We start from the raw sequence: 55174 nt of genomic DNA, 5'->3' as shown, positions 1-55174 counted from the left end.
GTATGCGGGTGGTACGGGAGATGGCCGACCTGGACGGTGAGCTGGCGGCGGCCAGGGCCGAGGCCCGGGCGGCCTTCGGGGACGGCGAGGTGTTCGCCGAGCCGTATCTGGAGCGCGGCCGCCATGTGGAGGTGCAGGTCCTCGCCGACGCGCACGGCACGGTGTGGACCCTTGGCACCCGGGACTGCTCGCTCCAGCGCCGCCACCAGAAGGTGATCGAGGAGGCGCCCGCGCCCGGGCTGGACGAGGGGCTGCGGGCCGCCCTGGACGAGGCGGCGGTGGCGGCCGCCCGGGCCGTCGGCTACACCGGGGCGGGGACGGTGGAGTTCCTGGTCGCGGGCGGCAAGGCGTACTTCCTGGAGATGAACACCCGCCTCCAGGTCGAACACCCGGTCACCGAGGCGGTGTTCGGCATCGACCTGGTCGCCCTCCAACTGGCCTGCGCCGAGGGCGCCGCCCTCCCGGCCGCGCCGCCCGCCCCCGGTGGGCACGCGGTGGAGGCCCGGCTCTACGCCGAGGACCCGGCCCGGGACTTCGCCCCCGGCACCGGCGTACTGCACCGCCTCCAGATCCCGGCCCCGGACGGCATCCGGGTCGACGCCGGATACGCGGACGGGGACACCGTCACCGTCCACTACGACGCCCTGCTCGCCAAGGTCGTCGCCTCTGCGCCCACCCGCGCCGAGGCGGTACGGCGACTGGCCGCCGCCCTGGAACGGGCCCGCGTCCACGGCCCGGTCACCAACCGCGAACTGCTGGTCCGCTCCCTGCGCCACCCGGAGTTCGCGGCCGGGGCCATGGACACCGGCTTCTACGGCCGCCATCTGGACGGGCTGACCGCACCGGCCCCCGGGGAGGAGTACGCGGCGGTCGCCGCCGCGCTGGCCGCCGCCTCGTCCCGTACCGGCCGCTTCGGCGCCTTCCGCAACCTGCCCTCCCAGCCGCAGACCGCCCGCTACGGCGACCACGAGGTCCGCTACCGGCACACCAGGGGCGACTTCACGGTGGACTCCCACCCGGAGGTCCGGGCCGTCGCGGTCGCCCCCGGGCTGGTCCGGCTGGAGGTGGGCGGCGTCACCCGCCCGTACCGGGTCGCGGCGGCCGCCGACGGCCCTGTCCACGTGGACACCGCCACCACCGCGTACCGCCTCACCCCCCGCCCCCGCTTCACCGACCCCGCCGAGCGCACCGCGCCCGGTTCGCTGCTCGCGCCCATGCCCGGCACCGTCACCCGGGTGGCGGAGCTCGCCCTCGGTGACCGGGTGGCGGCCGGGCAGCCGCTCGTCTGGCTGGAGGCCATGAAGATGGAGCACCGCGTCACCGCTCCCGCCTCCGGCACGCTCACCGCGCTCCACACCGCCCCCGGCCGCCAGGTCGAGGTCGGCGCCCTGCTCGCCGTCGTCCAGGAGGAGGCTTAACCGTGACCAGCAGCAATGCCGTGGTGGAGACCGAGGAGCAGTCCGCGCTACGGGCCGCCGTCGCCGCGTTCGGCGCCCGGCACGGCCGCACCCATGCGGCGGAGGAGCGGGACGCCGTTTGGGCGGAGGCCGGGAAGCTCGGCTATCTGGGCGTCAACCTGCCCGAGGAGTACGGCGGCGGGGGCGGCGGCATGACCGAACTCTCCCTCGTACTGGAGGAACTGGGCGCCGCCGGATGCCCCCTGCTGATGATGATCGTCTCGCCCGCGATCTGCGGCACGGTGATCGCCCGCTTCGGCACCGAGGAGCAGAAGGCCCGCTGGCTGCCGGGGCTGGCGGACGGCAGCCGGACCATGGCCTTCGGCATCACCGAGCCGGACGCCGGGTCCAACTCGCACCGGATCACCACCACCGCTCGGCGCGATCCGGACGGCGGCGGCTGGCTGCTCACCGGGCGCAAGGTGTTCGTCTCGGGCGTGGACATCGCCGAGTCCACCCTGATCGTCGGCCGCACCGAGGACGCCCGCACAGGGAAGCTGAAGCCCTGTCTGTTCGTCGTCCCCCGGGACGCGCAGGGCTTCCAGCGCCGCGCCATCGACATGGAACTGCGCGCCCACGAGCGTCAGTTCGAGCTGGTGCTGGACGACGTACGGCTGCCCGCCGACGCCCTGGTCGGGGACGAGGACGCGGGGCTGCTCCAGCTGTTCGCCGGCCTCAACCCGGAACGCATCATGACCGCCGCGTTCGCCGTCGGCATGGGCCGCCACGCGCTCGCCAAGGCCCTCGGCTACGCCAAGGAGCGCCAGGTCTGGAAGACCCCGATCGGCGCCCACCAGGCCATCGCCCATCCGCTCGCGCAGGCCCATATCGAGCTGGAGCTGGCCCGGTTGATGATGCAGAAGGCGGCCCACCTCTATGACGCGGGCGACGACCTCGGCGCGGGCGAGGCGGCCAACATGGCCAAGTACGCGGCCGGGGAGGCCTGTGTACGGGCGGTGGACCAGGCCGTGCACACCCTCGGCGGCAACGGGCTGACCCGCGAGTTCGGGCTGGCCGAGCTGATCACCGCCTCCCGGGTGGCGCGGATCGCCCCGGTCAGCCGGGAGATGATCCTCAACTACGTCTCCCACCAGACCCTGGGCCTGCCCAAGTCGTACTGATCACAGGTCGTCCCGATCACCTGCGCGGGCTGCGAGTATCCGGCCTTCCGCGAGTGGACCGTCGGGCACTGGCCGGAGGTCCGGGCGCCACACCGCGGGAACGGCGGACGCGGACCAGCGAGCCGTGCCGGCGCGCCGTACTGCTCCCGGTGCCGGCCCGGCTGCGGACAGCCGCCCCGGCGGGCCCCCGGCCCGTATCCACCTGACACCCCGGGCGGCCGACCAGACATCATCGCCTCCCTCGCGGGGCAGGTCGCTCCGTACAAGAGGATCCGCCGCGCCGCCGCGTCCACCGGCGGCGCGCGGAGGGCGGCGTCCGGGACGATCCCGAGACGCGAACCGAGGGAGCGTGAGTACACATGAGCGGTCATGTCACCACCGCGCACGAGCGCGGTGTCACCACCCTGGCCCTGGACGCACCGGCCAGTCGCAACGCGCTCTCCGCGGCGCTGGTCGCCGAGCTGTCGACCGCGCTGGCCGAGTGCGGCAAGGACCGGGCGGTACGGGCGGTGGTGCTGACCCACACCGGCAACACCTTCAGCGCGGGCGCCGACCTCAAGGCCCCGCCCAACCCGTACACCTTCGTCTCGCTGCTGCGGCAGATCGTTGAGCTGCCCAAGCCGGTGGTGGCCCGGGTGACCGGGCACGTCCGCGCGGGCGGGCTCGGGCTGCTGGCCGCCTGCGATGTGGCGGTGGCCGGGCCCGAGGCGGACTTCGCGCTGTCCGAGGTACGGATCGGGGTGGCGCCCTCGGTCATCTCGCTCACCCTGCTGCCCCGGCTGGAGCCGCGCGCCGCCGCCCGCTACTACCTCACCGGGGAGCGGTTCGACGCGGCCGAGGCGGCCCGTATCGGGCTGGTCACCCTCGCCCCCGACGACGCCGACAAGGCCCTCGCCGCCATCCTGGACGGGATGCGCCGGGCCTCGCCGCGAGGGCTGGCGGAGGCCAAGCGGCTGGTCACGGCTAGGGTGCTGGAGATGTTCGAGCGCGACGCGGAGGACCTCGTGCAGCGCTCGGCCTCGCTCTTCGCCTCGGCGGAGGCCCGCGAGGGCATGACAGCGTTCCTCGAACGACGGGACCCCGTGTGGGTGTTGTGACACGGGAGCCCGTACGGGTGGTGACATGGGGGTCGGCATGGGTGTGGTGACATGGGCGTGGTGACCGACCCGGCCAGGGGGCCGAAGCAGGACCGCAGCCGGGCCACCCGGCAGCGGCTCCTGGAAGCGGCCGTGTCCTGCCTGGCCGACCGCGGCTGGGCGGGCTCCACGGTCGCGGTGGTCGCCGAGCGGGCCGGGGTCTCCCGGGGCGCCGCCCAGCACCACTTCCCCACCCGGGAGGACCTGTTCACCGCGGCGGTGGAGTACGTCGCCGAGGAGCGCTCGCACGCCCTGCGCACCCTCCCGGTGCGCACCCGCCCCGAGACCGTCGCCGCCCTGGTCGACCTCTACACCGGCCCCCTCTTCCGCGCCGCCCTCCACCTCTGGGTCGCCGCCTCCGACGAACCGCAGCTCCGCGACCGGGTCACCGAGCTGGAGGCCCGTGTCGGCCGCGAGACCCACCGCATCGCCGTGGACCTCCTCGCCGCCGACGAGTCCCGCCCCGGCGTCCGCGAGACCGTCCAGGGCCTGCTGGACATGGCCCGCGGCCTGGGCCTCGCCAACCTCCTCACCGACGACACGGCCCGCCGGGAGCGGGTGGTCGTGGAGTGGGGGCGGATCGTGGAGGAGGCGCTGAAACGTTAATGCATACCTTGGGTATGCAGGTGGACGGTATGCTGATCGCATGGCTGAGACGACGCGCGTCACGGTGACCATCCCCACCGAGTACCTGGAGGAGGTCAAGAAGCTCACGGACAACGTGTCCGCCTACGTGGCGGAGGCGGTGGCCCGGCGGGTGCGGCATGAACTCCTGGGTCAGGAACTGGACCGCTACGAAGCGGAGCATGGTGCTTTCACCGAGGAAGAGCTGGCGGAAGCCCAGGAGGAGCTGGAAGCGGCCCTGAAGAGGCAGCGTGAGCGTGAGGCCCTGGCTGGAACCACCACTGCGAGGGCCGCGTGACCACCCCCCTTGGCATCATCTTCTTGGACTCGCAGGGCCTTTCGGCGGCGATCGCGGAAGACCGCAAGGTCATGGCGCGACTTCGGGTCTATTGGCGGGCCGGAGCCACTGTCGCCATCTCCGCCAACACGATCATCGAGGTTATGCACGCCAAGGTGAACATGCCTCGCCTCAACTGGCTGCTGTCCCGCATCAAGGTCGAGCCGGTCACCGAGCAGTCCGCCAGGACTGCCGCCCGGCTGCTCATCGGGGCCGGTCTGCACGGCCACAAGTACGCCATCGACGCGACCGTGGCCGAGGCGGCTCTCCGGCAAGAGCCTCCCGTGGTGATGTTGACCTCCGACCTGGACGACATGGACCGACTCTGCGGCGAACGCGTCTCTCTCGTGGCCGTCTGACGCCGGTCCGCAGCCGGGGTCGCGTCGTCGGCCCGGCGGGTGCCCGAAGGGGGCGCCGCCCTCCCCGGGCGGCGCCCCCACACGTACTCACGTCCTCAGGCCGACGTCAGTCGCCGATCTCCGCGTACCCCGGGATGTCCTGGGGGCTGCGGGTGCTCGGGCCGGTGTAGCGGGCGGAGGGGCGGACCAGGCGGCCGGTGCGCTTCTGCTCCAGGATGTGCGCGCTCCAGCCCGCGGTGCGGGCGCAGGTGAACATCGAGGTGAACATGTGCGCCGGGACCTCCGCGAAGTCCAGCGTGATCGCCGCCCAGAACTCCACGTTCGTCGCCAGCACCCGGTCCGGGCGGCGGTTGTGCAGCTCCTCCAGCGCGGCCTTCTCCAGCGCCTCCGCCACCTCGAAGCGCGGCGCGCCCAGCTCGCGGGCGGTGCGGCGCAGCACCCGGGCGCGCGGGTCCTCGGCGCGGTAGACGCGGTGGCCGAAACCCATCAGCCGCTCACCGCGGTCCAGCGCCCGGCGCACCCACGCCGCCGCGTCGCCCTCGCGCTCGATCTCCTCGATCATGCCCAGCACCCGGGACGGCGCCCCGCCGTGCAGCGGACCGGACATCGCGCCCACCGCGCCGGACAGCGCCGCGGCCACGTCCGCGCCGGTGGAGGCGATCACCCGGGCGGTGAACGTGGAGGCGTTCATCCCGTGCTCCGCCGCCGAGGTCCAGTACGCGTCCACGGCCTTGACGTGCTTGGGGTCGGGCTCACCGCGCCAGCGGATCATGAACCGCTCGACCACCGACCGCGCCTTGTCGATCTCGTTCTGCGGGACCATCGGCAGCCCCTGCCCGCGCGCGGACTGCGCCACGTAGGACAGCGCCATCACCGCCGCGCGGGCCAGGTCGTCGCGGGCCTGCTCCTCGCTGATGTCCAGCAGCGGCCTCAGGCCCCACACCGGGGCGAGCATGGCCAGCGCGGACTGCACGTCGACCCGGATGTCCCCGGAGTGCACCGGGATCGGGAACGGCTCGGCGGGCGGCAGACCGGGGTTGAACGCCCCGTCCACCAGCAGCCCCCACACGTTGCCGAAGGAGACATGGCCGACCAGGTCCTCGATGTCGACGCCGCGGTACCGCAGCGCGCCGCCCTCCTTGTCCGGTTCGGCGATCTCCGTCTCGAACGCGACGACTCCTTCGAGTCCGGGTACGAAGTCGGACATCAGGCGGCTCCTCGTGTGGTGGACGCAGGGTGCTACGGCGGGGTGGGCGCGGGTCGCACGGCCCCGACGCACCCCGGCCGGGCGGTGGCCGTCCCGTGCGGCCCGCGGCGGGGAATGGGGGGATGCGACAACGTCCCAGCCCATGAGTCTGTCCGCTTCCGCCGATGCGGGGAAGCGTGACATCCGGCACACTGTGCGGATTTCGCGGCGGGGGTTGACCGCCGCCGCCGGTGGGCAGAATGGGCCTGCCCGTCCGCTCGGCCGCCCCGCTGCGGCAGGATGGGCCCCGTGACCGAAGCCCGCGACGCCGCCCTGGACCCCGCCGAGATGCGCGAGCAGTACCGCACCGCCGAACTCGCCGAGCAGGACCTCGCAGCCGATCCGATGAGCCAGTTCGCCCGCTGGTTCGAGGACGCGGCCAAGACCCCGGCGATCCACGAGCCGAACGCCATGGTGGTCTCCACCGCGACCCCCGACGGCCACCCCTCCTCCCGCACGGTGCTGCTCAAGCACTACGACGAGCGGGGCTTCGTCTTCTACACCAACTACGGTTCCCGCAAGGGCAGGGAGCTGGCCGCCAACCCGTCGATCGCCCTGCTCTTCCCCTGGCACCCGGTGGCCCGCCAGGTCATCGTCACCGGCACCGCCGCCCGGGTCGGCCGGGACGAGACCGCCGCCTACTTCCGCACCCGCCCGCACGGCTCCCAGCTCGGCGCCTGGGCCAGCGCCCAGTCCTCGGTGATCGGCTCCCGGGGCGAACTGATGGCGCGTTACGAGGAGTTGGCCGCGCGCCATCCGGAGGGCGAGCAGGTCCCGGTGCCGCCGGACTGGGGCGGCTTCCGGGTCACCCCGCGGGCGGTGGAGTTCTGGCAGGGCCACGAGAACCGGCTGCACGACCGGCTGCGGTACGTCCACGAGGACGGGGGCCCGGGCGGAGAGGGCGCCTGGCGGGTGGAGCGGCTCTCCCCCTGACGTACTGCCCGTACGGCCGTCAGAACAGCACGACCCAGGACGGCACCGAGCCCACCGCCAGCAGCGCCCACTGGGCGATCACCATCCGGCGGCGGACCCGGGGCGCCATCGCCTGCTCCCTGAAGCAGAGCGCCGCCAGGCCGGTGAGACCCGAGAAGGACAGCGCGCCGCCACCGGCCAGCAGCGGGTCCAGCGCCCCGGTGAAGGCCTGGAGCAGCGCGGTCAGCATCTGGAGGCAGAAGGCGGGGAGCAGCAGCACCAGCCCCACCCCGCCGAAGACCCGCGTGGCGGTGGTCCTGGCGGGCGCGGTGGGGGCGGGGGCCGGACGGGGGGCGGTCTGTGCGGTGTTCATGGCGATGATCTTCGCCATCCGGCCTGTACGAGGGGATCGGCTCCCGTACTCACCCACGTACTCAACCGCGATCGGCCGTGCGCACTCCGGCGCCCGTGGTCGTACGGGCTCAGCCGCGGCCGGCCGCCGGGGCGCACCGGGCGGCGGGGCCCCGGGAAATCCACGGGCCCGGGCCCGCACACGCAGAAACCCGCGGGTCCTGCTCTCTCCCGGAGGAGAGGCCGGCCGGATGTGCCGGCGGACCCGCGGGTCGGTGACTGCTTGGTATTGCGGCAGGAGGCCTGCCGACATGTGCACAGAGTGCGACGGCAGGCCTCAGCCCGCAGTCACCTCACGCATCCGAAAAGAAACCACTTCCGGATCACCTCCTTTCTCGTGTGCACCACAGCCTAGGAACCGCTCCGCCGCGCCACAACCGTTTTTTTGGCATGGTCCGTTTTCCGGGAAAGGGGTGTGCTCTGGGTCACGTTCGAGTTGAATGACGGGCATCGACGGGGCAACGGGGAAGCCACGGGACGGCGGCGCGGGTCACGTCCCCGCAGGGGGTGCCGGGCATGAGTTCGTCCAGGAGTGAGACCGCCAGCGCGCCTGCGCCGGACGAGCCGGAGCGCACTCCGGCCGCCGGAGCGGAGGCCGCCGCGGCGGCGAGCGGCGGCGCGGGGCCGAGCGGTGACCGCCCACCGCCCGGCGCCGGACCGGCCGCCGAGGTGTCGGGCGCCCGGCTGCTGGCGGCGCTGCTCGACGGGATGGACGCGGCGCTGTGCGCGTTCGACGCCGAGGGGCGGGTCACCCACTGGAACCGCGAGGCCGAGCGGATCCTCGGCTGGAGCGCCGCGGAGGCGGTGGGCCGGCTCGGCTTCACCGGCTGGGCGGTGCGCGCCGCCGACGCCGCCGACCTGCACGGCCGCCTCACCGCCGCGATGGCCGCCCCGGGCCGCCAGGTGCACGAGTTCGCCCTGCTGCGCAAGGACGGCGGCCGGGTCCTGGTGCGCACCCAGACCGCCGGGGTGCGCGGCCCGGACGGGGTGCCGACCGGGCTGTACTGCGCCTTCAGCGAGGTGCACGCCCAGATCGACCTGGAGCGCTCCATCGCGCTGAGCGAGGCGATGTTCGACGACGCGCCCTGGGGGGTGGTCCTGGTCGACGTCGATCTGCGGCCCACCGTGGTCAACGCGCACGCCGCCCGCGCCCTCGGGATCGGCCGCACAACCCTGCTCGGCCGCCCGCTCGGCGATGTGGTCACCGGCGGGGTGGAGGAGCTGGAGGCCGCGCTCACCCATGTGCTGGCCGAGGGCGCGCCGGGCGGGCGGACCGAGCTGTGGGTGACCCTGCGCGGCGCGGAGGGGGAGCGCCGCCGCTGCTGGAGCTGCGGCTTCCTGCGGCTGGCCTCCCCGCTCGCCGAGCAGCCGGTACCGCTGGGGGTGGCCTGGCTGTTCCAGGACGTCACCGAGGACCGGCAGGCCCGCCAGGAGGCCGACCGCTCGCGCTTCCGGGCCAGTCAGCTGCGGCGGGCCGAGGCCGCGGCGGCCGAGTGCGAGGAGCCGATGGAGGCCGCGGTCACCCATCTGGACTTCGCCCTCGCCGGGTACGCGGACCATGTGCTGCTCGACCTGTGCGACGGCGACCACTTCCGGCGGGCCGCGGCCTCCCCGGCGGGTGGACCCGGGCCGGTGGGCCGGGCGCCGGACGGCGGGCGGCTGCCGGTGCGGTACGCGGCCGGGCACCCGGCCCGCCAGGCGGTGGAGCGGCGCGGGGCGGTCCGTACCAGCGCGGGCGCGGCGGCCGAGGGCTGGGCGGCCGAGCGGCGCTGGCCCGCGGACGCGGTGCACGGCCTCGCCACGGTGCTGCGCAGCCGGGGCCGCACGCTGGGGGTGCTCACCTTTCTGCGCGGGGCGGGCCGTCCGGCGTTCGAACGGCCCGACGCGGAGTACGCGCAGAGCGTGGCGGCCCGGGTCGCGGCCGCCGTCGACCTGGCCCGCGCCCTGGAGTAGCCCTCAGCCCAGGTCCGTCAGCCTCTGTCAGTCTCCGTCAGCTTCCGTCGGCTTCCGTCAGTGCCGGAAGAAGATCCGGTCCGCGTACTCGCTCATCACCCGGCCGTTCCACTCATGGCCGCCGTCCACGTTGCCCGAGCGCAGCAGCGGCGGCTCGATGCCCCGGGCCACCAGGCCCTCGGTGGCCGCCGCCATCACGGCCTGCATCAGGGCGCTGGTCACCACCGTGGAGGCCGGGGCGAAGGGCGCGGCCACCCGCTCGTGGGTCAGCTCCGCGTCCCCGACCGCGATCTTGGAGTCCAGCACGATGTCGCAGTGGTCGCGCAGGAAGGAGCCGGAGACATGGCGGGACTTCGTCTCCTCGGCGTACGCCACCGAGGTCACCCCGATCACGGTGAGCCCGAGCGCCCGCGCGTTCATCGCCATCTCCACCGGCAGCGCGTTCCGCCCGGACAGGGAGACCACGAACAGCACGTCCCCGGCGGTGGCGGGGGAGGAGTCGAGCACCGCGCCCGCCAGCCCGTCCACCCGCTCCAGCGCCGAGCCCAGGGTCGCCGGCATCACGTCCACGCCGACCGCGCCGGGCACCGCGAGCAGATTGACCACGGCCAGCCCGCCGGCCCGGTAGACCACGTCCTGGGCGGCCAGCGAGGAGTGCCCGGCACCGAAGGCGAAGATCCGCCCACCGCCCGCCACGGCCGAGGCGACCGCCTCGCCGGCGGCGGCCACGTTCGCCGCCTCCTCGTCCCGTACCCGCCGCAGCAGCTCGATCGCCGCGTCGAAGAACCGCCCGGCCAGCCCGCCGCCGTCGCCCCCGCTCTCCCTGCCCTCACCCATGGCGCCGGGCCCCCTTCCCTCCGTGCTGTCCGCGTCGCACATCGTGTCGCGGATCACGTTGCGGTCTGGACCTTTCCCCTGTCAACCGCCCGGTCCGGGCCCGTGCGACCGGCTTCGTGCGGCTCCCGGGCACGGTTGTCCGAGCGATGCGCAAGAATTGGAGCCAGGGCCGCCAGCGCACGACTTCCTCAGAGGGGCACGTATGTCCGGACTGATCGACACCACGGAGATGTACCTCCGCACCATCCTCGAACTGGAAGAGGAGGGCGTGGTGCCCATGCGGGCGCGCATCGCCGAGCGGCTCGACCAGAGCGGACCCACCGTCAGCCAGACGGTCGCCCGCATGGAGCGCGACGGTCTGGTCACCGTCGCCGGCGACCGCCACCTGGAGCTCACCGAGGAGGGCCGCCGCCTCGCCACCCGGGTCATGCGCAAGCACCGGCTCGCCGAGTGCCTGCTGGTCGACGTGATCGGCCTGGAGTGGGAGCAGGTGCACGCCGAGGCGTGCCGCTGGGAGCATGTGATGAGCGAGGCGGTCGAGCGGCGGGTGCTGGAGCTGCTGCGCCACCCGACCGAGTCGCCCTACGGCAACCCCATCCCGGGCCTGGAGGAGCTGGGCGAGGAGTCCGAGGCGGAGGCGTTCCTCGACGAGGGCATGGTCTCGCTGGCCGACCTCGACGCCGGCACCGAGGGCAAGACGGTGGTGGTCCGCCGGATCGGCGAGCCCATCCAGACCGACGCCCAGCTGATGTACACCCTCCGCCGCGCGGGCGTGCAGCCCGGCTCGGTGGTGAGCGTGACGGAGTCCGCCGGCGGCGTGCTGGTCGGCAGCAGCGGCGAGGCCGCGGAGCTCGCCGCCGAGGTCGCCTCCCACGTCTTCGTCGCCAAGCGCTGAGGGGGCGCTGCTCGCGCCTCCACCGGGGACTCCGGCCGGGTGGGCCCCGCCCCGACCGGGCCCCCGGCCGCCCCCTGACCGGGGCCCCACCCGGCCGCGCCCCGACCAGGGCCCGGCCGGCCCCGGCGCCGACAGCGGGGCCCGTCCGCTGCCCGGCTCCCAGCCGCAGCCGCCCCCCGCCGGGCGCACCCGCTGTGCTCGGACCACAGCTGCCCCCGCCGCGCAGCCGGCGCCGCCCCAGCCGCGCGCACCCGCCGCCATGGGCCCTCGCCCGCGGGCCGCCTGACCCCCAGCCGCCCCCCGCCGTGCAGCTGACGGCCGCCTCTGCCGCGCGCCCCTCGCCGCCCCGCCGGCCCAGCCGCGCGCACTCGCCCGCCGCCGCCCGGGCCCCCGCCGCGCAGCCGGCGCCGCCCCGGCCGCGCGCACCCGCCGCCATGGGCCCTCGCCCGCGTCGCCCGACCCTCAGCCGCCCCCGCCGTACAGTCGACGGCCGCCTCTGCCGCGCGCGCCCGCCGCCCTCGCCGCGCGCACCCGCCGCCCTGGGCCCTCGCCCGCGGGCCGCCCGACCCCCAGCCGCCCCCCGCCGCGCAGTCGACGGCCGCCTCTGCCGCGCGCCCCTCGCCGCCCCGCCGCCCCAGCCGCGCGCACTCGCCCGCCGCCGCCCGGGCCCCTGCTGTCCCCCGCCACGCAGCCGGTGCCGCCCTCGCCGAGCGCACCAGCCGTCCCGTGCCACAGGCGGGCGCATGGGCGCATGGCTTGTCGCCGGGATGCGCTCTTGTGCGCCCCCGGAGCCGAAAAGCGCCCCCCATGCCCGCTGCCCGTGCCAGTCTTGGCTACAGCTACCGGCATATGACCGCGCGGGAGGGGCCACCAGATGACGCGCCAGCTGCCGTATGCGCGCCCCGGGCCGTGCGCGGCCCCGATCCGGCGCCGCCGCCGGTCGCCGGGCGTACCCGCGGCCGAACCCGGGAGCAGACCCCGAACCGGCCCCGCGGCCGAACCCAGGAGCAGACCCCGACGCGGCCCCGCGGTCGGACCCGGGAGCAGACCCCGACCCGGCCCCGGGGGCCGACCTCGACGCGACCCCGAGGGCGGACCGGGAAGCGGGCCCGGACCCGGGCCCGAGGGCGGGTCGGAAAGCGGGCCCAGGCCCCGGGGCGCGGGCGAAGGCGGACCGGAAGGCGGGTCCGGGCCTGGGGCTTGTGTCGGTCCCGGGCCCGGACAGCGGGAGACCCCGGCGTCGAATGACGCCGGGGTCCCGCCTCCCCTGTGCTGACCCGGAGCCCCGAGCTCTCAGGGTCAATCCCGTCGGACCGTTTTTCCCCGAGCGGTCCGCCTCCCGTTGGAGATCTCCCCTCGGCGGCGGCCGTCAATCCTTGAGCGGGGTCACTCGAACGAGCGGTGTTCCCGGCGCGTAACCCGTTTTCGAATACAAGTTCGATACGCTTCGGGGGCACGTCACAGAAGGGGGTGTCAGAGCCCATGGTGCGCCGCATCGACCTGACCGCAGCCGACGGTTTACGGCTGGCGGCCTGGGAGTACGCCGACCGTCCCAAGGACACGGCGCCCGCCGGCACGTCCTCGCCCGCCCCGGCCCCGGCCGAGGCCCCGGGCGTTCTGCTGCTGCACGGGCTGATGGGCCGGGCCTCGCACTGGGCCGGCACCGCGCGCTGGCTGGCCGAGCGGCACCGGGCGGTCGCCCTGGACCAGCGCGGTCACGGGCAGAGCGACAAGTCGGCCGACGGCCCGTACACCCGGGAGGCGTACATCGCGGACGCCGCGGCCGCCATCGAACAGCTGGGGCTCGGCCCCGCGGTGGTGATCGGGCACGCCATGGGCGGGCTGACCGCCTGGCAGCTCGCCGCCGAGCGGCCCGACCTGGTCCGCGCGGTGGTCGTCTGCGACATGCGGGCCTCGGCCCGGGGCGCCGCGTCCCAGCGGGAGTGGGAGGACTGGTTCCGCACCTGGCCGCTGCCCTTCGCCACTCTCGCCGACGTACGGAAGTGGTTCGGCGAGGACGACCCCTGGCTGGAGCGCCCCAGCCCGGCCCGCGGCACCTGGTTCGCCGAGGTGATGGCGGAGGGGCCGGACGGCTGGCGGCCGATGTTCTCCCGCACCCGGATGCTCGCCACCCGGCACGGCTGGGCGCATGACGCGCACTGGGACTCCCTGGCCCTGGTCCGCTGCCCGGCCCTGGTGGTCCGCGGCATCGACGGCGAGCTGGGCCGCGCGGAGGCGCAGGAGATGGTCCGGGTGCTGCCGCGCGGGGCGTACGCCGAGGTGGCGGACGCGGGCCATCTGGTGGCCCATGAGCAGCCCGAGGGCTGGCGCGCGGCCGTGGAGCCCTTCCTCGACTCCGTACTCCGGGCCGCCACTCCGGCGACCTGAGCAGGGAGGAAGGGGAGGGAGGGGCGGCCGTGGGGGTACGGCCGCCCCTCCCTCACGGGGCCTACCCCTTGCTGACCGCCGCCAGGATCTCCGGCAGCCGGGCCGCCGTGCGGGGGGCGGCCAAGCGCAGGCCCGCCCAGCCGAGCAGCAGGCCGTAGCCGGTGCCCAGCAGCAGGACCGCGAGGCGGGCGGGCGAACCGGCGGCCGCGTCGGAGACGTTGACCCAGACGGTCAACGCGATCACGGGGGCGCACAGCAGCGCGCCGCCCAGCATCCCGCCGAAGACCGACCCCCAGATGATCCCGGCCTGCCCGGGTGCCGCCGCCTTGAAGCCGCTGCCCTGGGGGATGGTGTACGGCAGCCGGTAGGAGGCGATCGCCCCGGTGCCGAGCATCGCGCCGAGCAGGGCGAACGACAGCCCCACCGCGTCCGGCAGCGACCGCCAGTCGCCCAGGATCGCCGCGGTGCCCACATTGACCACCGCGGTGAACGGGATGGCGATCAGCAGCAGCGCGTACGCCCGGGCGCGCAGCTCCACATAGGCGTCCCGGGCCGAGGAGATGGTCCCGGCGACCATCCAGAACGCGTCACCGTCCTGCCCGAACTGGTTGTACATCTGCGTGCCGAGCATGCCGGCCGCGAAGCAGGCGAAGTAGATCGAGCCCGTCCCCTGGAGGGCGTTGAACAGGGGCACGATCAGCCCCACGGCCAGCCAGCTGACCAGCTGCGCCTTGGTCTTCGGGTCGCGCACCATGTACTGGAGCGACCGCCGCATCACCGTGCCGGTGCGCCCGGCCGGCCACCAGCGGGACTCCGGGGCGGTCCCGTCGCCGCCCGTGGAACGGCCGCGGCGGGCGCCACCGGTCGGGGCGGAGACCGCCGCCAGGGTCGAGCCGTCCGGCGCGCTCATCAGCTTCTCCAGGCTGCGCCGCCAGGCGACCAGCAGCACGCCGAGCACCACCGCCGTCAGCAGCAACTGCGCCGCCGCCGTGCCGTACGCCCCGCCGCTCGCCGAGTCCACCGCGCCGAGCGCGGACGCCGGCGGCAGCCAGCGCACCACCTCGGCCAGCGGCTCCAGGTCGTCCAGCCCACCGGGCCGGGTCAGCCGCTGCGCGCCGAAGTTGACGAACTGGGCGCCCACCGCGATCAGCAGCCCGCTGAGCACCGCCAGGTCGCGGCCCCGGCGGGAGGTGAGCAGCCGTACGTTGCCCGCGGCCACCGCCCGGGCCGCCGCCACGCACACCAGCAGCGCCAGCGGTACGGCGAGCACCGCGACCACGACCCCGGCCGCCCCGTGCGCCAGGGCGATCGCCGCCCCCACCACCAGGCAGAGCGTGAACAGCGGGCCGATGCCGACCAGCGAGGCCACCAGCAGCGCCCGCACCAGCGGCCCGGACCGCAGCGGCAGCATCACCAGCCGGGTCGGGTCCAGCGTCTCGTCTCCGCCCGGGAAGAAGAGCGGCAGCACCGCCCAGCCCAGGGCGATGAGCGCGGTCAGCAGGACCACCACGGCGGCCGCGTGCTCGTTGCCGCGCAGCAGCACAAGGCCGAGCAGCTGGCCCGCGGCGAAGAGCAGCACCAGCACGGCGGAGGTGACATAGGCCGCGGTACGCCCCGAGGACTGCCGCAGGCCGTTGCGGAGCAGCGACAGCTTCAGCCCGACGAAGGTCCCGGTCAGCGCGCCCGACGACGGCGAACCGGGGGACGCCTGGGTGGCTGACCCGGTGGATGGCCGGGTGGACGCCCCGGTGGGCGGCGGGGCGGAGGACCCGGTGCCTGTCATCGGCCCGCTCCACCGGCCGTACCGCCACCAGCCGTACCGCCATCGGCCGTACCGCCACCGGCACCCGGCGTCTCGTCGCCGACCCCCGGCCCCGCGCCCGGCGCGTCCCCCGCGCCCGCGCCCGTCCCCGAACCACCAACCCCCGGAGCCGCACCACCGGCCACCGGACCGTCCCCGGGACTCGTGCCCGTACCACCGGCCGTCCCCGGACCGTCTTCGGCGCCCGTCCCCGGACCGTCCCCGGCGCCCGTCCGCGTACCGCCGCCGCCCAGCCAGTCCAGGGAGTCGGCGGTGTCGCCGGCGCGGGCGCCGACCAGTTCCAGGAAGGCGCTCTGCAGCGAGGGGGCGTCGCCGCGGACCTCGGCGAGCGGGCCCTGGGCCCGTACCCGGCCGGCGGCCATCACCGCGACCCAGTCGCACAGCGACTCCACCAGCTCCATCACATGGCTGGAGAAGACCACGGTGGCGCCGGAGGAGGTGTACCGCTCCAGCACTCCGCGGATGGTCTGGGCGGAGACCGGGTCCACGCCCTCGAACGGCTCGTCCAGGAACAGCACCTCGGGGTTGTGCAGCAGCGCCGCCGCCAGCCCGATCTTCTTGCGCATACCGGTCGAGTAGTCCACCACCAGCTTGTGCTGGGAGCCGGCCAGGTCCAGTACGTCCAGCAGCTGGGTGGCGCGCTTGTCCGTCTCCGCGCCGGGCAGCCCCCGCAACCGGCCGGTGTAGCCGAGCAGTTCGCGCCCGGACAGCCGCTCGAAGAGCCGCAGCCCCTCGGGCAGCACCCCGATCCGCGACTTCACGGCGGCCGGATCGCGCCATACGTCGTGGCCCGCCACCTCCACCACTCCCTGGTCGGGCCGGAGCAGTCCGGTCACCATGGAGAGGGTGGTGGTCTTGCCGGCGCCGTTGGGCCCGACCAGGCCGATGAACCGCCCGGCGGGCAGCGTCAGATCGACCCCGCCGACGGCTATCTGCTCGCCGAAGCGCTTGAACAGCCCCTCGACCCGGACCGCGGGCGGCGCCCCACCCGCCGTCGTCTTCTCGTTCGTCGTCCGGCCCGGCATGGTCACTGCCCTTCCGTAGTCCCCGTGTCACCTGGGCTCACGGAGTCCACCGAGGCCCGCGGTGTCGTACGGGGACACCCTACGCAGCGGCCCCGGGCCACTTCCCGAAGTCAGCCGGCGGCGTCCCGGGCGCAGGCGTACGCGAGGGGGCTGATCAGCTCCTCGGCGTCGGGCAGCCAGCGGTTGGCCTGGGTGGGGCGGCGTACCCACTGCACGGCGCCGGGGCCGCCGATGCGGGTCGGTGGGGCCGCGACGTAGGAGCTCTCGCCGCGGGCGATCAGGTCCAGCCCGGCCGGGGACCAGCCGAGCTTGCGCACCAGGTCGGGGACCTTGGGCGCGCCGCCGGGCAGCACGAGGAAGACCATCCGGCGGTCCGGGGTGCGGGTGACCGGGCCGAGGGTGAGGTCCATCCGCTCCATCCGCGCCAGGGCCAGGAAGCCCGCCGACTCCGGCACGTCCAGCGCGTCGAAGGTGCGTCCGGTGGGCAGCAGGATCGACGCGCGGGGCTGCTTGCCCCACAGCCGCCGCGCCGCCGTCGCGCTGCCGGTCGCCTGGTTCGCCCAGTCCGGCCGGGCCGGGTGCGCGCCGGGCCGCGGGCAGGCGGCGTCCGCGCACGAGCACAGCTCCCGGCCGCCGGCCGCCTCCAGCCAGGTGCCCGGCAGCACGTCCCAGTGGCGCTCCTCCGCGTACCGCACGGCGCAGTCCAGCAGTTGCTCACCGCGCTGCTGGGGGATGCGCGCGGCCTCCGTGACTCCGATGGTCTCTTCCACGATCTCTTCCACCTCTTCCACGGATGTCTCAACTTCCCTGCTGGGGAGGGGTTACGGGGCGGGGTGGCGGGACCCGCGCGGTGTGCGGCCCGCGGGGGGCGGGGCGCGGGAAGGGAGGTAGGGGAGCGCGTCCGCGCACCGAAGCCCCGCCCACGGCGCATCGGTGCACGGGCGGGGGCGCGTGCGGGCGCCGGGCCGCTCGACGGGGTAGCAAGTGCCGTGGCGCCGACGGGGTCCGCGTACCGCCGGTCGTCAACCACGGGCCCATCGCCGTACGCACCTCGCGCATCCCATCACCAACAACCGCATTCTTCGCAGACCGCCCGGGCAGTCATCCACGGACATCCACCGCCGGCGTACACGGCATTCACGGCATGGACGACGTACAACCGAGATCCGGGGACTGGTCGCCGGGGCACCAAGGGGTAGTCAATGGCAGCGAGACCGCTAGTCGCCCGTCAGCCCAACGAACGGCTGCAGGCGCTCATCCAGGAGGCGGGGTGCTCCAACGCCGGGCTCGCCCGCCGGGTCAACATGGTCGGCGCCGAGCGCGGGATCGACCTGCGCTACGACAAGACCTCGGTGGCGCGCTGGCTGCGCGGACAGCAGCCGCGCGGCCGGGCACCGGGGCTGATCGCGGAGGCGCTGGGGCGAAAACTCGGCCGGACCGTCACCATCGACGAGATCGGCATGGCGGGCGGCAAGAACCTCGCCTCCGGAGTGGGGCTCCAGTTCTCGCCGACCGTGCTCGGCGCGATCGAGCAGGTCACGGAGTTGTGGCGGAGCGATGTGGGGCGGCGGGACTTCCTGTCCGGGTCGACGGTCGCCGCATCCGCCCTGGTGGAGCCCAGCCGGGACTGGCTGATCACGGCGGCGGACGCCCAGGTGGCGCGGCAGGCCGGGTCCCGGGTCGGTGAGGCGGACGTGGCGGCGGTGCGGGCGATGACGAACGCGCTGGTCGAGCTGGACCACCGGTTCGGCAGCGGGCATGTCCGCCCGGTGGTGGCGCACTACCTCAACAGCGTGGTGTCCGGGCTGCTGTCCGGCTCCTACCGGGACACGGTCGGCAGACGGCTGTTCGCGGCGGTCGCCCGGCTGACCGAGCTGGCCGGGTACATGGCGGTGGACACCGGGCAGCCCGGGCTCGCCCAGCGCTACTACATCCAGGCGCTGCGGCTGGCGCAGGCGGCCGACGACCGCGCCTACGGCGGCTATGTGCTGGCCGCCTCGATGAGCCATCTCGCCGCCGAGCTCGGGAACCCGCGGGAGATCGCCCAGTTGGCCCGGGCGGCGCAGGAGGGGGCGCGCGGGCGCGTCACCCCGCGCGCGGAGGCGATGTTCCTGGCGGCCGAGGCCCGTGGGCACGCGCTGCTCGGGGACGCCCGCACCTGCCGGGACACGGCGTCCCGGGCGGTGGCCGCGCTGGACCGGGCCGACCCGGAGTCCGGCGACGACCCGGAGTGGATCGCCCACTTCGACCACGCCTACCTCTCCGACGAACTGGCCCACTGCTGGCGGGACCTGGGCCGCTCGGAGGAGGCCGAGCGGGCGGCGAACGAGGCCCTGGCCGCGCTGCCCGAGACCAAGGCGCGGCGCCGGGCGATCGGCCTGGTGCTGCTGGCCTCCGCGCAGGTGCAGCAGCGCGAGATCGAGGCCGCCTGCGCCACCGGCACCCGGGCCGCCGAACTCCTCGGCACCCTGCGCTCCTCGCGCGGCGCCGAGTACCTGGACGACCTGCGGCAGCGGCTGGAGCCGTACGGGAACGAGCCCGCGGTACGGGAGTTCGGCGCCCGGCTGGAGCCGCGGGCCGCCTGACGGGCCGTCCGGCATCCGGCGGGCCCGGTGCCGGACGGGGCCGTGAGCACCGTGACCAGACAGGTGTGCGCCCTGTCGTCACCACCCGGTAGCGTGAGGCGACGCTTCCGTAGGTTGACGACAGGCCGAAACACAGGAGTCCCGGTGACGACGCACAGTGGACAGGGCCCCGAGCCGCACCATCCGGCGGCCCGCCCCGCGCACGAGGGTGTCGTGCTGCCCGGCGACGGCAGCGAGCCCTGGGTGCCCGGCGACCGGCAGGACGGCCCGGAGCACGGCCGGCCGGGCGGCCCGGCGGGCGGGCAGCCCTGGGCGGCCGGCGGCGACCCCCAGTCCTCGTACGGGCCCTCCCCGTCCTCCTACGGTCAGCAGCCGCCGCAGGGCCCCTCGTCCTCGTACGGTCAGCAGCCGTCGCACGGCTCCTCGTCCTCGTACGGTCAGCAGCCCGCGCAGGGGTACGGCTATCCGCCCGCGCAGCCGGCTCAGGGCTACGGCTACCCCCCGGCGCAGCCCGCCCAGGGCTACGGCTACCCGCCCCAGCAGCCGCAGGGGTACGGCTATCCGCCCCCGGCGGCCGCCCAGCAGGGCTACGGCTACCCCCAGCCTCCGGCCGCCTCCCCGTCCCCGTACGGTCAGCAGCCGCCGCAGGGCTACGGCTACCCGCCCGCGCAGTCGGAGCCGCCGTCCAACGGCGCGCAGCCGCTGCCGCCGGAGGCCGCGCCGTCCGGGGCCCCGCAGCGGCCGTCCGGCGGTGACGCGGACGCCACCCAGTACCTGCCGCCGGTCGCCTCCGGCGGCCCCCAGGGCTCCGGTCCGGGCGCGCTGCCGGCCGAGCACGCGGGCGAGTCCACCCGCTTCCTCGGCGCCGTCCCGGCAGAGGGCCCCGGGGCCCCGCCGCCGCCCCGGGCCGCCGGGGACTCCGACGCCACCCAGTACCTGCCGCCGGTGCCCGGGCAGCAGTCCGGCGCCCCCGGCGGGCAGCCGGCCGGAGCTTCGTACGGGGCGACGGGCCAGGGTGAGGAGCGCCGTACCCCGGCGGAGTTCGACAACCTGTTCCGCAGCGAGGCCCAGGCGGCCGGCGCGGCCGGGGCGACCCAGCACATCCCCCGCTACCAGGAGGAGCGCTACCAGCAGGAGCCGCCCACCGGTGCGGGCGGCCGGGGCCCCGGCGCCCCCGTGCCGCCGGCCTACCGGGGCGGCGGCGGGGACAAGGGCGGCTACGGGGAGTCCGGACCGCAGCGTTCGTCCAAGGTGCCGCTGATCGCCGCCGTGGTGGTCGGCTGCGCCGTGCTCGGGCTGGGCGCGGGGGCGCTGCTCAGCGGTGGCGAGGAGCCCGGGGACGACGCCTCGACCGGCACCGGGACGGTCGCCGCCGGCTCGCCCACCCCGGACGGCGGCAAGGGCTCGTCCCCGGCGCCCGAGGACCCGGCGAAGAAGCAGGCCGAGGCGCTGGACAAGCTGCTCGCGGAGAGCAACGACAGCCGCGCGGCGGTGATCCGCTCGGTGGAGAGCATCAAGCGCTGCGACGACCTGGACCAGGCCGCCGGCGATCTGCGGGGCGCCGCCGGGCAGCGCCGGGGGCTGGTGACCAAGCTCCAGCAGCTCTCCGTCGACAAGCTCCCCGGCCACGCCGAGCTGACCTCGGCGCTCACCGACGCCTGGCAGGCGTCCGCGCGCGCCGACGACCACTACGCGACCTGGGCCGACCAGGCCAAGAGCCGCAAGGTCTGCAAGGGCGGCCAGGCCCGCTCCACCGGGGCGACCGCCCAGGCCAACAAGGCCAGTGGCGAGGCCACCGCCGCCAAGCGGAAGGCCGCCCCGCTGTGGAACGGCATCGCCGGGAAGTACGGCCTCACCCCCCACCAGCCCGAGCAGCTGTAGATCACTCCACCGCTCTGCCGCGGGAGCGGACCAGCGGCAGATAGACCTCGTCGACGATCTCGACGAGGACCTCGTCGGGTGCGGTGGGCGCCCCGCGCGCCATGAACTCGTCCCGCAGCAGCACCATGGCCACGGTGGCGACCCGGGGGTGCAGCGCCTCGGGGGCGGCCTCGCCGCGGGCGACGGCCCGCCCGAGGATGGTCAGCCAGGGCGCGGCGGCCGCGGCGTCGTCGGACCGCTGCCGCAGCCGCGCCAGAAGCTCCGGCGCACCCCCGGCCGCCGCCAGCAGCTCGCGCAGCACCGCGCCGAGCGGTGAGCCCCAGTGGCGGTTTGCCTGGCGCAGCCACGACAGGGCGTCCCCGCGCAGGGTGCCGGTGTCGGGCGGCTGGACGGCCGTGGCGGCCCAAGGAGGCCTTCGCCGCGCTAGCCGCCCACCACCGCGCCGCCCGCGGCTGGCCGGCCACCGCCACCGGACGCTACAGACTGGCCTTGCGCATGGTGCGGGCCACGTCCACGAAGCCCTTGCGCTGGGCCACCAGCCGGCCGCCGCGCACCACCTGGAAGGTCACCTGGTGGTTGACCATCCGGGGGAAGTCGGGCTCGCCCAGCATGTCCTGGTAGCGCCAGCGCAGTTCGGGGGTGAGCCCGCCGGTGTCCACCCGTACCCCGCGGGTGAACGCGGCGAGCAGCGCCTCGGAGGTGACCGGGGCGTCCTCGCCCAGCGAGGCGACGGCCTGGGAGAGCACGGTGTACGCGATCCAGGTGGTCTGCACCCCGGTGTCGGCCGGGTCGATCCGGTCGTCGTCGAAGGCGTGCGCCCGGATCACGTCCCGCATCCCGCCCCAGCGCGGGTCGCCCGCCTCCGGGTACCAGCCGGTGACATAGGCGCCCTCGAAGGGCCCCCGGGCGCCACCGGTGCGGTCGATCAGCGGCTGGTCGACGCTGCCGAGCACCGAGGCCACCCGCACCTGGCGGCCGTCGGGCGGCAGCCGGCGGAAGGAGTCGAAGAAGTGCGCGGTGCGCTCGCCGAGCGCCGCGGTCACACAGCCGCCCGAGTCCCCGGCCCGGGAGCGCGAGGCGAGGGCGGCCTCGGTGTACTCCCCGGCGTCCACCGCGGCCGGGATGTCCGCGGCGGTGCGCCGGTCGCCCTCCGCCAGGCCGGAGTTGAGCAGGGCGGAGAGCACGCTGTCGGAGACCGAGTCCGGGCGGACCAGCGAGACCCGTTCGCAGACGCCCGCGAGCTGGATGCCGTTGCCGGCCAGCAGCGCCGACTGGCCGCCGTTGACCGGGTACGACACCGGGCTGGAGAACTCGTCGTCGGTGACGCCGTAGCCGCCGATGTACGGGATGCCGGCGGCCTCCAGCGGGGGCAGCGCGGCCCGGCTGTTGCGGCTGTACGAGCCGACCACGGCCACCGCGCCCTCGTCCACCGCGCGGCGGGCGCAGTCGGCGGCCCGGGCCGGGTCGTTGCCCTCGTTGCAGGTGAGCACCCGCAGCTCGCGGCCGCCCAGGCCGCCGCGGGAGTTGACCCAGCGGGCGTAGGCCTGGGCCATGGCCGGCATGCCGGGCATGTTGGTCGCCGAGGTGTCCGCGGGCGCCCAGGTCATCACCGTCACGGCGCCGTCGGCGTCGCCGGCGCCGGGGAGTGCCCCGCAGCCGGTGGCCAGGGGGGTCAGCAGACAGGCCGAGGCGAGCGCCGCAGCCGTCTTCCGCAGCGGTGCGGAGGAGAGTCGGAAGGGAAAGCGGAGGGGGGAGAGTCGCCTGCCGTAACCGGTCATGGACACGCACACTTCCGCCTCGTCCGTAACGCGGGAGTGTGACGCGTGCAACGGAGGATGACGACGAGGTGAACGCCCTGAGCCGTCCGTCCGCCCGGAAGGGGAACGTACGATCGAAACGTGTCAGCTTCCGTGAACCCTTCCCGTGGCGGCCGTCGCTCCTCCACCATGGGCGGCATGCCGCTCACCGACCTGCCGTGGTGGCGCTGGCGCGCGAACGTGCGCTCGGCGCTGCACATGCTCTCCGACCCCGTCTTCCACCACGAGTGCTGGCTGGCGGGTCGCGAGGGCTACGGGGATGTCACCGACGCCGTGTACCGGCTGGTCGAGGACACCTGGCTGGACAACTGGTCCGCCGAGAAGTACGTCGGCACGATCTTCCGCGACTCCGGCGAGGCCGCCCTGGTGGACGTCGCAGTGCTGCGGGTGCTGCGGATCATGCACCAGGTCGGCGCCGACGCCCCGGTCTCCGCGTATCTGGAGCACACCGGCTGGCCGGAGGCGGTACGGGCCGCCCGCGAGGCCCACATACGCCTGGCGGCCGGCGACGGCGAGGACCCCGACCGGCCGCCCGGCTCCCTGGACGCCCTGCGCGCCCTGACCCGCGCCGCCTGAGCTGCCGCGACCACCCGGGCGAACCGCGCGGCCAGGCCGTCCCCGTACGAGGTCGCGGGGGGTCCGGCTGCCGGACGGCCGTCCGTCCGGCCGGCCCGGATATGGCATCCTGCCGGGATGACCGACCAGTACGTCCTCACGCTCTCCTGCCCGGACAAACAGGGCATCGTGCACGCCGTCTCCAGCTACCTCTTCATCACCGGCTGCAACATCGAGGACAGTCAGCAGTTCGGCGACCGGGACACCGGCCTGTTCTTCATGCGGGTCCACTTCTCGGCCGAGTCCCCGGTCACCGTGGACAAGCTGCGGGCGAGCTTCGCCGCGGTCGGCGACTCCTTCGCCATGGACTGGGAGATCCACCGCGCCGACGAGCGCATGCGGGTCGTGCTGATGGTGTCGAAGTTCGGGCACTGCCTCAACGACCTGCTGTTCCGCACCCGGATCGGGGCGCTGCCGGTCGACATCGTGGCCGTGGTCTCCAACCACACCGACTTCGCCGAGCTGGCCGCCTCCTACGGCATCCCCTTCCACCACATCCCGGTGACCAAGGGGAACAAGGCCGAGGCCGAGGCGCGCCTGCTGGAGCTGGTGCGCGGCGAGAACGTGGAGCTGGTCGTCCTGGCCCGCTATATGCAGGTCATCTCCGACGACCTGTGCAAGCAGCTCAGCGGAAAGATCATCAACATCCACCACTCCTTCCTGCCGAGCTTCAAGGGCGCCAAGCCCTACCACCAGGCGCACGCCCGCGGGGTGAAGCTGATCGGCGCCACCGCGCACTACGTCACCGCCGACCTCGACGAGGGCCCGATCATCGAGCAGGAGGTCGAGCGGGTCGGCCACGAGGTCACCCCCGACCAGCTCGTCGGCATCGGCCGCGACGTGGAGTGCCAGGCGCTCGCCCGCGCCGTGAAGTGGCACGCCGAGCACCGCATCCTGCTCAACGGCCGCCGCACCGTCGTCTTCGCCTGAGCTCCCGCGTACGCGGCCGGGACCGGCGCCGTCACATCCGGCTGAGCGAGGCCGCCGCCAGCAGGGTGTCGCGGATGGCGGCCCGGTCGCCGTCCTGGCCCGCGGCGGCCTCCTCCGGTTCGACATGGCCGGCCACCAGCCGGCAGAACTCCACCCCGTCCAGCGCCACCTGGGCGATCTTGCGGTCCGGGGTGCCGAGGGCGGCGGGCGAGTCCAGGGCGATGTACCAGTCACCGCCGCCCGCGCCCTCGATCTCCAGATGGAGCGTGCGGCCCGGCGCCCCCGCCTCGGCCAGCGCGCCCGGTGCCGCGAGACCGGCCCGGCGCCGCTCGGCCAGGGCCGCCGGCAGCATCCGCGCGGCCAGGTCGATCATGTCGTGCAGATGGGCGCCGCTCGGCGGCTCGTAGCGGTAGTCGACCGCATCCGCGATGTCCTCGGCGTGCACCCAGCACTCGAACGCCCGGTCCAGCAGCGAGTCGCGCAGCGGCAGTGCGAAGCCGCCGTAGGAGACGGCCAGTTCCGGGGCGCCCCGGCCGGCGAAGGAGACCGTGCGCAGCAGGGTGTGGACCTGCTCCCGCCAGGGCCCGCGGACCGCCCGGGTGGGCGGCGGCCCGTCCTCGGGCCAGCCCGACCACAGCGCCTCGGTCCGCTCCAGCGGCGTACCGGCGCCCGGTCCCTGACCCGGCCCCGGTCTCGGCCCGGCGCCGCGGTCCAGCCCGAGCGCCGAGGCCACCAGCCCGTCCACCGCCGTCAGATGCCCGATCACCCCGGCGACCGTGGTGGGCCGGCTCGCCGGGCGGAGGCCGTCGAACCACCGCAGCTCCACCGGCGCGTGCCACTCGCCCTCGCCGAGGTCCCGCAGCAGCGCGTCCAGCCGGGCGGTCTCCGCGTCGTACGGACCGGCCCAGTCGGGCACCGGTATGGTCGGCGGGCGGCGGCCGAGGCAGTTCTCCAGCACCCGCGAGCGCAGCAGCGGATCCAGGTCGAGCGCCACCTCGTGGTGGAGCAGCCCGACCGCGTCCCGCAGCCGCAGCGCCTCCTCGGCGCAGGGCGCGCACGCGGTCAGGTGCTCCTCGACCGCGTCCGTCTCCTCGGCCGAGCAGACGGACAGCGCCCAGGCGCCCAGCAGCGACTGGAGCACCCGGTGCGTCAGGACCAGGGGAGCGGTCGGCGATCCCTCGGTCCCCGCCGCCGGCTCGCCCTCCGGCGGCAGTACGCCGTGGTCGTCGGCCGCCCAGCGCGGCCCCGGGATGCGCGGGGCGCCGCCGGCCATGCCCCGCTCGTCCTCGTAACCGCCGCTCACAGCGCCCGCCCGTCCAGTGGGCCGGTGTTCGCGGTGGCGAGCAGCTGGAGCCCGAGCCGCAGCCGGCGCCGGGCCTCGTCCTCCGTCACCCCCAGCTCGGCCGCGGTCTGCCGGTAGTCCCGGCGCTGGAGGTACGCCGACTCCAGCGCGAGCCGCAGCGGGGTGGGCATGGACCGCACGATGAAGTCCGCGCGGGCCGACACCGCCGCCCGCCGCACCTTCCGCTCCAGCTCCTCCGCGTCCTCGGCGCCGCCCCCGCCCCGCTCCAACTGCGCCCGGGTCTCGGCCTGGCGCAGCCGGTGCACGGCCTGCCGCCGGGTGAGCTTGGCGATCCAGGAGCGCATGGAGCCGTCGCGGCGCGGCTCATAGGCGTCCGGGTTCTCCCAGACGTAGCCGAAGACCTCCCGGGTGACCCGGTCCGCGGCCTCCTCGTCGTCCAGCACCCGGTAGGCCGTGCTGTGCACCAGGGAGGCGAAGCGGTCGTACAACTCGCCCAGCGCGGCCGCCTCGCCGCGCGACAGCCGCTGCTGCATCCTGCGGTCCCAGCGCGGTGGTGTGTCCTTCGCCATGGGGAGCCCTCCCGAGCCCGGACGCGCTGCCGGCCCTCATCGAATGCCGCCGTCGCCTGCCGTTGCCGCCGTTCCTCTCCTCTCGAATGTAGTGCGCACCACCGGTAACGCGCCTTTCTTTGCCGCAAGTGCGCCCCCAGGCGGCCCGGGAGTGGTAGAGGGAAACGTCACTGCGGCACCATCGTGTTTCATGGGAGGACGACCGGGCAGCAGCCGCCGATAAGGAACTGGTGCTTCCGGTTCTCTCGCGGGTGTCCTGCGGGGTGTCCTGGTGGATCGGCGAAGGGTGAGGGGTGTGACGCTCACGGTGGACGAGGCCGAGCACGGTTCCTGGACGGTGCTCGGCATCCAGGGAGAACTCGACCTGGTCTCCTCGCCGGTGGTACGCAGGCGGGTGCACGAGGCGGTGGCCGACGGCCGCCGCGATGTCGTCCTGGACCTGTCCGAGGTGCTGTTCTGCGACTCCAGCGGGGTCGGGGTGCTGATCGCCTCCCGCCGCCTGCTGCACTCCTGCCGGGGCCGGCTGCGGCTGATACTGCCCGCCCGGGGCGCGGTGGAGGGCTCCCATGTCAACCGGGTGATGAGCGCCCTCGGGGTGCGGCGGCTGTTCGCCGTCTACCCGGACGTGCCCGCCGCCACCCGCGACGACAACGAGGAGCAGCTCTCCGCCTGAAGGCCGTGCGCCCCGGCGGCGGGCGGCAGTTGGCACGGGACCGGGCGGCCGGGTGATGCGGCGCGCCCCGCGGGTACCCTCCCGGCATGGACGCAGAGCAGCTCTACCAGCGCCGGATCGCCTCCCGCTTCGACGCCTTCGACCAGGACGGCAACGGCCATATCTCCCGCGAGGACTTCTCGACCGCGGCGAGCCGGGTCCTGGAGGAGTTCGGCAAGCGCTACCGGTCCGACGCCGGTCAGGCCCTGGCGAACGGCGCCGAGGCCTTCTGGCAGGGCGTGGCCGGGATCGCCGACGTGGACGGCGACCAACGGGTCAGCCGGCAGGAGTTCGTGCACGGCGCGCTGAAGCGGCTGCGCGACAACCCTGAGCGCTTCGCCGAGATCGCCCGCCCGTTCGTGCACGGGCTGCTGCTCGTCGCCGACCAGGACGACGACCGCCGGGCCACCACCGGGGAGGTGGAGCGCGCTCTGCGGGCGCTCGGCGTCGACTCGCACGCGGCGGCGCTGGCGGCGGAGAGCCTGGACGTGGACCGCAGCGGCCTGGTGGACGAGGAGGAGGCGGTCGCGGCCTTCGCCCGCTACTTCGTCACCGAGGAGCCGAGCGCGCCCGACCACTGAACGGCCCGGTACCGGCTGCCAGGGACGACCGGCGCACGGCCGGCGCTCACGGAGCGTGGACGCCGGCAGGGGCGCATCGGTCCGGCGCAGGGGGGCGCCGGTCACGCGCCGGAGTCGCGATTGCACTCCGGTACGCTGCGGGGGATGTGGACGGTTCACCGGCAGCGGCGTAGACCCCACCGTTCGACTGCCCGGCCGGGGGGTCGCACAGTATGCGGTACGCGTACTCCTTCGCGCTGGAATATGCCCGTAGCGCTTGTTGCGGTGACTGTACGTCAACCATGCTGTGCGGCACGGAGAATCACATTCGGTGACGACGACTGTTGAGGCTGTGGTCGCTGTGAGACATGAGGCGAAGTGTCCGCCGATTCGGGTGGTGTGAGCGGTGCAGGTGCTTCAGGTTCAGTTGGAGATCGGTCCCGATCCCGCGGAGGTGGGACGCGCCCGCACATGGGCGCGGTCGCTGCTGGCCGGCTCGGGGATAGGGGACGACGAGACCCTGGCGGACACGCTGGTGCTCATCGTCTCGGAGCTCGTCACCAACGCCGTGGTGCACACCGGGTGTCCGGCCGTGCTGCGGATGCTGTCCGGTGCCGGCGCGGTGGCCGGGAAGGCGGGGACGGTACGGGTGGAGGTGGCCGACACCAGTGCCCGCCCGCCCAGTCCGCGCCAGGCCACCGGCGAGGAGACCGGCGGGCGCGGCCTGGAGCTGGTCGACGGGCTGGCCGACCGCTGGGGCTGGCAGCGCGAGGGCGGCGGCAAGAGCATCTGGTGCGAGGTGGACCGGGAGGACAAGCCCGCCACCGAGCCGGCCGCCTCTCCCCTCGCCTCCCACGCCCGGCCCTGGTGACCGGCCCCGGCCCCGATCGGGGCGGTGGTACGGCCGGCTGTCGGTGCCGGGTGCCAGACTCGCCGATATGACCGAACCACAGGCGAGAGACCACCGGGCCGGGGACGAGCGGGCCAAGGCCGAGCTGCTCCGCTACCTCCAGGACGCCAGGGACGCCCTGCTGTGGAAGCTGGAGGGGCTCTCCGAGTACGACGCCCGCCGCCCCCTCACCCCGACCGGCACCAATCTGCTGGGGCTGGTCAAGCACGCGTCGGGGGTGGAGCTGGCGTACTTCGGCGACACCTTCGGCCGGCCGTACTTCGCCGGGCAGGAGCCCCCGGCCTGGTGGTACACCCGGACCGCCGAGCCCAACGACGACATGTGGGCCACCGCCGAGGAGTCCCGGGACCAGATCACCGGCCTGTACCGCGCGGCCTGGCGGCACACGGACGAGACGGTCGGCGCGCTGCCGCTGGACGCGGCCGGCCGGGTGCCCTGGTGGCCCGAGGAGCGGGCCGAGGCGACGCTGCACCACATCCTGGTGCGGGTCATCTCCGACACCCAGCGGCACGCGGGCCACGCCGACATCCTGCGCGAGTCCCTCGACGGCAGCGTCGGTGCGACCCGGGCCTCCACCAACATCCCGTCCGGCGACAAGACCTGGTGGGCCGACCACCACGCCCGCCTGGAACAGGCCGCGCAAGCCGCCGCCGCCAAGCCCTGAGCGGGCGCCGGGGGGCGCCGGTCGGGTCGCTGGTGGCTGAGCGCGGCGCCGGTCGGGCCGCTGATCCTGCCCGCCCTGCTGGAGCAGCGGTCGGTCGCCGTCGGCTGGGCCGGGCCGCTGCTGGCCGGGTATGCCGTCGGGATGGCCCTCGGCGCCTTGCTTTACGAGCTGCACCCGCTGCCCGGCAGCCCCGCCGCCCAGTGCCTGGCGATCCTGGCGGTGGTCTTTGCCCTGGTGGTGGCCGTCGCCCTGCTGCCCTGGCTCGCCGCCGTGGGCGCGGCCCTGCTGCTGGCCGGGGTCTGCCAGTCGGTGGTCGGGCCGGCCCGCGACCTCCAGCTCCGCCGGGTGCTGTCGCCGAGCCTGCCGGCCGCCGGGTACGCGGTCAGCGGGGCGCTCGCCGGAGCGCTGCTGCGCTGGGTGGCCCCCTCCATCGCGATCCTGGCGGCCGTCGGCCTGGGGCTGGTGCTCGCCGCCGTGGGCGCGGTCGGCGAGCGGCGGCTGCTATGGACGCGCCCCCTGCCGGGCCCCCGGCCCGACGTCCAGCGGGGCGCGGGCGCGGAAGGTGCGGCGGTAGACCGTCGGGGGAACGCCGAGCACGGCCAGTAGGTGCGCCCGCATCGACTGCGCGGTGCCGAAACCGGCGTCCCGCGCCACCTGGTCCACCGGCAGGTCGGTGGACTCCAGCAGGTGCCGGGCCCGCTCCACCCGCTGCCGGGTGAGCCACTGCCCCGGGCTGACGCCCACCTCCTCCCGGAAGCGGCGGGTGAACGTCCGTACGCTCATCGCCTCCTGCCCGGCCAGGTCCCGCAACTGGAGCGGCTGGTGCAGCCGGTCCAGCGCCCAGGCCCGGGCCGCCGCGGTGGTCGCCAGCCGCTCGTCCGGCACCGGCCGGTCGATGAACTGGGCCTGCCCGCCGTCCCGGTGCGGCGGCACCACCGTGCGGCGGGCCACCGCGTTGGCGACGGCCGCCCCGTGGTCGCGGCGCACGATGTGCAGGCACAGGTCGATCCCGGCCGCCACCCCGGCCGAGGTCAGCACGTCCCCGTCGTCGATGAACAGCACGTCCGGGTCGACCCGTACGGCGGGGAACAGCCGCTGGAAGTGCTCGGCCGAGGACCAGTGGGTGGTCGCCGGGCGCCCGTCCAGGAAGCCCGCGGCGGCCAGCACGTATCCGCCGACGCAGATGGACACCAGCCGGGTGCCCGGCCGGATGTGCGCCAGCGCGGCGGCCAGTTCGGGTGTGAGCCGCCCCTCCCGGTGCACCGGCCCCAGCTCGTACGAGGCGGGCACCAGCACCGTGTCGGCGGTGGCCAGTGCCTCGGGGCCGTGTTCCACCCGGATGTCGAAGTCGGCGTCGGTGCGCACCGGCCCCGCGGCCAGCCCGCAGGTCACCGTCGTGTAGAGCGGCCGCCCCTCACCGTCGACCGCCTTGCCGAAGATCCGGTGCGGGATGCCCAGTTCGAACGGCAGCAGCCCGGCCAGCGCCAGCACCACCACCCGATGCGGCGCCCCCGCCCCCGTACGCCCCTCGCCTCTTCCGCTCATGGCCCGATCCTAGCGAACCCTGTCATTCAGGCCACTCGTCCGACGGGACGCCAGCCGGAAGGCTGTCATCCGTGACCCAGACGACCCCGCCGCCCACCGCGATCCCTGCCTCCACCACCGGGCAGGAACCACCGCCGCCCGCGCCCCGGTTCCATCTCGCCTGGGCGGTCGCCGCCGTCGCCTTTGTGACGATCGTCGGCGCCGCCGCCTTCGCCTCGCTGCCCGGGCTGCTGATCGAGCCGCTGCACGCCGAGTTCGACTGGTCGCGCGGCACCATCGGCTTCGCGGTCTCCGTCAACCTCGCCCTCTACGGGCTGACCGCGCCGTTCGCCGCCGCGCTGATGGACCGGTTCGGCATCCGCCGGGTCGTGGCGCTGGCGCTCTGCGTCATCGCCACCGGCTCGCTGCTCACCGTCTGGATGACCGCGGCCTGGCAACTGGTGCTGTTCTGGGGCGTCCTGGTCGGACTGGGCAGCGGCTCCATGGCGCTGGCCTTCGCCGCCACCGTCACCGGCCGCTGGTTCACCGCCCGGCGCGGACTGGTGACCGGCGTCCTCACCGCCGCCGGGGCCTCCGGCCAGCTGGTCTTCCTCCCGCTGCTGTCCTGGCTGGTGGAGCGGCACGGCTGGCGGCCCGCCGCGATCACCGTGGCACTGACCGCGCTCGCCGTCGTCCCGTTCGTCTGGCTGCTGCTGCGCGACCACCCGGCCGACGTGGGGCTCGCCCCGTACGGCTCGAAGACCTTCGTCCCCAAGCCGCCGCCGGTCCCCGGCGCCGCCCGCCGCGCGCTCGGCGTGCTCCTCCGCGCCGCCCGCACCGGGCCGTTCTGGCTGCTCGCCGGCACCTTCGCGATCTGCGGCGCCACCACCAACGGCCTGGTCAGGACCCACTTCGTGCCCGCCGCCCATGACCACGGGATGCCGATGACGGCCGCCGCCTCGCTGCTCGCGGTGATCGGCGTCTTCGACATCCTCGGCACCGTCGCCTCCGGCTGGTTCACCGACCGCTTCGACACCCGCCGGCTGCTCGCCGTCTACTACGCCCTGCGCGGGGTCTCGCTGCTCTTCCTCCCCATGCTGCTGGCCCCTGCCGTCCACCCGCCGATGGTCTTCTTCATCGTCTTCTACGGCCTGGACTGGGTGGCCACCGTGCCGCCCACCATCGCCCTGTGCCGGGAGCACTACGGCGAGGACGGCGCCATCGTCTTCGGCTGGGTGCTCGCCTCCCACCAGGTCGGCGCCGCGCTGGTCGCCTTCCTCGGCGGCGTCGCCCGGGACGTCTTCGGCAGCTACGACATCGTCTGGTACGCCTCCGGCGCCCTGTGCGCGGCGGCCGCCCTGATGGCCCTGGTGCTCCGGCCCAAGCGCCCCGCACCGGCCGCGACCGGATGAGTGCCCGGGCGGGTCAGCGCTGGGCGGCGCCCCGTACGGGGGCCGAGCGGCGCTCCCTCTCGGCCGCCCGGGCCTCCCGGCGGCCGCGCCGCACCGAGGCCCTGGCCTCCCGCCGGGCAATGCGGCCGCTGATCTTCCGGCCGTCCCGGGCGAGTTCGAGCAGCATCCCGCTGAGGGGGTTGGTGTAGCCGGTGAAGTACAGCCCGGGCGCCGACCGGGGCGAGCGGGCCCGCCGCACCCGCGGCCGCCCCCGCTCGTCCAGCACGCCCAGGTGCCCGACCAGCCCCTCCAGACCGCGCCGGTAGCCGGTGGCCGCGATCACCGCGTCCGGGGCGATCCGGCTGCCGTCCGCCAGCACCACCCGGCCGCCGTCGAAGCCCTCCACGGCGGCCACGATCTCCACCCGGCCGCTCCGCACGGCGGCGATCAGCCCGACGTCCAGCACCGGCACGGCGCCCTGCCGGGCCCGCGAGGCCAGCCCGGTGTCCGGCCGGGGCAGCCCGTGCTTCGACAGGTCCGGAATCGCGACCCGGCCGAGCACGCCCGCCGCCAGGTCCACCAGCTTCACCGGCAGCCGCCGCGCGATGACGGCGGAGCGCTGCGAGGGCCAGCCCAGGGTGGAGCGGCGCACGATGTGCGGCACCGTCCGCACCGCCAGCCGCACCCGCCCCGCGCCGCCCTCGGCGAGGTCGGCGGCTATCTCGGCACCGGTGTTCCCCGCGCCCACCACCAGCACGTCCTTCTCCGCGTACGGCGCCGGGTCGCGGTACGCCCCCGCGTGGCCCAACTCCCCCTGATAGGTCCCCGCACCGGGCCAGTCCGGCACCCTCGGGGTGTGGTTGTACCCGGTCGCCACCACCACGGCCCGCCCGACCAGCCGCCGCCCCCCGCTCGCGTACAGCACCCAGCCGCCCCCGTCCGGCTCCCGCTCGATCCGGCTGACCTCGACCCCGGTCACCACGTCCAGCCGGTGCACCTCGGCGTACTTCTCCAGATAGCGGACCACGTCGTCCCGCCGCACCCAGCGCCCGAACGACCGCGGCATCGGCAGCCCCGGGAGCCCGGACAGCCGCCGGGTGGTGTGCAGCCGCAGCCGGTCGTAGTGCCCGCGCCAGGAGGCGCCGACAGCGTCCGCCTTCTCCAGGACGACCGTCCGCACCCCGCGTCTGCCCAGCTCCGCCGCCACGGCCAGCCCCCCGGGCCCGCCGCCGACGACGTACACGGGCGGCTCGGGATGCCTCGGGGAGCTCTGCTCGTCAGGCTGCTCGGCGCGTTCGGTCATGAACGCCGAGCGTAACCGCGCGTTCACGTGGTGGGTCTCGGTCAAGAGGGGGTTCGGTTGCGATCCGGTCACGCGGGGGCGGGGGTGCGACCGCCGCGGCACTGAACGACCAGGACCATGTCATCCGTGACTCTGTAGATGAGCCGGTGCTCGTCCGTGATGCGGCGCGACCAGTAGCCCTGGAAGCCGTGCTTGAGCGGTTCGGGCTTTCCGATCCCCTCGTTGCCGTTGCGCACCGCATCCGCGATGAGGGTGTTGATGCGTTTCAGCGTCCTACGGGCCTGGGCCTGCCACCAGAGGCAGTCCTCCCCGGCAAGCGTGGAGAAGGTGAGCTTCACTCGGCGTCCCGCGGTTCCCGCACTGTCAGGTACTGGCGGACGGCTCGGAGGGTGTGTTCGTCTCCGCGGGGCATACGGTGACGGAGCTGGTCAGGACGGCGGAGGGCTGGCGGATCTCCGGCTCGGCGCTGCGGGTGGTGTGGACCCAGGGCACCCCGCCCCGGCTGCCGGAGGACTGGGACGCCGGCGATCGGGAGTAGTGGTTTTGGCGGGAGGACGCGTGGGGGACGGGCGGACGGTGGCGGACACGGAGACCGCGGCGGAGACCGTGGCGGGGAAGACGCGGCACCTGGTGGTCCATGACTACGGCATGGGCGGGGTGTGGTGGTGGGTGTGGGCGGCCTCGGCGGAGGAGATCCCGCGCGAGGTCGCCGAGGTCGAGGTGGTCACCGACCCGGAGACCCGCGCCCGCGCGGCGGAGTGGGGGCTGGAGGAGGTGCACCTGGACGCGCCCGGCCCCGACGCGCTCAGCTCGCTGCGGGCCCAGCGGGAGGCCCAGCGCGGTGAGCCCGGGTTCGGCGCGCTGGCCGGGCGGGAGCGGGTGTATCTGCGGTGGCAGGAGGACGGCGAGGGGAGCTCTCTGGTCTGCGAGCTCGGGCCGGACGGGCGGCGGCTGCGGCAGGTCGAGGTGGCCGCCGACGGCAGCTCCGTGCGGACCACCCCGGAGGACTGGCTGTTCAACCCGCCGATGGACCTCTGGGACCCCCGGTACGCGTCCTGGGAGACGGGCGCGGAGGAGTTCGAGGCGGCCTGGCGCGACGCGACCCCGGGGTGAGGCGGGGCCGGGCCATCATGGCGGCATGGAGGAGAGCGCGCACAAGGTGAGGAAGGCGGTCCGGGTCGACGTACGGACGACCCGGCACTGCGAGACCACGGCCCTGGGTGTCCTGCTGCGGCACCAGGGGCTCGACCTGTCCGAGGCCATGCTCTTCGGGCTCGGCTCCGGACTGTCCTTCGTCTACTGGGACGCCAAGGGCATGGACTTCCCCTTCCTGGGGGGCCGGGTCAAGCCGTTCGAGCTCACCAGGAACCTGGCCGCCCGGCTCGGGCTTGACCTCCGGGTCCGGGAGACCGCCTCTCCGCGCAGGGCCTGGGAGAACGCGGTGGCGCCCCTGGAGGCCGGGCAGCCCGTCGGACTCCAGCTCGACAGCCACCACCTGGACTACTTCGAGCCGAAGGTGCACTTCGGCGGGCATGTCGTCGCCCTGTACGGCTACGACGACACGGACGCGTATCTGGTGGACACCACCCAGCAGGGCGGAGCCGTGTCCACCAGCCTGACCGGGCTGGCCAGGGCCCGGGCCGAGCGCGGCCCGATGACCGCCCGGCACCGCTCCTTCACCCTCACCGCCCCGGCGGACCCGCCCTCCCTGCCGGACGCGATCGTCCCGGCCGTCACCGCCTGCGCGGACGCCTTCCTCGACCCGCCCATCGCCAACCTCGGCCACCGGGGCGTCGAGAAGGCCGGAAAGCTGGTGCGCGGCTGGCTCCGGCGGGCCGCCGACCCGGCGCGCGACCTGCCGCGGGCCGCCCTGCTGATGGAGGAGGGCGGCACCGGCGGCGCGCTCTTCCGCAACCTCTACCGCGACTTCCTCGCCGAGTGCGCCGAGTCCGCCGGGCTGCCGGACCGGAGTCGTCTGCGGACCGGGCACCGGCTGTACGCCGAGGCGGCGCGGGGGTGGACGGAGGTCGCGGCACTGGTCGCCCGGGCCGGCGAGACGGGCGACGAGCGCTGCCTCGGACAGGCGGGCGACCTGCTGGCCGAACTCGCCCGCCTGGAACGGGAGGCCATGGGGGAGCTGAGCCGGCTGGGGCGCTGACCCATCCCCCGTCCGCCGTCCGGTCAGACCTTGATCACGGTGAGACGGTTACCGCACAGGGCGGTCAAGTCCTCCGGATCCGAGGTGAGGACTGTGACCGGTCCCGGAGCGGCCAAGGCGGTGGCGCCCAGCACGGCGTCGACGGCGTACGTGTGGCCGTGCAGCCCGGCGTCGGCGAGGAGTCGCGCGGCGTGGCGGGCAATCGGATCGGTCACAGGCTCGACGACGAGCCGGGACAGTGTCCACTCAAGGGCCGACCGATTGATCCGGGGGTGCACCACCTCCACCAAGGCGGCGGCGGAGGTGATCACGCGGAGGTCGTCGGCGCGGGCGAGCGAGAGCCAGCCTGTGACGGTCCGTTCACGCGATACAGCCTTGGCCAGTCCCTCGCTGTCCAGGACCAGAGTGCCGCCGGGAGTCGCGGCAGGCCGATTCACGCGGCGGTCGCCTCGCTGTCCTGCTGGTGCTCGCGGGCCTGGTGAAGCTGGTCGCGCAGTGCCTGGATCTCTTCTTCGCCGATGGGCCCGTGTTCGGCCTCGGCGACGCTGATGAGCTCGTTGAGGTTGTCGCGCTCGATCTGGCGGGCGACGGCGGCGGCCACATAGGCGGACAGGCCGGACGGGCCGCTGCGGGCGCGGGCGGCCTCTGCGATGTCTCGCGGCATCGTGATGGAGTACTTGCCGGTAGGGTCGGACATATTCCGTATCCTACCGACGATCCTCCCGCTCCGTCATCGCCAGTCCGGCGCGTAGATGTGCGTCGTCCAGCCCTCCTCGGGCGCCGGTGGGGGAGTGGGGGTGTACGGGGCGGGGGGCTCGGCCAGGGTGTGGCGGGTCTGGGTCGCCGCGGCGTGGGGGAGCAGCAGCTGCGCGGCCGTCGCGGCCAGCAGGGCGGTCGCCGCGCCGGCGGTGAGCGCGAACGCCCGGGACCGGGCCGGGGTGCGGGGAGTCGAGTGCTGTGGCATGCGCGCAGGGTAGCGGAGTGGGCGCGGTGTGTGTCGGCGCCCTAGGGCCAGAGCAACTCCCGTACCCAGCCGACGCCGTCGCCGTCCGCCGCGCGCCGGTAGCGCAGGCGTACATGGCGGCGGCGGGCGTCGCCCTGGAAGAACTCGGCCTCGGTCGCGGTCAGCGCGTAGACCGTCCACGTCTCGGCGGAGGTCTCCGGCTCCTCCTGGGCCCGCTCCCAGGCGGCCTCGCTCGCCCGGGTCAGCGCCGGGAGGGAGTCCAGCACCTCGCTCTGCCGGCCGACCAGGGCCGCGGCCAGCGCACCCGTGGAGCGGACGTGCAGATCCTCGTACGCCTCCTCGGGGGTGCCGGAGACGACCGTGCCGCGCACCCGGATCTGGCGGCCCTGGGCGGGCCAGTAGAAGCAGAGGGCGGCGTCCGGGGCGGCCGCGAGCTGGCGGCCCTTGGCGCTGGTGGCGTGGGTGGCGAAGTGCCAGCCGTGCTCGTCGGCGCCGTGCAGGATGACGACCCGCGCGTCCGGGCGCCCCTCGGCGTCCACGGTGGCCAGCGTCATGGTGTGCGGCTCGGCCTGCCCCGCCTCGGCGGCGGCCGCGAACCAGTCGTGGAAGAGGGGCAGCGGCGCCGAGGGGACCCGGTCCGGGTCGAAGGAGGGCAACTCGGTGTCCCAGACCGGCTGGGCGCGCAGGATCTCGTCGAAACGGGCTTGGTCCATGGGGACATGATGCGGGGCGCCGCCGGGCGGCGGATCCGCCGGTCCGTTCCGATGCGCCGGTCCGGGAGGCGCCCGGGCACCGGGTCCGCGGTGGACGTCCGCCCGGTCGGCGATCCGCCCCGTCGTCCTGCCGCCCGCCCCGCGCCGCGACAGGACCGGCGGCGGGGGCGGGCGGGGCCGTCCGGCGGGAGGGCTCCAGGGGGCGGGGCGGTGGAGCTGGCGGAACGTTACTGCACGGGTGGCGGCCGGGGTGGCTCAGCGGGCGGGCTTCTTGCCGGTGATGCCCAGATGCACCAGCAGCGCCAGATTGGGTCTGACCTCGGCCTGCTTCACGCCCCAGGCCTGGAAGGCCTTCGGCTGGGAGGCCACACCGGCCATCATGGTGACCAGTGCACCCGCCACCGCCGCCGCGTTGATGTCCTTGTCGACCCGGTTCTTGGCCTGGAGTTCCTTGACCGCGTCGGAGATTCCCGAGGTCACCGAACCGAGGATCTTCAGCCGGATCTTCGCGAACCGCTTGTCGCCCTCCGCCGCGCCCAGGTCGATCACCCGAAGCAGCGCGTCATTGCGGCGCCAGAAGTCGAGGAATCCGTCGACCAGCTCCTCGGAGGCGCTCCAGGCGGCCTTGCCGACCCAGGAACGGCCGGAGGCCAGATCGGCCAGCTCGCCGCTTTCCTTCGCCATTTCCTCGGCGATTTCGAGGACCGCGCCCTCGACGTCGGGGAAGTACTGGTAGAAGGTCGCCGGAGAAGTCCCCGCCTTACGGGCGACGTCGATGACTTTGACGTCCCGGTACGGCGAGGAGCCGAACATCTCGCTGAGGCAGTCGAGCAGCTTCTGCCGCGTCGCCTGGCCACGCCGGCCGGCCACGCGGCCGTCGACGGTACGTACTTGTCCTGTCATGCCGTCAGCTTACCGACGGACGATCGGGGCGCTATTCGGCCGACTGCAATGGGGTGAGGGGGAGGAGGATCGGCGGGGATGGGCGAGGAGCGGAGGGAAGGAGAAGGGGTCGGCGGGATCACTCGGGAGGCGTCATGAGGGCGGCCGGGAAATCCGGTGGCGATGGCCGCCTAGGGTGCCGATTTCACCGGTTTCCCCGGGCTTTCGGTGCGCTGGGTGCGCCGGGTGCGGGGAAAGCCGGAGCATTCATTTCTGCGCGGCGCCCGATACGCCTTTAGCGTGGAGGCGGTGGAAGCAGGGGAAGCAGTGGGGCGGACCGCCGGATCGCCCCGGCGTTCCGCCTTCCGTGTTCCGGTGTTCCGGCTTCCGGCGTTCCGCGTTCCAGGGAAAGGGATCGGTTCCATGGCCGCATTCGCAGAGGGCACCCCGTGCTGGGCGGACGTGCTGCTGCCCGACGTCCGGGCCGGCAAGCGCTTCTACGGGGGCCTGTTCGACTGGTCCTTCGAGGAGGCCGACGGGCTCGGCGCGCTCGGGCCGGACGGTGCCGACCGGGTCCGGGACGGCGTCGACCGGGTCGGTTCCGGGGAGGCCGCCCCGTACGCCACCGCCTACCGGGACGGCCGCCGGGTCGCCGCGCTCGCGCCCAAGCGGGACGGCCGCATGCCCACCACCTGGAACGTCTACTTCGCCACCCCCGACGCCCCGGCCGCCGCGCGCCGGGTGACGGAGGCCGGCGGACTGGTGATCACCGACCCGGTGCCGCTCACCGGCGGCCTGGCCGTCATCGCCCAGGCCGCCGACCCGGGCGGCGCCGTCTTCGGGCTCTGGGAGGCGGGCGGGCAGAGCGGCTTCGAGCGGCAGGGCGAACCGGGCTCCTTCTGCTGGACCGAGGTCTACACCCGGGACAAGGACAGCGTGGACGCCTTCTACGAGACGGTGTTCGGCTTCCAGGTGCACGACCTGGACGACGCCACCGTGGACTTCCGGGTCTGGTCGCCGGCCGGGACGCGGGCCAGCGACGAGAACGCGGTCGGCGGGCGCAGCGTGATCACCGACGCCTTCCCGGCCGCGATGCCCGCCCACTTCCTGGTCTACTTCTCGGTCGCCGACTGCGACGAGACCGCCGCCCGCGCCACCGAGCTGGGCGGCCGGATCAACGAACCGCCGTTCGACACCCCGTACGGCCGGATCGCCCTCCTCGCCGACGACCAGGGCGCGGTCTTCGCCGTGCTGGCCGAGCCCGAGGCGGCCTGACGAGCCCAAGGACGGCCTGACGAGCCCGAGGACGGCCCGACGGGCCGAAGGCGGCCTTTGACGCCACCAGGGGACGCCTGACACCACCCCCACTACCCGCTTCCGGTCCGGAAAAGGGCATGACACCCCGATACGCCCCCGGGTTCGCAACCGCCGCCTCGGACAGGAAGAATCGGGGTCCACGGGGGCCGACCATCCAAGGGCCCCCACGGGGAGGTGGCAGGCAAGTGGACCAGCTGACGCAGCACGACCCGAGACGCATCGGGCCCTTCGAGGTGCTGGGCCGGCTCGGGGCCGGCGGCATGGGCCTGGTGTATCTCGCGCGGTCGGCGTCCGGCCGGCGCGTGGCGATCAAGACCGTGCGGACCGAGCTCGCCGACGACCAGCTGTTCCGCGTCCGCTTCACCCGCGAGGTGGAGGCCGCCCGGGCGGTCTCCGGCTTCTACACCGCGGCCGTGGTCGACGCCGACCCCCGGGCCGCCGTGCCCTGGCTGGCCACCGCCTACGTCCCGGCGCCCTCCCTGGAGGAGATCGTCAACGAGTGCGGGCCGATGCCCGCCCAGGCCGTACGGTGGCTGGCGGCCGGCATCGCCGAGGCGCTGCAGTCCATCCACGGCGCCGACCTGGTCCACCGCGACCTCAAGCCCTCCAACGTCCTGGTGGTGGAGGACGGGCCCCGGGTCATCGACTTCGGTATCGCCTCCGGGGTCTCCAACACCCGGCTGACCATGACCAACGTCGCCGTCGGGACCCCCGCCTACATGTCCCCCGAGCAGGCCCGCGACTCGCGCAGCGTCACCGGCGCCAGCGATGTCTTCTCGCTCGGCTCGACCCTGGTGTTCGCCGCCACCGGACACGCCCCGTTCCACGGCGCCAACCCGGTCGAGACCGTCTTCATGCTGCTGCGCGAGGGCCCCGACCTGGAGGGCCTGCCCGAGGAGCTGCGGCCGCTCATCGAGTCCTGTATGGACCAGGACCCCACCCGGCGGCCCACCCCGGCCGACCTCCAGTCCCAGCTGGCCCCGCACCTCTTCGCCGGCGGCGACGACAGCGGCACCGCCTCGGCCTGGCTGCCGGCGCGCTCCACCGCGATGATCGAGGCCCGCCGCGGCGGCCGCCCCAACCCCCCGCCGCCCCCGCCGATGCCCTCCGCGCCGCCGCCCGTCCCGCCCTCCCGGCCCGCGCCTGGACCCGGGCACGGACCCGGCGGCCACGGCGCCGACCCGCGCACCGGCCATGCGCGCGCCCCGGGCGCCCCGGTGCGCCTCGGCGCCGGTCCCGTGCCGATCGGCCCCGGGCCGCGGGTCGCCGACACCCGCGCGGCCGTGGTCGCCGACGCCGGACCCGCCACCGGCTGGATCCGCCGCCCGGCCGGGCTCACCGGAGCCGGCGGCGCGGCGGCCCCGGTCACCGGGGCCGCCCCCGCCCCCGTACCGCCGTCCGTGCCGCCGATGCCCGCCCAGGAGCCCACCGGTCCCGGCCGCTGGCGGCCCTGGCGGTTCCGGATGTCCAACGACGTCTGGGGCACCCCGATCGTCGACGGCGACCTGCTCTACGTCACCTCCTTCGAGGTGCACGCGCTGGACACGGCCACCGGGCGGCGCCAGTTCAAGACCCGCGAGGTCGCCTGGACCATGGCGGTCGAGAACGGGCGGGTGCACGCCTCCGACGGCCCCTCGCTGTACGCGCTGGACGCCCTGGACGGCACCGAGCGGTGGCGGCTGAACACCGACGCCTGGGTGTACTCGCTCGCCGTGGACCGCGGCACCGTGGTCACCGGCACCCGGGGCGGCGGCGTCCAGGGCTGGGAGGCCTCCAACGGCTCCCGGCTCTGGGAGGTCACCGGCGCCCAGACCGACTTCGAGACCGCCGACGCCGGGCCCGCCCTGCACGGCGACACCGTCTTCGTCTGGAAGGACGCCCGGCTGCGCGCCCTGGACGCCCGCACCGGCATCGAGCGCTGGTCCTACCCCGTCGGCGACGCCGCCTCCTGCGGGGGCGCGCCGGTGCGGGTGACCACCGCGGAGGACGGCTACGCGTATGTGGCGGCCGGCACCCGGGTGCTCTCGGTGGACATCGCCTCCGGGCATGTGCGCTGGCACTTCGAGGCCCCCGCGGTCTTCCTCTCGCCGCCCGCCTTCGCCCCCGGCCCGGCGGTCACCGGCGGAGGGGTGTACCTGGCGGACTACCTCGGCACGGTCTACGCGCTGGACGCGACGACCGGCAAGGACCGCTGGCGGATCGCCACCGAGTCCCGCCAGTCCACCGAGCCGGTGCTGGTCGCCGACGGCCATGTGCACGTCGGCAGCGGCAGCGCGCTCTACACCCTGGACGCGGTCACCGGCACCCCGAAGTGGCGCTTCCCGGCCGGCGGCCCGATCATCGGCGCCCCGGTGGTCGCCGACGGCCGGCTGCACTTCGGCTCGGCCGACCACGTCCTCTACACGGTGGACGCGGCCGGCGGGCAGCTGCGCTGGAAGCTCACCACCGGCGGCGAGATCACCGGCTCGCTGGTGGCCCGGGCGGGCGTGGTGTACGCGTGCAGCAAGGACCGCTGCGTCTACGCGCTGGACGCGGTCAAGGGCACGGCGACCGGGCGCGGCGGGACGGCACGCTAGCGCCGGTGGCTACCGCGGCGGTCGGCCGTCCTCGTCCGGGGGCGGCCGGTGCTCGTCCAGCCCGTCGTAGCGCTGGCCGTACGGGGGCGTGTCGGTCGGCCCGTAGGAGCGCGTCGGCTGGTCCTGGCCCGGGTGCGGGGGCTGCTCGCCGTACGGGCCGGGGCGGCCCTGAGCGGCATCGGGGTCGTGGGGGTCGTACGGGGCCGGCCGGCCGCCGTACTGATCCTCGTACGGCTGCGGCTGCTGCTCGTACGGCTGCGGCTGGGGCTGCCGGTACGGCTCCCCGTACCGCTCCTCGGGGAGCTCCTCGCGTTCCCGGCGGGCCCGGCGGCGGCCCCGGACCCCGCGGCGCCCGCTCATCAGCGCGGCGGCGAGCAGCAGCAGGAGCCCGCCGGCCGCGGCGGCGCCCACGCCCCAGCCGAGACCGGTGCCGTCCGGTTCGATGCTCAGGCTGTCGGCGGCCTGCCCCTGGCGGACCATCCACAGCACGGTGAAGCCCAGCACCACCAGCCCGGCCAGCCCCACCAGCAGCCGGGAGCGCAGCACGATCCCGAACAGGGTGAGCAGCGCGGCGAAGGCGAACGGCAGCAGCAGCGAGGCGATCGGCGCGGGCTCGTTCCCGGTGATGCCGCCGAACAGGTCGGCGATCGCGTAGTCGCGACCGGCGCGGCCGTTGTACCAGGCGAGGAAGGGGCTCCATACGGCGGCCGCGGCGCCCACCAGGGCGAGCAGCGAGCCGACGGCGTTACGGATCATGCTCGGCCTCCTGCCGACGCCGGTCGGGTCCGTTCCCGAACGTACGCCGGAGCCGGCGAGGCTGCCACAGGGCGGGCCCCGTCCGGGCGGCCGCCGCGACCGGGCCGCTAACCTGGCCGGGTAGTACGACGAGAACATGACACAGCACGGGGGTGCGGTGATGGTACGCAGGCGGTTGCGGTTCACGGTGGTGCTGCTGGCGGTGGTGCTGGCACTGACCGGCTTCCAGAGCGGCCTGGACGCGAGGAAGGGCGGAAGCGGCTCCGGCGGGGGCGGCGGCTGCTCCAGCTCCAAGAAGGGCAACGGCGGCGGCGGTCACGGCAGCGACCACTCCGACGACGACCACGGCAGCGGCTCGGGCGGTGACACCACGACCGCGCCCACCCCCTCCGCCTCCACCGGCGAGGACGTGGAGGTCGCGGTGGAGGACTGCGTGGAGGACGCCGGCCCCCGGAAGCGGACCGGGACGAAGGGGAAGCGCAAGGGCGGCGCCGACGACACCTCGGCCACGGTCCGGGTGACCTCCCGCGCCGCCGCCGAGTCCCGGTTCGCGGTACGGATCGAGTTCCTGGACTCCCGCGGGAAGGTGGTCGACCGCGCGCGGACCTCGGTCACGCTGGACGCGGGGGAGAGCAGGGCGGTCGAGCTGCGGATGGGCACGCCCCGGGCGGTGGACCGGGTCGTGCGGTGCGCGGCGGCGGCCGAGCGGGCCTGAGGCGGTACGGGGCCGGGCCCGTACGCGGGCACCAGCCGGTACGCGGGCCCGGCTCCGCCGTCCGGACAGGCCGGCGGCGCACACGGCGAGGCCGCGACGGGTCCCCTCCCGTCGCGGCCTCGTTCCCCCTGGTGCGGCGAACCGATGGGCTCGGCTCGGTTCGCCTCAGCGCGCCGGCGGCGCGGGCGTGTGGTTGTCGAGCGGCTGGGCCGCGTTCTTCGGCGGTGCCGGAGTGTGGTTGTCCAGCGGCTGCGCGGCGCTCTTGGGCGGCGCGGGCGTGTGGTTGTCGAGCGGCTGGGCCGCGTTCTTCGGCGGCGCCGGGGTGTGGTTGTCCAGCGGCTGCGCGGTCGGCTGCTCTGCGGTGTTGCTCATGGTGTGCTCCTTGGTGGTGCCTGGTGGGGGCCGGCGGGAACGAGACGCCCGTCCGGCGGCTCCCCCCGCGGTCGCCGAACGGGCGCTTCAGGACCGTCCACCCTAGTGACGGCCCCCAGGCGATCCGCCTGCCCCCCGACGCGGCGGATCGTGGTGGGAACACTGCCGGACGCGCATAAACGAACGCTGAACGCCCAGGTGGGGCCGGGGGCGGAAGAGCCCCCGGCCGTGCTCGGGACCTGCCTGCCGTTCCCGGGGCCCGCCGATCGTGCTCAGGCCGCCGCGAGCGGGCTCAGCAGGGCGCGGACCTGGTCGGCCTCGGGGGCGCCCAGCCGCTCGTAGAGGGAGAGCGCCTCCTGCCAGCAGGCCCGCGCCCGGTCGCTCTGACCGAGGGCGTCCAGCGCGCGGCCGAGCACCGTCAGCACATTGCCCCGCATCCGGTCGCCACCGATGCAGCCCAGCGACAGCGCCTCCTCGGCGTGCTGGGCGGCCAGCGGCGCCCGCCGGGACGCCAACTGGGCCTCGGCGACGCGGAAGTACGCGGTGCCCTGCCACAGCCACTGCCGGTTGCGGCCGAACCCGTGCGCGGCCTGGGTGAGTTCGACCAGGGCCTCGGCGTACCGGCCGCTGTGGGAGAGGATCACCCCGAGCGCGTACCGGGCGTTGTCCAGCCGCATGTCGCCGCCGATCCGCCGGTACAGGGCGAGTCCTTCCCGGGCCAGCCGGATCGCGCTGTCCGGGCGCTCGGTGAAGCCGTGCAGCCGGGACAGGTTGCAGACGGCGCTGGCCTCCACGGAGGGGTTGCCGTCGGCCCGCGCGCCGTCCCGGGCGCGCTGCCACAGTTCCTCGGCGTCCGGATAGCGGCCCTGGTTGAGGGCGATGATGCCGCGGTCGTTGTCGGTCCAGTAGACCGAGGCCGCGTCCCCACTGGCGACGGCCAGGTCGCGGGCGGTACGGGCCTCCTCGTCGGCCTCGTCGTAACGCCCGGCGACCAGGTGGACGTTGGTCAGCGCGGTCCTGGCCCGGCCCTCGCTACGGGCGTCCCCGGCCGCGCGGGCGGCCTGCCGGGCGGTGATCGCGGCGGCCTCGTACTGCTGGGCGTTGGCGCCCGACTCGGCCAGGTCCTTGGCCGCCCACAGCAGGTCCACGGCCCGCCGCAGCCGGTCTCCGCCGGACGTGACCTCGGCGGACGACTGGCGGGCGCAGGCCAGCAGGCAGTGCGCCTCGGCGTAGAGCCAGTCCATCGCCGCGTACCGGTCGGCGAAGTCCAGCCCGGCGTACCCGGCCGGCTCCAGCCGGTCCACCAGCCGGTCGCCGGGCCGCTCGATGGCGTACACCCGGGCGGCGGTGGCCAGGTAGAAGCCCAGCAGCCGGTCCAGCGCCGCCGCCCCCTCGGGCCGGCCCGCTGCCCCGCTCTCGGCGCAGGAGCGGGCGAACAGCCGCACCAGGTCGTGGAAGCGGTAGCGGCCGGGCGCGGCGGACTCCAGCAGGGAGGCGTCCACCAGGGACTCCAGCAGCTCCTCGGCCTCCTCCGCCGGCAGGTCGAGCATCGCGGCCGCGGCGGCCAGCGAGACATCCGGCCCGTCGGCCAGCCCCAGCAGCCGGAAGGCACGGGCCTGGGCGGGCTCCAGCTGGCCGTAGCCCAGCTCGAAGGTGGCCTTCACGGCCAGGTCGCCGGCCCGCAGCTCGTCCAGCCGGCGCCGCTCGTCGGCGAGTTTGGCGGCCAGCGCGGACACCGTCCAGGTGCGGCGGGCCGCCAGCCGGGAGGCGGCGATCCGGATGGCCAGCGGCAGGAACCCGCAGGCGGCGACCACGTCCAGCGAGGCCTCCCGCTCGGCGCCCACCCGCTCGGCCCCGACGATCCGGGTGAACAGCTGGAGCGCCTCGTCGGGCGCCATCACGTCCAGGTCGACCAGGTACGCCCCGGCCAGGTCCACCATGCGCACCCGGCTGGTCACCAGCGCGGCGCACCCGGCGGTGCCCGGCAGCAGCGGGCGGACCTGGGCGGCGTCCCGGGCGTTGTCCAGCAGCACCAGCACCCGCCGCCCGGCCAGCGTCGAGCGGTACAGCGCGGCCCGCTCCTCCAGGCCGTCCGGTACGGCGGTGTCGGCGGTGCCCAGGGCGCGCAGGAAGGCGCCGAGCACCACCTCGGGCTCGGCCGGGCGCGGTCCGGCGCCCTGGAGGTCCACATAGAGCTGGCCGTCGGGGAAGCCGGGCCGGGCCGCGTGCGCCACGTGCACGGCGAGCGTGGTCTTGCCGACCCCGCCTATCCCGGCCAGCGCCGAGACGGCCATCACCGACCCGGCCCCCGTACCGCCGCCCGCTGTCTCGGCCCCCTCCGCGCCGCCGGAGTCGGCCAGCCGCGCGCCCAGCTCGCGGACGAAGGGGGCGCGGCCGGTGAAGTCCGGTACGGCGGCGGGCAGCTGGGCGGGCCGGGTGGGGCCGGTGTACGCGGCGGACTCCTCGGCGGAGCGGGCCAGCTCCTCGTCGGCGCGCAGGATGCGCTCCTGGAGCCGGGCCAGCTCCGGGCCCGGGTCGACGCCCAGCTCCTCGGCGAGCAGCCGGCGGGTGTCGGCGTACACGGCGAGGGCCTCGGCCTGCCGGCCGCCCCGGTACAGCGCCAGCATCAGCAGCTCGCGCAGCCGCTCGCGCAGGGGGTGGGCGGCGGTGAGCGCGGTCAGCTCGGAGACGGTGCCCGCGTGCCGGCCGCACTCCAGGTCCAGTTCGAGCCGGGTCTCCAGCAGGGTCAGCCGCCACTCGGCCAGCCGGGTGCGCTGGGTCTCGGCGTAGGGGCCGGGCACCGAGGCGAGCGGTTCGCCGTCCCACTGCTCCAGCGACCGGGCCAGCAGCTCGCGCGCCCCGCCGCGGTCGCCCGCGGCCCGGGCCTTGCCCGCCCGGTCGGCCAGGCCCCGGGCGGTGGGCAGGTCCACCGACCCGGGCGGGACCCGCAGCGCGTATCCGCCCGACTCGCTGACCAGCGCGTCCGCGGGCAGCACCTTGCGCAGCCGGGAGGCGTACGTACGGAGCGCGGCGAGCGCCTGGGTGGGCGGCCGCTCGCCCCAGATGCCGTCGATCAGCTCGGCCGCCGTCGCGGTGCCCCCCTCGCGCAGCAGCAGCGCGGCCAGCAGCGCCCGCTGCTGAGGGGAGCCGGAGGGCAGCGCCTCGCCGTCCCGTACCACCCGCACCGGCCCCAGCACGGTGAACCGCAACCCGCTCCCCGCCCCGTACTCCCGGCTGTCCGCGCTGTCCGCGTCATGGGTTCCGGTCCGCTGCGGCGGTGGCTGTACCGGCGGCGTCACCGGCCCGTGCTCACGGTCCATAGCTCCCCCTGCTGCCCCTCTCGCCCGCCGGTTCCGCTTCCCACGGCCCCGCGCGGTCGGCTCCGCCCCGGACAGTCTGCCCTGCCGGTGCCGTACGCGTCAGTAGGGGACCCCCCGCCGACCCGGCTCTGCACCGCACCCGCACACGCCCCCGGGGCCTCGGCCGCCACCCCCTGCCCGCGGCGGCTGCCACAGGAGACGGCTCTGTCAGTGGTGGCGGTTTCAATGGAGGGATGGCTGATCGACACGGTGACCCCGGGGCGGGGACCGGGCGGGTGGTTCGGGATGAGGACTGGTACGGGCGGGAGCTGGGGCCGCGGGATGTGTACGAGGGGTACACCTTCTACGACCTGGACTGGACGGAGGTGGTCGGGGAGGGCGCCGTCTTCGACGGGTGCGTCTTCTCCGGGGTGGCGTTCAACGCCTCCCGGCACACCGGCTCCGCCTTCGTGAACTGCGTCTTCCGCGGCTGCTCCTTCTTCGACGCCCGCTTCGAGGGGTGCAAGGCGGTCGGCGCGAGTTTCGAGCGGACCACGTTCGGGCTGCTGGCGGTGGACGGGGGCGACTGGTCCTTCTCGGGGCTGCCGGGCGCCGATCTGCGCCGGGCCTCCTTCGACGGGGTGCGGCTGCGCGAGGCGGACCTCACCGGGGCGCGGCTGGAGGGCACGGTGATGACCCGCTGCGATCTGTCGGGTGCGGCGCTGGGCGGGGTGCGGCTGGCCGGTGCCGACCTGCGGGGCAGCGACCTGTCATCGCTGGACCCGCGGACGGCCGAGGCCTCCGGGACCCGGATCGACCTGGACCAGGCGGCCCTGCTGGCGACGGCCCTGGGCTACCGGGTGGGGTGAGCGCGACCCGTGGCGGACCGGCCCCGGAAGGGGGTACGGGCGGTCCCGCGGCCGTCACCCACACCGCACGCCGCAACGCGCAGCGAAACGCACGGGAAATTTCTGAAACCGGCAAATCGGACAGCCCTGCGGTTCCCGCATAGCGGACGGTGTGCGAGACGCCCACTGATCGGCTGGCGCCGCCGCCACCTACTCTTCCATTCCCCGACCAATAGTCGCCAAAGCCCTGCGAATGCAAGGCAAAGATCGCGAACTTCCGCACTCCGGATATGGAAACCGCAGCATTTAACGTCTCGTTCATGACTCAGGTGGAAGCGCGGCCCCAGGCCGGAGACACGGTAAGGGGCGTCACCATGCCGGGTGACACCACCACGGAGGTGCGCGGCAAGGGCCTCGGCGGGAACTCCGTCGGGCTGCTGGGCAGTGCGGTCATCGGTATCTCCACCGTGGCCCCCGTCTACTGCCTGACCTCGACCCTCGGCCCCACCGCCGGCGAGGTCGGGCTCCAGATGCCCGCCGTCTTCCTGGCCGGGTTCCTGCCGATGCTGCTGGTCGCCTTCGCCTACCGCGAGCTCAACCGCGTGATGCCGGACTGCGGCACCTCCTTCACCTGGACGGTCAAGGCCTTCGGCCCCCGGGTCGGCTGGATGTGCGGCTGGGGCCTGGTCATCGCGACGATCATCGTCCTGTCGAACCTGGCCGGCGTGGCCACCTCGTACTTCTGGCTCCTGGCCGGCGAGATCACCGGCAGTCCCTCCATCGCCGCCCTGGACGACAACAAGGCCGCGCACATCCTCACCTGCCTGACCCTGATCGCCATCGCCACCGCGATCAGCTACCGCGGCATGACGGCCACCAAGGGCGTGCAGTACGCCCTGGTCGGCCTCCAGCTCCTCGTCCTGGCCGTCTTCGTGGTGATGGCCTTCGGGAAGGTGGGCGGCGCCGACTTCCCGACCGGCGTGGACTTCTCCTGGACCTGGCTGAACCCCTTCGCCGTCCAGTCCTTCTCCGCCTTCACCGCCGGGCTCTCCCTGGCGATCTTCATCTACTGGGGCTGGGACGCCTGCCTGGCCACCAACGAGGAGACCACCGGCAGCACCAGCACCCCCGGCCGCGCCGCCATGATCACCATGGTGGTGCTGATCGGCTCCTACCTGGCCACCGGCATCGCCGCCCAGATGATCGTCGGCTCCGGCGAGAGCGGCCTCGGCCTCGCCAACCCGGAGACCTCCGACAACGTCTTCGCCGCCCTCGCCGGCCCGGTCATGGGCCCCGTCCTCGGCGTCACCCTCTTCGTCGCGGTGCTCGCCTCCGCCGCCGCCAGCCTCCAGACCACCTTCATCCCGGTCGCCCGCACGGTGCTGGCCATGGCCACCTACGAGGCCCTGCCGCACTCCTTCACCAAGGTCCACCCGCGCTTCAAGAGCCCCGGAAAGGCCACCGTCATCGCCGGCGTCTCCACCGGGACCTTCTACGCCGTGATGACCCTGGTCAGCGAGAACGTCCTGGTCGACACCATCTACGCGCTCGGCCTGATGATCTGCTTCTACTACGCGCTGACCGCCTTCGCCTGCGTCTGGTTCTTCCGCCGGGAGCTGACCGCCTCCGCGAAGGACGCCCTGCTCAAGGGCGTGCTGCCGGCCCTCGGCGGGCTGATGCTGACGGCCGTCTTCGTCAAGACGCTCTACGACAGCTGGGACCCGGCGCACGGCTCCGGCTCCTCCGTCCTCGGCATCGGCTCGGTCTTCGTCATCGGCGTCGGGCTGCTGCTCGCCGGAGTGGTGATCATGCTGGTGATGCAGCGCCGCAGCCCCGCCTTCTTCCGCGGCGAGGTGCTCACCCGCGAGACCCCCTCCCTGGTCGTCGAGGACTGACCACCGGCGGCTCCGGCGGCCGCACCAGGCAGGAAGGGCGGGCATCGCGGGACGGCGCGGTGCCCGCCCTTCCGCGTACGCCCGCTCCCGCCGTATCCGTACCCGTACACATGCGGGCGGCCGTCCCGCCGGGCAAGGTGGACCGTATGTACGATCTCAACGCCATCGCCGAGGAACACCTCATCGCCGCCCACCGGGACGAGCACGGGCGCAGCGCCAACCTGATCGTGCGCGAGCAGCCGCTGCGGCAGTCCGTGATCGCGCTGACCGCCGGCACCTCGCTGGACGAGCACAACACCCCGCCGGCCGCCTCCCTCCAGGTGCTGCGGGGAGCGATCCGGGTGACCGCCCAGTCGGGGGACGTGGAGCTGACCACGGGCGCCCTCTATCTGCTGCCGCCCGAACGGCACGGCATCACCGCGGTCACCGACGCGGCCTTCCTGCTCACCGCCGTCAACGACTGAGCTCCGCCCTACTCCCCATCCCCTCCCCCCAGCCACACCGGGTTGGTGAGCCCCGCCGGGGCGCCCGGCAGCCCCGGTACCGCCGGCGGGTGGCGGACCTCGGCCCGTACGTACGCGGAACGGGCGGCGCTGGTCGTCCACTCCACCGCCCCGGTGGCGGAGTCCGGCAGCACCACCGTGTGCACGGTCCCTTGGTCGGTGACCAGATGCGCGGTGCGGCCGGGCGCGCCCGACACCTCCAGCCGTACGGTGACCGGGTCGTCCGCCCGGGCGGTACGCAGCCGCTCGCCGATCCCCGCCCGCTGCCCGCGCGGCCCCGACACCACCAGCGACAACGCCACCGCCGAGGACTCGGCCAGATAACTGCGCCCGGCCCGCAGCCCCGCCAGGATCGCCTCCCGGGACAGCTCCTCCGCCAGCACCACGGTCTGCGGCGAGCCCACCCGGTCCGGCTCGCGGTGGGCGTCGCTGGAGGCGATGGCCGGCAGCCAGCCGCCGCCGCGCCGGGCCGTGAGCGCGGCGTCCCAGGCGGCCAGCGCCACCTCGTCGTCGGCGGTGTGCGGCCCGTTCCAGACCTCCACCGCGTCCGCCTCGCCGAAGCCGAACTTCCAGGCGCACCCCGCGCAGGTGGCGTGCGGATGGGCCGGTACGACCAGCCCGCCGGCCCGCCGGATGACCTCCGCGTACCGTCCGAACCGCCGGTCCCGGGCCCGGTACCGCCAGTCCACGAACGTCCCCGGGTCCGTCCCCACCGCCAGCACATGCCCCGTGCGGGTGGTGACCTCCTCGCCCACCATGATCAGCAGGTCGTCACCCCACAACCCCTCCCAGGCGCCGTGCGCGGAGTGGGTGTTGTGCTCGGCGGAGTTGATGAAGTCCAGCCCCGCGGCGCGGGCCGCGGCGGCGATCTCGGCCGGGGTGCGCCGGCCGTCGGAGTGCACCGAGTGCAGATGGCAGTCCCCCGGTACCAGCCCCGCCCCCGCCCCCGCGCCCTCTCCGGCGGATACACCGCCCGCGGCGTCCGCCCGGCCGGCCCCCGGGTCAGCGTCACCGTCACCGTGTACGCCAGCCCCTGCGGCGCGATCGAGTACGGGGCGATCAGCACGTACCAGGTCCCCGCCCGCACCGGCCCCGCCACATACCCCGGCGTGGCCTCGTCCGCCCGTACGAAGAACTCCGACCGCGCCCCGCCCGACCACCCCCGGAAGCCCCTGCCCCCGAGCGCGGTGCCCCGTTCGTCGAAGAGCCCGATGTCCAGCGCGTTCCCCGCCGTCCCGGGCGGCACCGACGGCCGCTCGTACGCGTACGAGACCCGCACCTCCGCCGTACCCGCCGCCACCTCCACCGGCAGATACACCCAGTCCGGCGCCCCCGGCCGCAACGTCCCCCGCAGCACCGCGACCGTCACCCCCGCCGCCCCAACCGCCTCCGCCGCCCCCACGACCCCGGCCGCCACCGCCCCCGCCGCCCCGACCGCGAACTCCCGCCTGCGTAACGTCATGACGGCAGCCTGCCGGAGCCCGGTGAACCAGGGAACGCCCCGGAACGACATCCGGACGGCGGCTTCCGGAAGCGGGGCGGGTCTCAGCCGGGGGCGGCCCCCTGTCCGATCTCCGCCAGCAGCAGACGCAAGGTGAGGGAGTGCTTCTCCGGCGGCAGGGCGGCCATGGCGGCCCGCGCGTGGTTCAGCCCCGCCGGCCGGTCACCACTCCGCGCCAGCATCAGTCCCCGGTGCAGCTCCAGGTGCGTGGCGAACCGGGGCAGGGTTCCGGGCAGTTCCTTCGCCGCCTCTTCCTGGGCATCGACCGCTCCGCGTTCATCTCCCAGTCTCGCCAGCAGGAGCGACAGGAAGACGTTCATGCGCCACCACGGCACGGCATAGTCGGAGGTCTGCTCGTAGGAGCCCGCCCGGTCGAAGACCCGCCGTCCCTCCTCGGCCAGCTCCCGGGCCGCGCCGTAATCGCCTCTGAGGGCGGCGGCATGTGCCTTCCCCATGATCGCGTTGAGCAGACCGAGGGACGGCCTGCGACTGATCGCCATGGCCTGATCGGCGAGAACGTCGGCCACGCCCAGGGCGGCTCCCTCATAGCCCAGGGCGATGGCGGCCCGCCCCCGAACCCACACGCGGGTCTCCTCGTCCCCTGCCTGGTCCGCTGCCTCCGCGGCCATGCGGTACCAGTGGACCGCCTTGGTGCCGTCCGACCCGGGGAAGGTCTTCGCGTACAGGGTCATGAGCCGCGAGGCGACCGACCACAGGCGGGGCTGTTCGAGCTGCTGCTGTACGGCGACCAGCTCACCGGCCACCCGCCGCTGGGTGTCCGCCGCTCCCAGCGACATGTACTCGGTGCCGTAGGTGGCCAGCTTCGCGTCCCAGGCCTCGGCTGTGGGCCCTCCACGCAGGCGTGCGGCGAAGCCCAGGGAGAGCAGATCGGAGGCGACGACCGGAGCTATGGCAGCACCGGCGACATCGGTCATGAAAGTTCGGCGCTTCACATCGTCCTCAAGCACGGCTAGGGGTACGTCCAGGACGGCAGAGAGGGCCCGGAGGTAGAACGGGCCGGGCTGCACCTTGGAGCACTCCCAGTTGCTGACGTATTCCCGCCCCAAGGCTGTGCCATAAGCGTCGTTGACCTCGGACGCCAACCGAGCCTGGGACCAACCACGCGCCTTGCGCAGGTCTCTGATCAGGTCACCGATCCTCATGCCGTCCATACTGCTCCCACGATGCGACGGCGTCGCCCAAGTAGCCAGGAGCCAGGAGGACTTCACACTACGAATCACACTGGTCGCCAAAAGTCATCGAGCGGAAGCTCTCCATGACGGGTCGAGTCCGCGGCATAGGAGCACAGCGATGACCAGTGAGCGACACATCGACGTACCGCACGGGCCCAACACGGCGGGCAAGCCGGGGGAACCTGCGGTCGGCACCCTCCTGCTGGACACGGCGCACGACAAGGTGGGCGAGTTCCGAGGCGAGTGTGAGGGGAGCTGGTTCCTGCGCCCCGTGGGCGGCGGTGTCGAGTGGGAGACCGACCCGGCGGACACCCGGCCGGCGCGTCCGGCGGATCGAGCCCGTGCTCGGTCGCTGGCGGAGGAGCGTGTTCGCGGCAAGTTCCGCGTGTGAGAGGTCTGTCGGGCTCCCAACACCATCGTCAGCGCGATGCACTCACAGTGCCAGTGCGGCTTGGCGAGCGTGCCCCCCTTCCCACCGTCCGGCCGGAGTGCCGCATCTGGGTGCGCGGTCGGCGCCCCGTCACTAGGAGACGGACCCGTGATGCGCTGCAACAGAGCACTCCGTACGCCCTGGTCCGACGTGGTGGCGGGGGGCTGGCGGAGAGGTGCCCCGAGTCTGGACGCATCGTTCCTCTGCGAGTTGGCCCATGACCACGGTGGTGACCATGTGGACTATCTCGACGAGCTGGCCGCCGAGGTGCACGTATGGGCACGGTGGGATGACACGGGGGCGTGCCGGTTCGTCGTGATGCCGCCCTGCGGGGTGGTCGATCATGCCTTGGACCCCGTCAAGCGGGAAGCCTGCCACCTGACCGCTGATCACTCGTCAGGGCACTCCTGGCAGGTGACCGACGACACCCCCTCACTCGACTGACCACGCGGCGGACCGGCCGCATGCGGGAACGATCACCCACCCTGCCCCGCCGCACAGCCCGCATCGACCCTCGGCGTCGCGGTGCTCGTACTCGACTCCACCATGTCCACCCCTACGGGTGTGGCGGCGCGGATCGCTGACGCCGTGCCCACGCCCGGGAGTAGCGTCGGCAGCCCCACCGCACCGCACCCGATGACCCCACGGTGAACCCATGATCCCCACACCCGCGACCCCCGTGATCGACACGCATGTGATCCTGCGCGACGGCGACCGGGTGCTGCTGTCGCGGCGCGGGGGCACCTATGGATACGGGCGGTGGCACGCCCCCTCGGGCAAGTTGGACGCCGGGGAACCGCTCACCGTCGGTGCCGCGCGCGAGTTGATGGAGGAGACGGGCGTCGTGGTCGACCCCAGGCGACTGCGGCTCGTGCATGTCGTGCACCACCGGCAGGACGCCGGGGCCGAGCGCATCGGCCTGTTCTTCCTGGCCACCACGTGGGTGGGCGAGCCGGTCAACCGTGAGCCCGAGAAGTGCCTCGACCTGCGGTGGTGGTCCGTGCACGAGCTGCCCGAGGACATCATCGAGTACCCCGAGGCCGGACTGCTCGGCTACCTCAGAGGCGGCGACCCGCTCACCGAGCACGGTTGGCCGTAGGCCGCCACGACCGCACCTGCATGGGGCAGGCGCACACCTCCACCTCGGGTGAGCCCGACGCCGTCTAGCCGAGGGCCTGGCGCAGCACGGACAACGCGTCCAGCTCGGGGAACGCGCGCCGGATCTGGTCGGTCGCCTGGACGATCAGGTCGTCCAGCAGGGCCGGCGCGGTCCCGTGGAACACCCCGTGCAGATGGGTGGCCACCTGGGACGGGTCGGACGGCAGGTCCAGTTGGACCACGAGCGGTGCGCCCTTGCTCTTGTACCGACCGGGGGGAAGCCCGACCTTCTCCGGGTGGACGCAGACCGGCGTCCCGTCGCCCAGGTACCGGAGCCCGTCGGCCGGGCTGAACGGGGCCTCGGCGGTGGGGCGCTCGAACACGTCGAACTCACCGACCGGGTGCCGACGGCCTGGGCAGACACCGCACGCCCGGTGGTGGACTTCGCCGCTGACGTGGGGGTCGGCCATGTCCGGAGCGTAACGGACCCGCATCCTCGAACGACCCCGCCCATGCGCCCCCGCAGCGCATCTCGGCAGCGGTCCCCGCACGCCGTACGTTGGCCGGTATGCGCATCGCGACCACGGTCTTTCTGACCGATCAGACGATCACCCCGGTACGGCTCGCCCAGGAGCTGGAGCAGCGCGGGTTCGCCGGGTTGTATCTG

General features: G+C 74.6%; 54 protein-coding genes and 3 pseudogenes (2 of these 57 running past the window's edge). 33 read left to right on the top strand and 24 right to left on the bottom strand.

The features are described from left to right. The 6 genes from M1O15_RS17685 to M1O15_RS17660 all read left to right on the top strand — a co-directional run. A protein-coding gene (locus M1O15_RS17685) for an ATP-binding protein (RefSeq protein ID WP_248634867.1) crosses the window boundary here: on the top strand, window positions 1-1418 show its 3' portion. 490 nt of this gene lie to the left of the window's left edge; only the last 1418 of its 1908 coding nucleotides appear in the window; its start codon lies off the left edge, out of view; the stop codon is at window positions 1416-1418. A gap of 2 nt (window positions 1419-1420) precedes the next feature. After that, the gene (locus tag M1O15_RS17680; protein WP_248634865.1) at window positions 1421-2578 is read left to right on the top strand and encodes an acyl-CoA dehydrogenase family protein; all 1158 of its coding nucleotides are present in this window, start codon (window positions 1421-1423) and stop codon (window positions 2576-2578) included. A 359-nt stretch (window positions 2579-2937) separates the two neighbouring features. Then, window positions 2938-3675: an enoyl-CoA hydratase family protein gene (locus M1O15_RS17675; RefSeq protein WP_248634864.1), complete on the top strand. Its 738-nt coding sequence runs from the start codon at window positions 2938-2940 to the stop codon at window positions 3673-3675. 51 nt (window positions 3676-3726) lie between these two features. Next, window positions 3727-4320, top strand: a complete 594-nt coding sequence (locus tag M1O15_RS17670) for a TetR/AcrR family transcriptional regulator (protein ID WP_248634862.1) — start codon at window positions 3727-3729, stop codon at window positions 4318-4320. A 40-nt stretch (window positions 4321-4360) separates the two neighbouring features. Then, on the top strand, window positions 4361-4636 hold the full coding sequence (locus tag M1O15_RS17665) for a hypothetical protein (RefSeq protein ID WP_248634861.1): 276 nt from the start codon (window positions 4361-4363) through the stop codon (window positions 4634-4636). Next, window positions 4633-5034, top strand: a complete 402-nt coding sequence (locus M1O15_RS17660; protein ID WP_248634860.1) for a PIN domain-containing protein — start codon at window positions 4633-4635, stop codon at window positions 5032-5034. Before M1O15_RS17665 ends, M1O15_RS17660 begins: the two co-directional genes overlap by 4 nt. A gap of 106 nt (window positions 5035-5140) precedes the next feature. Here M1O15_RS17660 and M1O15_RS17655 read toward each other — a convergent pair whose 3' ends face one another. Continuing rightward, the gene (locus M1O15_RS17655) at window positions 5141-6241 is read right to left on the bottom strand and encodes a citrate synthase 2 (RefSeq protein ID WP_248634859.1); all 1101 of its coding nucleotides are present in this window, start codon (window positions 6239-6241) and stop codon (window positions 5141-5143) included. A gap of 279 nt (window positions 6242-6520) precedes the next feature. Between M1O15_RS17655 and pdxH the strand changes: the two genes are divergently transcribed. Continuing rightward, the gene (pdxH, locus tag M1O15_RS17650) at window positions 6521-7213 is read left to right on the top strand and encodes a pyridoxamine 5'-phosphate oxidase (RefSeq protein ID WP_248634858.1); all 693 of its coding nucleotides are present in this window, start codon (window positions 6521-6523) and stop codon (window positions 7211-7213) included. A 19-nt stretch (window positions 7214-7232) separates the two neighbouring features. Here the strand turns inward: pdxH and M1O15_RS17645 are convergent, their stop codons facing one another. Then, a complete protein-coding gene (locus tag M1O15_RS17645; RefSeq protein WP_248634856.1) occupies window positions 7233-7565 on the bottom strand; it encodes a hypothetical protein in 333 nt (110 codons plus the stop codon). A gap of 554 nt (window positions 7566-8119) precedes the next feature. On the opposite strand from M1O15_RS17645, the gene M1O15_RS17640 reads away from it, so the two are divergent. Continuing rightward, window positions 8120-9556 (top strand): PAS domain-containing protein, encoded by a 1437-nt coding sequence (locus M1O15_RS17640; RefSeq protein WP_248634854.1) that lies wholly within the window; start codon window positions 8120-8122, stop codon window positions 9554-9556. Between the two features lie 57 nt (window positions 9557-9613). Here M1O15_RS17640 and M1O15_RS17635 read toward each other — a convergent pair whose 3' ends face one another. Next, window positions 9614-10393, bottom strand: coding sequence for an SIS domain-containing protein (locus M1O15_RS17635; protein ID WP_248634853.1), 780 nt, complete (start codon window positions 10391-10393; stop codon window positions 9614-9616). Window positions 10394-10595: 202 nt separating this feature from the next. Here M1O15_RS17635 and M1O15_RS17630 point away from each other — a divergent pair, with 202 nt between their 5' ends. Continuing rightward, window positions 10596-11288, top strand: a complete 693-nt coding sequence (locus M1O15_RS17630) for an iron-dependent transcriptional repressor DtxR (protein WP_248634851.1) — start codon at window positions 10596-10598, stop codon at window positions 11286-11288. 1482 nt (window positions 11289-12770) lie between these two features. Then, window positions 12771-13676, top strand: a complete 906-nt coding sequence (locus tag M1O15_RS17625) for an alpha/beta fold hydrolase (protein ID WP_248634850.1) — start codon at window positions 12771-12773, stop codon at window positions 13674-13676. A gap of 61 nt (window positions 13677-13737) precedes the next feature. Here the strand turns inward: M1O15_RS17625 and M1O15_RS17620 are convergent, their stop codons facing one another. From M1O15_RS17620 to M1O15_RS17610, 3 genes and pseudogenes are all read right to left on the bottom strand, one after another. Continuing rightward, window positions 13738-15459, bottom strand: coding sequence for a transporter (locus M1O15_RS17620; RefSeq protein WP_248634849.1), 1722 nt, complete (start codon window positions 15457-15459; stop codon window positions 13738-13740). 260 nt (window positions 15460-15719) lie between these two features. Then, window positions 15720-16523 (bottom strand): annotated as a pseudogene (locus tag M1O15_RS17615) (ABC transporter ATP-binding protein); the annotation flags it as partial. 110 nt (window positions 16524-16633) lie between these two features. Beyond that, entirely contained in the window at window positions 16634-17293 is a 660-nt protein-coding gene (locus M1O15_RS17610) for a bifunctional DNA primase/polymerase (protein WP_248634847.1), read from the bottom strand. A 432-nt stretch (window positions 17294-17725) separates the two neighbouring features. On the opposite strand from M1O15_RS17610, the gene M1O15_RS17605 reads away from it, so the two are divergent. Together M1O15_RS17605 and M1O15_RS17600 are read left to right on the top strand one after the other, a co-directional pair. Then, complete coding sequence (locus M1O15_RS17605; RefSeq protein ID WP_248634846.1) at window positions 17726-19108, top strand: NsdA family TPR-like regulatory protein; 1383 nt, start codon at window positions 17726-17728, stop codon at window positions 19106-19108. 144 nt (window positions 19109-19252) lie between these two features. Then, complete coding sequence (locus tag M1O15_RS17600) at window positions 19253-20989, top strand: hypothetical protein (RefSeq protein ID WP_248634844.1); 1737 nt, start codon at window positions 19253-19255, stop codon at window positions 20987-20989. A 1-nt stretch (window position 20990) separates the two neighbouring features. Here M1O15_RS17600 and M1O15_RS17595 read toward each other — a convergent pair. Further along, window positions 20991-21362: pseudogene (locus M1O15_RS17595) on the bottom strand (TetR-like C-terminal domain-containing protein); the annotation flags it as partial. 103 nt (window positions 21363-21465) lie between these two features. Then, on the bottom strand, window positions 21466-22767 hold the full coding sequence (locus M1O15_RS17590; protein WP_282576888.1) for an ABC transporter substrate-binding protein: 1302 nt from the start codon (window positions 22765-22767) through the stop codon (window positions 21466-21468). A gap of 168 nt (window positions 22768-22935) precedes the next feature. Here M1O15_RS17590 and M1O15_RS17585 point away from each other — a divergent pair, with 168 nt between their 5' ends. Both M1O15_RS17585 and purU read left to right on the top strand, forming a co-directional pair. Beyond that, window positions 22936-23382 (top strand): SCO4402 family protein, encoded by a 447-nt coding sequence (locus M1O15_RS17585; RefSeq protein ID WP_248634942.1) that lies wholly within the window; start codon window positions 22936-22938, stop codon window positions 23380-23382. A 117-nt stretch (window positions 23383-23499) separates the two neighbouring features. Continuing rightward, entirely contained in the window at window positions 23500-24351 is an 852-nt protein-coding gene (purU, locus tag M1O15_RS17580; protein ID WP_248634840.1) for a formyltetrahydrofolate deformylase, read from the top strand. 31 nt (window positions 24352-24382) lie between these two features. Here purU and M1O15_RS17575 read toward each other — a convergent pair whose 3' ends face one another. Further along, a complete protein-coding gene (locus M1O15_RS17575; protein ID WP_372499492.1) occupies window positions 24383-25654 on the bottom strand; it encodes a maleylpyruvate isomerase N-terminal domain-containing protein in 1272 nt (423 codons plus the stop codon). Beyond that, complete coding sequence (locus tag M1O15_RS17570; protein ID WP_248634839.1) at window positions 25651-26223, bottom strand: sigma-70 family RNA polymerase sigma factor; 573 nt, start codon at window positions 26221-26223, stop codon at window positions 25651-25653. Before M1O15_RS17570 ends, M1O15_RS17575 begins: the two co-directional genes overlap by 4 nt. A 295-nt stretch (window positions 26224-26518) precedes the next feature. Here M1O15_RS17570 and M1O15_RS17565 point away from each other — a divergent pair, with 295 nt between their 5' ends. From M1O15_RS17565 to M1O15_RS17545, 5 genes are all read left to right on the top strand, one after another. Further along, window positions 26519-26896, top strand: coding sequence for an STAS domain-containing protein (locus tag M1O15_RS17565; protein ID WP_248634836.1), 378 nt, complete (start codon window positions 26519-26521; stop codon window positions 26894-26896). An 86-nt stretch (window positions 26897-26982) separates the two neighbouring features. Continuing rightward, window positions 26983-27516: an EF-hand domain-containing protein gene (locus M1O15_RS17560; protein WP_248634835.1), complete on the top strand. Its 534-nt coding sequence runs from the start codon at window positions 26983-26985 to the stop codon at window positions 27514-27516. 385 nt (window positions 27517-27901) lie between these two features. After that, window positions 27902-28366, top strand: a complete 465-nt coding sequence (locus M1O15_RS17555; protein WP_248634834.1) for an ATP-binding protein — start codon at window positions 27902-27904, stop codon at window positions 28364-28366. Window positions 28367-28433: 67 nt separating this feature from the next. Then, the gene (locus M1O15_RS17550; RefSeq protein WP_248634833.1) at window positions 28434-29069 is read left to right on the top strand and encodes a DinB family protein; all 636 of its coding nucleotides are present in this window, start codon (window positions 28434-28436) and stop codon (window positions 29067-29069) included. A 141-nt stretch (window positions 29070-29210) separates the two neighbouring features. Next, window positions 29211-29675 (top strand): hypothetical protein, encoded by a 465-nt coding sequence (locus M1O15_RS17545; RefSeq protein ID WP_248634831.1) that lies wholly within the window; start codon window positions 29211-29213, stop codon window positions 29673-29675. Here M1O15_RS17545 and M1O15_RS17540 read toward each other — a convergent pair. Then, a complete protein-coding gene (locus M1O15_RS17540) occupies window positions 29571-30614 on the bottom strand; it encodes a GlxA family transcriptional regulator (protein ID WP_248634829.1) in 1044 nt (347 codons plus the stop codon). The genes M1O15_RS17545 and M1O15_RS17540 overlap by 105 nt on opposite strands. Window positions 30615-30685: 71 nt before the next feature. Between M1O15_RS17540 and M1O15_RS17535 the strand changes: the two genes are divergently transcribed. Continuing rightward, window positions 30686-32005, top strand: a complete 1320-nt coding sequence (locus tag M1O15_RS17535) for an MFS transporter (RefSeq protein WP_372499491.1) — start codon at window positions 30686-30688, stop codon at window positions 32003-32005. Between the two features lie 13 nt (window positions 32006-32018). Here M1O15_RS17535 and M1O15_RS17530 read toward each other — a convergent pair whose 3' ends face one another. Beyond that, entirely contained in the window at window positions 32019-33287 is a 1269-nt protein-coding gene (locus tag M1O15_RS17530) for a flavin-containing monooxygenase (RefSeq protein ID WP_248634828.1), read from the bottom strand. Between the two features lie 68 nt (window positions 33288-33355). Further along, window positions 33356-33625, bottom strand: a complete 270-nt coding sequence (locus tag M1O15_RS17525; protein ID WP_248634827.1) for a Txe/YoeB family addiction module toxin — start codon at window positions 33623-33625, stop codon at window positions 33356-33358. 77 nt (window positions 33626-33702) lie between these two features. Here M1O15_RS17525 and M1O15_RS31455 point away from each other — a divergent pair, with 77 nt between their 5' ends. The 3 genes from M1O15_RS31455 to M1O15_RS17515 are packed head-to-tail and all read left to right on the top strand — an operon-like array spanning window position 33703 to window position 35445. Continuing rightward, window positions 33703-33825 carry a hypothetical protein gene (locus tag M1O15_RS31455; RefSeq protein WP_282576871.1) on the top strand — a complete coding sequence of 41 codons (123 nt, stop codon included), beginning with the start codon at window positions 33703-33705 and terminating at the stop codon, window positions 33823-33825. A 38-nt stretch (window positions 33826-33863) separates the two neighbouring features. Then, a complete protein-coding gene (locus M1O15_RS17520; protein WP_248634825.1) occupies window positions 33864-34400 on the top strand; it encodes a hypothetical protein in 537 nt (178 codons plus the stop codon). 25 nt (window positions 34401-34425) lie between these two features. Continuing rightward, window positions 34426-35445 (top strand): BtrH N-terminal domain-containing protein, encoded by a 1020-nt coding sequence (locus tag M1O15_RS17515; RefSeq protein ID WP_248634824.1) that lies wholly within the window; start codon window positions 34426-34428, stop codon window positions 35443-35445. A gap of 23 nt (window positions 35446-35468) precedes the next feature. Here M1O15_RS17515 and M1O15_RS17510 read toward each other — a convergent pair whose 3' ends face one another. The 5 genes from M1O15_RS17510 to M1O15_RS17490 all read right to left on the bottom strand — a co-directional run bounded on the left by M1O15_RS17510 (window position 35469) and on the right by M1O15_RS17490 (window position 38025). Beyond that, window positions 35469-35882: a DNA-binding protein gene (locus M1O15_RS17510; RefSeq protein ID WP_248634822.1), complete on the bottom strand. Its 414-nt coding sequence runs from the start codon at window positions 35880-35882 to the stop codon at window positions 35469-35471. Then, on the bottom strand, window positions 35879-36142 hold the full coding sequence (locus M1O15_RS17505; protein ID WP_248634821.1) for a CopG family transcriptional regulator: 264 nt from the start codon (window positions 36140-36142) through the stop codon (window positions 35879-35881). The genes M1O15_RS17510 and M1O15_RS17505 overlap by 4 nt, the downstream gene beginning before the upstream one ends. 33 nt (window positions 36143-36175) lie before the next feature. Next, window positions 36176-36409, bottom strand: a complete 234-nt coding sequence (locus M1O15_RS17500) for a hypothetical protein (protein WP_248634820.1) — start codon at window positions 36407-36409, stop codon at window positions 36176-36178. Window positions 36410-36450: 41 nt separating this feature from the next. Next, the gene (locus tag M1O15_RS17495) at window positions 36451-37122 is read right to left on the bottom strand and encodes a pyridoxine/pyridoxamine 5'-phosphate oxidase (RefSeq protein WP_248634819.1); all 672 of its coding nucleotides are present in this window, start codon (window positions 37120-37122) and stop codon (window positions 36451-36453) included. A gap of 255 nt (window positions 37123-37377) precedes the next feature. Then, entirely contained in the window at window positions 37378-38025 is a 648-nt protein-coding gene (locus M1O15_RS17490) for a TetR family transcriptional regulator (RefSeq protein ID WP_248634818.1), read from the bottom strand. A 402-nt stretch (window positions 38026-38427) separates the two neighbouring features. Between M1O15_RS17490 and kbpA the strand changes: the two genes are divergently transcribed. Both kbpA and afsK read left to right on the top strand, forming a co-directional pair. After that, window positions 38428-39279: an AfsK-binding protein KbpA gene (gene kbpA, locus M1O15_RS17485; RefSeq protein ID WP_248634816.1), complete on the top strand. Its 852-nt coding sequence runs from the start codon at window positions 38428-38430 to the stop codon at window positions 39277-39279. A 227-nt stretch (window positions 39280-39506) separates the two neighbouring features. Beyond that, entirely contained in the window at window positions 39507-41897 is a 2391-nt protein-coding gene (gene afsK / locus M1O15_RS17480) for a protein serine/threonine kinase AfsK (protein ID WP_248634814.1), read from the top strand. A gap of 9 nt (window positions 41898-41906) precedes the next feature. Here the strand turns inward: afsK and M1O15_RS17475 are convergent, their stop codons facing one another. Beyond that, window positions 41907-42653: a hypothetical protein gene (locus M1O15_RS17475; RefSeq protein ID WP_248634812.1), complete on the bottom strand. Its 747-nt coding sequence runs from the start codon at window positions 42651-42653 to the stop codon at window positions 41907-41909. Between the two features lie 136 nt (window positions 42654-42789). Between M1O15_RS17475 and M1O15_RS17470 the strand changes: the two genes are divergently transcribed. Continuing rightward, complete coding sequence (locus M1O15_RS17470) at window positions 42790-43368, top strand: hypothetical protein (RefSeq protein ID WP_248634810.1); 579 nt, start codon at window positions 42790-42792, stop codon at window positions 43366-43368. A 165-nt stretch (window positions 43369-43533) separates the two neighbouring features. Here M1O15_RS17470 and M1O15_RS17465 read toward each other — a convergent pair whose 3' ends face one another. After that, window positions 43534-43740, bottom strand: a complete 207-nt coding sequence (locus M1O15_RS17465) for a sigma-like protein (protein ID WP_248634809.1) — start codon at window positions 43738-43740, stop codon at window positions 43534-43536. Between the two features lie 272 nt (window positions 43741-44012). Further along, the gene (gene afsR / locus M1O15_RS17460) at window positions 44013-47060 is read right to left on the bottom strand and encodes an SARP-family global regulator AfsR (protein ID WP_248634808.1); all 3048 of its coding nucleotides are present in this window, start codon (window positions 47058-47060) and stop codon (window positions 44013-44015) included. Between the two features lie 233 nt (window positions 47061-47293). Between afsR and M1O15_RS17455 the strand changes: the two genes are divergently transcribed. The 3 genes from M1O15_RS17455 (at window position 47294) to M1O15_RS17445 (ending at window position 50246) form a co-directional block, all read left to right on the top strand. Beyond that, window positions 47294-47908, top strand: a complete 615-nt coding sequence (locus M1O15_RS17455; protein WP_248634807.1) for a pentapeptide repeat-containing protein — start codon at window positions 47294-47296, stop codon at window positions 47906-47908. A gap of 299 nt (window positions 47909-48207) precedes the next feature. After that, window positions 48208-49782, top strand: a complete 1575-nt coding sequence (locus M1O15_RS17450; protein WP_248634806.1) for an APC family permease — start codon at window positions 48208-48210, stop codon at window positions 49780-49782. Window positions 49783-49928: 146 nt separating this feature from the next. Beyond that, complete coding sequence (locus tag M1O15_RS17445; RefSeq protein WP_248634805.1) at window positions 49929-50246, top strand: cupin domain-containing protein; 318 nt, start codon at window positions 49929-49931, stop codon at window positions 50244-50246. Window positions 50247-50254: 8 nt separating this feature from the next. Here the strand turns inward: M1O15_RS17445 and M1O15_RS17440 are convergent. Next, a pseudogene (locus tag M1O15_RS17440) lies at window positions 50255-51747 on the bottom strand (CehA/McbA family metallohydrolase). 83 nt (window positions 51748-51830) lie between these two features. Further along, entirely contained in the window at window positions 51831-52949 is a 1119-nt protein-coding gene (locus M1O15_RS17435; RefSeq protein ID WP_248634804.1) for a helix-turn-helix domain-containing protein, read from the bottom strand. A gap of 148 nt (window positions 52950-53097) precedes the next feature. Between M1O15_RS17435 and M1O15_RS17430 the strand changes: the two genes are divergently transcribed. The 3 genes from M1O15_RS17430 to M1O15_RS17420 all read left to right on the top strand — a co-directional run bounded on the left by M1O15_RS17430 (window position 53098) and on the right by M1O15_RS17420 (window position 54508). Further along, window positions 53098-53370 carry a hypothetical protein gene (locus M1O15_RS17430; RefSeq protein ID WP_248634803.1) on the top strand — a complete coding sequence of 91 codons (273 nt, stop codon included), beginning with the start codon at window positions 53098-53100 and terminating at the stop codon, window positions 53368-53370. Window positions 53371-53520: 150 nt separating this feature from the next. Then, window positions 53521-53853 carry a hypothetical protein gene (locus tag M1O15_RS17425; protein ID WP_248634802.1) on the top strand — a complete coding sequence of 111 codons (333 nt, stop codon included), beginning with the start codon at window positions 53521-53523 and terminating at the stop codon, window positions 53851-53853. A gap of 211 nt (window positions 53854-54064) precedes the next feature. Beyond that, entirely contained in the window at window positions 54065-54508 is a 444-nt protein-coding gene (locus tag M1O15_RS17420; RefSeq protein WP_248634801.1) for an NUDIX hydrolase, read from the top strand. Window positions 54509-54572: 64 nt separating this feature from the next. Here the strand turns inward: M1O15_RS17420 and M1O15_RS17415 are convergent, their stop codons facing one another. Continuing rightward, entirely contained in the window at window positions 54573-54977 is a 405-nt protein-coding gene (locus M1O15_RS17415) for a hypothetical protein (RefSeq protein ID WP_248634800.1), read from the bottom strand. Window positions 54978-55075: 98 nt separating this feature from the next. On the opposite strand from M1O15_RS17415, the gene M1O15_RS17410 reads away from it, so the two are divergent. Beyond that, window positions 55076-55174: the 5' portion of an LLM class F420-dependent oxidoreductase gene (locus tag M1O15_RS17410; protein ID WP_248634799.1), read on the top strand. The gene runs 729 nt beyond the window's last position; only the first 99 of its 828 coding nucleotides appear in the window; the start codon lies at window positions 55076-55078; the stop codon falls past the right edge of the window.

The sequence above is a fragment of the Streptomyces lichenis genome, assembly GCF_023218175.1.
GTDB classification, from domain to species: domain Bacteria; phylum Actinomycetota; class Actinomycetes; order Streptomycetales; family Streptomycetaceae; genus Streptomyces; species Streptomyces lichenis.
Note: the sequence above shows the minus strand (reverse complement) of the source record. Positions and strands in the feature narration are given on the sequence as shown.

Bases quoted from the DNA above. Each gene is read 5' to 3' on its own strand.
- M1O15_RS17465 (WP_248634809.1), bottom strand. From the start codon at position 43,740: ATGAGCAACACCGCAGAGCAGCCGACCGCGCAGCCGCTGGACAACCAC.
- M1O15_RS17570 (WP_248634839.1), bottom strand. From the start codon at position 26,223: ATGGCGAAGGACACACCACCGCGCTGGGACCGCAGGATGCAGCAGCGG.
- pdxH (WP_248634858.1), top strand. From the start codon at position 6,521: ATGGGCCCCGTGACCGAAGCCCGCGACGCCGCCCTGGACCCCGCCGAG.
- M1O15_RS17415 (WP_248634800.1), bottom strand. From the start codon at position 54,977: ATGGCCGACCCCCACGTCAGCGGCGAAGTCCACCACCGGGCGTGCGGT.
- M1O15_RS17455 (WP_248634807.1), top strand. From the start codon at position 47,294: ATGGCTGATCGACACGGTGACCCCGGGGCGGGGACCGGGCGGGTGGTT.
- M1O15_RS17530 (WP_248634828.1), bottom strand. From the start codon at position 33,287: ATGACCGAACGCGCCGAGCAGCCTGACGAGCAGAGCTCCCCGAGGCAT.
- M1O15_RS17550 (WP_248634833.1), top strand. From the start codon at position 28,434: ATGACCGAACCACAGGCGAGAGACCACCGGGCCGGGGACGAGCGGGCC.
- M1O15_RS17430 (WP_248634803.1), top strand. From the start codon at position 53,098: ATGACCAGTGAGCGACACATCGACGTACCGCACGGGCCCAACACGGCG.
- M1O15_RS17500 (WP_248634820.1), bottom strand. From the start codon at position 36,409: ATGCCACAGCACTCGACTCCCCGCACCCCGGCCCGGTCCCGGGCGTTC.
- M1O15_RS17540 (WP_248634829.1), bottom strand. From the start codon at position 30,614: ATGAGCGGAAGAGGCGAGGGGCGTACGGGGGCGGGGGCGCCGCATCGG.
- M1O15_RS17585 (WP_248634942.1), top strand. From the start codon at position 22,936: ATGGGCGGCATGCCGCTCACCGACCTGCCGTGGTGGCGCTGGCGCGCG.
- M1O15_RS17670 (WP_248634862.1), top strand. From the start codon at position 3,727: ATGGGCGTGGTGACCGACCCGGCCAGGGGGCCGAAGCAGGACCGCAGC.
- M1O15_RS17590 (WP_282576888.1), bottom strand. From the start codon at position 22,767: ATGACCGGTTACGGCAGGCGACTCTCCCCCCTCCGCTTTCCCTTCCGA.
- M1O15_RS17515 (WP_248634824.1), top strand. From the start codon at position 34,426: ATGGAGGAGAGCGCGCACAAGGTGAGGAAGGCGGTCCGGGTCGACGTA.
- afsR (WP_248634808.1), bottom strand. From the start codon at position 47,060: ATGGACCGTGAGCACGGGCCGGTGACGCCGCCGGTACAGCCACCGCCG.
- M1O15_RS17505 (WP_248634821.1), bottom strand. From the start codon at position 36,142: ATGTCCGACCCTACCGGCAAGTACTCCATCACGATGCCGCGAGACATC.
- M1O15_RS17425 (WP_248634802.1), top strand. From the start codon at position 53,521: ATGCGCTGCAACAGAGCACTCCGTACGCCCTGGTCCGACGTGGTGGCG.
- M1O15_RS17630 (WP_248634851.1), top strand. From the start codon at position 10,596: ATGTCCGGACTGATCGACACCACGGAGATGTACCTCCGCACCATCCTC.
- M1O15_RS17675 (WP_248634864.1), top strand. From the start codon at position 2,938: ATGAGCGGTCATGTCACCACCGCGCACGAGCGCGGTGTCACCACCCTG.
- M1O15_RS17420 (WP_248634801.1), top strand. From the start codon at position 54,065: ATGATCCCCACACCCGCGACCCCCGTGATCGACACGCATGTGATCCTG.
- M1O15_RS17625 (WP_248634850.1), top strand. From the start codon at position 12,771: ATGGTGCGCCGCATCGACCTGACCGCAGCCGACGGTTTACGGCTGGCG.
- M1O15_RS17640 (WP_248634854.1), top strand. From the start codon at position 8,120: ATGAGTTCGTCCAGGAGTGAGACCGCCAGCGCGCCTGCGCCGGACGAG.
- purU (WP_248634840.1), top strand. From the start codon at position 23,500: ATGACCGACCAGTACGTCCTCACGCTCTCCTGCCCGGACAAACAGGGC.
- M1O15_RS17620 (WP_248634849.1), bottom strand. From the start codon at position 15,459: ATGACAGGCACCGGGTCCTCCGCCCCGCCGCCCACCGGGGCGTCCACC.
- M1O15_RS17665 (WP_248634861.1), top strand. From the start codon at position 4,361: ATGGCTGAGACGACGCGCGTCACGGTGACCATCCCCACCGAGTACCTG.
- kbpA (WP_248634816.1), top strand. From the start codon at position 38,428: ATGGCCGCATTCGCAGAGGGCACCCCGTGCTGGGCGGACGTGCTGCTG.
- M1O15_RS17435 (WP_248634804.1), bottom strand. From the start codon at position 52,949: ATGAGGATCGGTGACCTGATCAGAGACCTGCGCAAGGCGCGTGGTTGG.
- M1O15_RS17645 (WP_248634856.1), bottom strand. From the start codon at position 7,565: ATGAACACCGCACAGACCGCCCCCCGTCCGGCCCCCGCCCCCACCGCG.
- M1O15_RS17470 (WP_248634810.1), top strand. From the start codon at position 42,790: ATGACACAGCACGGGGGTGCGGTGATGGTACGCAGGCGGTTGCGGTTC.
- M1O15_RS17475 (WP_248634812.1), bottom strand. From the start codon at position 42,653: ATGATCCGTAACGCCGTCGGCTCGCTGCTCGCCCTGGTGGGCGCCGCG.
- M1O15_RS17635 (WP_248634853.1), bottom strand. From the start codon at position 10,393: ATGGGTGAGGGCAGGGAGAGCGGGGGCGACGGCGGCGGGCTGGCCGGG.
- M1O15_RS17495 (WP_248634819.1), bottom strand. From the start codon at position 37,122: ATGGACCAAGCCCGTTTCGACGAGATCCTGCGCGCCCAGCCGGTCTGG.
- M1O15_RS17490 (WP_248634818.1), bottom strand. From the start codon at position 38,025: ATGACAGGACAAGTACGTACCGTCGACGGCCGCGTGGCCGGCCGGCGT.
- M1O15_RS17605 (WP_248634846.1), top strand. From the start codon at position 17,726: ATGGCAGCGAGACCGCTAGTCGCCCGTCAGCCCAACGAACGGCTGCAG.
- M1O15_RS17545 (WP_248634831.1), top strand. From the start codon at position 29,211: ATGGCCCTCGGCGCCTTGCTTTACGAGCTGCACCCGCTGCCCGGCAGC.
- M1O15_RS17655 (WP_248634859.1), bottom strand. From the start codon at position 6,241: ATGTCCGACTTCGTACCCGGACTCGAAGGAGTCGTCGCGTTCGAGACG.
- M1O15_RS17445 (WP_248634805.1), top strand. From the start codon at position 49,929: ATGTACGATCTCAACGCCATCGCCGAGGAACACCTCATCGCCGCCCAC.
- M1O15_RS17450 (WP_248634806.1), top strand. From the start codon at position 48,208: ATGACTCAGGTGGAAGCGCGGCCCCAGGCCGGAGACACGGTAAGGGGC.
- M1O15_RS17560 (WP_248634835.1), top strand. From the start codon at position 26,983: ATGGACGCAGAGCAGCTCTACCAGCGCCGGATCGCCTCCCGCTTCGAC.